This is a genomic window from Tatumella sp. JGM91 (genome assembly GCF_018257575.1).
Classification (GTDB): domain Bacteria; phylum Pseudomonadota; class Gammaproteobacteria; order Enterobacterales; family Enterobacteriaceae; genus Tatumella; species Tatumella punctata.
In genome coordinates this window covers 1-57,671 of sequence record NZ_JAERJP010000002.1, presented here as the reverse complement: position 1 = coordinate 57,671, position 57,671 = coordinate 1, and the positions used below count along the sequence as shown (strand labels likewise).

The 57,671-nt window shown below is 50.9% G+C and carries 55 protein-coding genes and 1 pseudogene (1 of these 56 running past the window's edge); 24 read left to right on the top strand and 32 right to left on the bottom strand.

Annotation, left to right across the window (positions count from 1 at the left end; genetic code table 11):
- Positions 1–1,045: the beginning of an FdhF/YdeP family oxidoreductase gene (locus tag JK198_RS01780; RefSeq protein ID WP_212710588.1), read on the bottom strand. 1,265 nt of this gene lie to the left of the window's left edge; 1,045 of the gene's 2,310 nt are visible here — the first part of the coding sequence; it begins with the start codon at positions 1,043–1,045; its stop codon lies beyond the left edge, outside the window.
- Between the two features lie 258 nt (positions 1,046–1,303).
- Here JK198_RS01780 and JK198_RS01775 point away from each other — a divergent pair, with 258 nt between their 5' ends.
- Positions 1,304–2,233: a LysR family transcriptional regulator gene (locus JK198_RS01775; RefSeq protein WP_212707827.1), complete on the top strand. Its 930-nt coding sequence runs from the start codon at positions 1,304–1,306 to the stop codon at positions 2,231–2,233.
- Here the strand turns inward: JK198_RS01775 and JK198_RS01770 are convergent.
- The 9 genes from JK198_RS01770 to pspF all read right to left on the bottom strand — a co-directional run bounded on the left by JK198_RS01770 (position 2,209) and on the right by pspF (position 11,137).
- Positions 2,209–3,267 carry a hypothetical protein gene (locus tag JK198_RS01770; RefSeq protein ID WP_212707826.1) on the bottom strand — a complete coding sequence of 353 codons (1,059 nt, stop codon included), beginning with the start codon at positions 3,265–3,267 and terminating at the stop codon, positions 2,209–2,211. The two genes, JK198_RS01775 and JK198_RS01770, sit on opposite strands and share 25 nt — an antisense overlap.
- 213 nt (positions 3,268–3,480) lie before the next feature.
- Positions 3,481–4,269: an enoyl-ACP reductase FabI gene (gene fabI / locus JK198_RS01765; protein ID WP_212707825.1), complete on the bottom strand. Its 789-nt coding sequence runs from the start codon at positions 4,267–4,269 to the stop codon at positions 3,481–3,483.
- A gap of 141 nt (positions 4,270–4,410) precedes the next feature.
- A complete protein-coding gene (sapF, locus tag JK198_RS01760; RefSeq protein WP_212707824.1) occupies positions 4,411–5,217 on the bottom strand; it encodes a putrescine export ABC transporter ATP-binding protein SapF in 807 nt (268 codons plus the stop codon).
- 2 nt (positions 5,218–5,219) lie between these two features.
- The gene (sapD, locus tag JK198_RS01755) at positions 5,220–6,215 is read right to left on the bottom strand and encodes a putrescine export ABC transporter ATP-binding protein SapD (protein WP_212707823.1); all 996 of its coding nucleotides are present in this window, start codon (positions 6,213–6,215) and stop codon (positions 5,220–5,222) included.
- Positions 6,215–7,105, bottom strand: coding sequence for a putrescine export ABC transporter permease SapC (sapC, locus tag JK198_RS01750; protein ID WP_212707822.1), 891 nt, complete (start codon positions 7,103–7,105; stop codon positions 6,215–6,217). The genes sapD and sapC overlap by 1 nt, the downstream gene beginning before the upstream one ends.
- A 20-nt stretch (positions 7,106–7,125) precedes the next feature.
- Positions 7,126–7,317 carry a hypothetical protein gene (locus JK198_RS01745; protein WP_212710587.1) on the bottom strand — a complete coding sequence of 64 codons (192 nt, stop codon included), beginning with the start codon at positions 7,315–7,317 and terminating at the stop codon, positions 7,126–7,128.
- An 81-nt stretch (positions 7,318–7,398) separates the two neighbouring features.
- Positions 7,399–8,364, bottom strand: coding sequence for a putrescine export ABC transporter permease SapB (gene sapB, locus JK198_RS01740; RefSeq protein ID WP_212707820.1), 966 nt, complete (start codon positions 8,362–8,364; stop codon positions 7,399–7,401).
- Positions 8,361–9,989, bottom strand: coding sequence for an ABC transporter substrate-binding protein SapA (gene sapA, locus JK198_RS01735; protein WP_212710586.1), 1,629 nt, complete (start codon positions 9,987–9,989; stop codon positions 8,361–8,363). The genes sapB and sapA overlap by 4 nt, the downstream gene beginning before the upstream one ends.
- A gap of 140 nt (positions 9,990–10,129) precedes the next feature.
- Positions 10,130–11,137 (bottom strand): phage shock protein operon transcriptional activator, encoded by a 1,008-nt coding sequence (gene pspF, locus JK198_RS01730; protein ID WP_212707818.1) that lies wholly within the window; start codon positions 11,135–11,137, stop codon positions 10,130–10,132.
- Between the two features lie 199 nt (positions 11,138–11,336).
- On the opposite strand from pspF, the gene pspA reads away from it, so the two are divergent.
- The 7 genes from pspA (at position 11,337) to tyrR (ending at position 17,115) form a co-directional block, all read left to right on the top strand.
- Positions 11,337–12,008 carry a phage shock protein PspA gene (pspA, locus tag JK198_RS01725; RefSeq protein ID WP_212710585.1) on the top strand — a complete coding sequence of 224 codons (672 nt, stop codon included), beginning with the start codon at positions 11,337–11,339 and terminating at the stop codon, positions 12,006–12,008.
- Positions 12,009–12,057: 49 nt separating this feature from the next.
- The gene (pspB, locus tag JK198_RS01720) at positions 12,058–12,291 is read left to right on the top strand and encodes an envelope stress response membrane protein PspB (protein ID WP_212707816.1); all 234 of its coding nucleotides are present in this window, start codon (positions 12,058–12,060) and stop codon (positions 12,289–12,291) included.
- Positions 12,288–12,650, top strand: a complete 363-nt coding sequence (gene pspC, locus JK198_RS01715; protein ID WP_212710584.1) for an envelope stress response membrane protein PspC — start codon at positions 12,288–12,290, stop codon at positions 12,648–12,650. Before pspB ends, pspC begins: the two co-directional genes overlap by 4 nt.
- Before the next feature lie 33 nt (positions 12,651–12,683).
- Positions 12,684–12,932 (top strand): phage shock protein PspD, encoded by a 249-nt coding sequence (locus tag JK198_RS01710; RefSeq protein ID WP_212707814.1) that lies wholly within the window; start codon positions 12,684–12,686, stop codon positions 12,930–12,932.
- Positions 12,913–14,310 carry a YcjX family protein gene (locus JK198_RS01705; protein ID WP_212710583.1) on the top strand — a complete coding sequence of 466 codons (1,398 nt, stop codon included), beginning with the start codon at positions 12,913–12,915 and terminating at the stop codon, positions 14,308–14,310. The genes JK198_RS01710 and JK198_RS01705 overlap by 20 nt, the downstream gene beginning before the upstream one ends.
- Positions 14,307–15,401: a TIGR01620 family protein gene (locus JK198_RS01700; protein ID WP_212707812.1), complete on the top strand. Its 1,095-nt coding sequence runs from the start codon at positions 14,307–14,309 to the stop codon at positions 15,399–15,401. Before JK198_RS01705 ends, JK198_RS01700 begins: the two co-directional genes overlap by 4 nt.
- 145 nt (positions 15,402–15,546) lie before the next feature.
- On the top strand, positions 15,547–17,115 hold the full coding sequence (tyrR, locus tag JK198_RS01695) for a transcriptional regulator TyrR (protein WP_212707873.1): 1,569 nt from the start codon (positions 15,547–15,549) through the stop codon (positions 17,113–17,115).
- A gap of 64 nt (positions 17,116–17,179) precedes the next feature.
- Here tyrR and tpx read toward each other — a convergent pair whose 3' ends face one another.
- Complete coding sequence (gene tpx / locus JK198_RS01690; RefSeq protein WP_212710582.1) at positions 17,180–17,683, bottom strand: thiol peroxidase; 504 nt, start codon at positions 17,681–17,683, stop codon at positions 17,180–17,182.
- A gap of 480 nt (positions 17,684–18,163) precedes the next feature.
- Between tpx and zntB the strand changes: the two genes are divergently transcribed.
- The 3 genes from zntB (at position 18,164) to JK198_RS01675 (ending at position 20,952) form a co-directional block, all read left to right on the top strand.
- Entirely contained in the window at positions 18,164–19,147 is a 984-nt protein-coding gene (zntB, locus tag JK198_RS01685) for a zinc transporter ZntB (RefSeq protein WP_212707810.1), read from the top strand.
- Positions 19,148–19,534: 387 nt separating this feature from the next.
- The gene (ttcA, locus tag JK198_RS01680; RefSeq protein ID WP_212707809.1) at positions 19,535–20,428 is read left to right on the top strand and encodes a tRNA 2-thiocytidine(32) synthetase TtcA; all 894 of its coding nucleotides are present in this window, start codon (positions 19,535–19,537) and stop codon (positions 20,426–20,428) included.
- 254 nt (positions 20,429–20,682) lie between these two features.
- The gene (locus JK198_RS01675; protein ID WP_212707808.1) at positions 20,683–20,952 is read left to right on the top strand and encodes a DUF333 domain-containing protein; all 270 of its coding nucleotides are present in this window, start codon (positions 20,683–20,685) and stop codon (positions 20,950–20,952) included.
- A 31-nt stretch (positions 20,953–20,983) separates the two neighbouring features.
- On the opposite strand, the gene JK198_RS01670 is transcribed toward JK198_RS01675, so the two are convergent.
- Positions 20,984–21,979: a 2-hydroxyacid dehydrogenase gene (locus JK198_RS01670; protein WP_212707807.1), complete on the bottom strand. Its 996-nt coding sequence runs from the start codon at positions 21,977–21,979 to the stop codon at positions 20,984–20,986.
- A gap of 156 nt (positions 21,980–22,135) precedes the next feature.
- Between JK198_RS01670 and JK198_RS01665 the strand changes: the two genes are divergently transcribed.
- Positions 22,136–24,760, top strand: a complete 2,625-nt coding sequence (locus JK198_RS01665) for a YdbH family protein (protein ID WP_212707806.1) — start codon at positions 22,136–22,138, stop codon at positions 24,758–24,760.
- Positions 24,757–24,963, top strand: a complete 207-nt coding sequence (locus JK198_RS01660) for a YnbE family lipoprotein (RefSeq protein WP_212710581.1) — start codon at positions 24,757–24,759, stop codon at positions 24,961–24,963. Before JK198_RS01665 ends, JK198_RS01660 begins: the two co-directional genes overlap by 4 nt.
- A gap of 40 nt (positions 24,964–25,003) precedes the next feature.
- Here the strand turns inward: JK198_RS01660 and JK198_RS01655 are convergent, their stop codons facing one another.
- Positions 25,004–25,603: an FMN-dependent NADH-azoreductase gene (locus JK198_RS01655; RefSeq protein ID WP_212710580.1), complete on the bottom strand. Its 600-nt coding sequence runs from the start codon at positions 25,601–25,603 to the stop codon at positions 25,004–25,006.
- A 267-nt stretch (positions 25,604–25,870) separates the two neighbouring features.
- On the opposite strand from JK198_RS01655, the gene hrpA reads away from it, so the two are divergent.
- Positions 25,871–29,776 (top strand): ATP-dependent RNA helicase HrpA, encoded by a 3,906-nt coding sequence (gene hrpA, locus JK198_RS01650; protein WP_212710579.1) that lies wholly within the window; start codon positions 25,871–25,873, stop codon positions 29,774–29,776.
- Positions 29,777–29,817: 41 nt separating this feature from the next.
- Here the strand turns inward: hrpA and JK198_RS01645 are convergent, their stop codons facing one another.
- The 5 genes from JK198_RS01645 to rstA all read right to left on the bottom strand — a co-directional run bounded on the left by JK198_RS01645 (position 29,818) and on the right by rstA (position 35,033).
- Entirely contained in the window at positions 29,818–30,639 is an 822-nt protein-coding gene (locus JK198_RS01645) for a serine protease (protein ID WP_212707802.1), read from the bottom strand.
- 282 nt (positions 30,640–30,921) lie between these two features.
- On the bottom strand, positions 30,922–31,314 hold the full coding sequence (asr, locus tag JK198_RS01640; protein WP_212707801.1) for an acid resistance repetitive basic protein Asr: 393 nt from the start codon (positions 31,312–31,314) through the stop codon (positions 30,922–30,924).
- Positions 31,315–31,496: 182 nt separating this feature from the next.
- On the bottom strand, positions 31,497–32,984 hold the full coding sequence (locus tag JK198_RS01635; RefSeq protein WP_212707800.1) for a carboxypeptidase M32: 1,488 nt from the start codon (positions 32,982–32,984) through the stop codon (positions 31,497–31,499).
- 1 nt (position 32,985) lies between these two features.
- Positions 32,986–34,308 carry a two-component system sensor histidine kinase RstB gene (rstB, locus tag JK198_RS01630; RefSeq protein ID WP_212707799.1) on the bottom strand — a complete coding sequence of 441 codons (1,323 nt, stop codon included), beginning with the start codon at positions 34,306–34,308 and terminating at the stop codon, positions 32,986–32,988.
- Complete coding sequence (gene rstA, locus JK198_RS01625; RefSeq protein ID WP_212707798.1) at positions 34,305–35,033, bottom strand: two-component system response regulator RstA; 729 nt, start codon at positions 35,031–35,033, stop codon at positions 34,305–34,307. The genes rstB and rstA overlap by 4 nt, the downstream gene beginning before the upstream one ends.
- A 168-nt stretch (positions 35,034–35,201) precedes the next feature.
- Here rstA and JK198_RS01620 point away from each other — a divergent pair, with 168 nt between their 5' ends.
- Positions 35,202–35,612 carry a hypothetical protein gene (locus tag JK198_RS01620; RefSeq protein WP_212707797.1) on the top strand — a complete coding sequence of 137 codons (411 nt, stop codon included), beginning with the start codon at positions 35,202–35,204 and terminating at the stop codon, positions 35,610–35,612.
- A 19-nt stretch (positions 35,613–35,631) separates the two neighbouring features.
- On the opposite strand, the gene JK198_RS01615 is transcribed toward JK198_RS01620, so the two are convergent.
- The 4 genes from JK198_RS01615 to JK198_RS01600 all read right to left on the bottom strand — a co-directional run bounded on the left by JK198_RS01615 (position 35,632) and on the right by JK198_RS01600 (position 40,311).
- Complete coding sequence (locus JK198_RS01615) at positions 35,632–37,029, bottom strand: basic amino acid/polyamine antiporter (protein ID WP_212707796.1); 1,398 nt, start codon at positions 37,027–37,029, stop codon at positions 35,632–35,634.
- A 219-nt stretch (positions 37,030–37,248) separates the two neighbouring features.
- A complete protein-coding gene (gene ydgH / locus JK198_RS01610) occupies positions 37,249–38,202 on the bottom strand; it encodes a DUF1471 family protein YdgH (RefSeq protein WP_212707795.1) in 954 nt (317 codons plus the stop codon).
- Positions 38,203–38,471: 269 nt separating this feature from the next.
- Positions 38,472–39,431: a universal stress protein UspE gene (uspE, locus tag JK198_RS01605; protein ID WP_212710578.1), complete on the bottom strand. Its 960-nt coding sequence runs from the start codon at positions 39,429–39,431 to the stop codon at positions 38,472–38,474.
- Positions 39,432–39,555: 124 nt separating this feature from the next.
- Positions 39,556–40,311: an FNR family transcription factor gene (locus JK198_RS01600; protein ID WP_212707793.1), complete on the bottom strand. Its 756-nt coding sequence runs from the start codon at positions 40,309–40,311 to the stop codon at positions 39,556–39,558.
- Positions 40,312–40,652: 341 nt separating this feature from the next.
- On the opposite strand from JK198_RS01600, the gene JK198_RS01595 reads away from it, so the two are divergent.
- Positions 40,653–40,991 carry a YegP family protein gene (locus JK198_RS01595; protein ID WP_212707792.1) on the top strand — a complete coding sequence of 113 codons (339 nt, stop codon included), beginning with the start codon at positions 40,653–40,655 and terminating at the stop codon, positions 40,989–40,991.
- Between the two features lie 35 nt (positions 40,992–41,026).
- Here JK198_RS01595 and JK198_RS01590 read toward each other — a convergent pair whose 3' ends face one another.
- The 3 genes from JK198_RS01590 to JK198_RS01580 form a co-directional block, all read right to left on the bottom strand.
- The gene (locus JK198_RS01590) at positions 41,027–42,247 is read right to left on the bottom strand and encodes a sugar transporter (protein ID WP_212707791.1); all 1,221 of its coding nucleotides are present in this window, start codon (positions 42,245–42,247) and stop codon (positions 41,027–41,029) included.
- A 113-nt stretch (positions 42,248–42,360) separates the two neighbouring features.
- Complete coding sequence (locus JK198_RS01585) at positions 42,361–42,921, bottom strand: cytochrome b (protein ID WP_212710577.1); 561 nt, start codon at positions 42,919–42,921, stop codon at positions 42,361–42,363.
- 183 nt (positions 42,922–43,104) lie between these two features.
- Positions 43,105–44,367, bottom strand: coding sequence for an MFS transporter (locus tag JK198_RS01580; protein ID WP_212710576.1), 1,263 nt, complete (start codon positions 44,365–44,367; stop codon positions 43,105–43,107).
- 92 nt (positions 44,368–44,459) lie between these two features.
- Between JK198_RS01580 and JK198_RS01575 the strand changes: the two genes are divergently transcribed.
- The 3 genes from JK198_RS01575 to bioD all read left to right on the top strand — a co-directional run bounded on the left by JK198_RS01575 (position 44,460) and on the right by bioD (position 47,496).
- On the top strand, positions 44,460–45,356 hold the full coding sequence (locus tag JK198_RS01575; RefSeq protein ID WP_212707788.1) for a LysR family transcriptional regulator: 897 nt from the start codon (positions 44,460–44,462) through the stop codon (positions 45,354–45,356).
- A gap of 110 nt (positions 45,357–45,466) precedes the next feature.
- Positions 45,467–46,693: an ROK family transcriptional regulator gene (locus tag JK198_RS01570; protein ID WP_212710575.1), complete on the top strand. Its 1,227-nt coding sequence runs from the start codon at positions 45,467–45,469 to the stop codon at positions 46,691–46,693.
- A 107-nt stretch (positions 46,694–46,800) separates the two neighbouring features.
- Positions 46,801–47,496 carry a dethiobiotin synthase gene (gene bioD, locus JK198_RS01565; RefSeq protein WP_212710574.1) on the top strand — a complete coding sequence of 232 codons (696 nt, stop codon included), beginning with the start codon at positions 46,801–46,803 and terminating at the stop codon, positions 47,494–47,496.
- A 44-nt stretch (positions 47,497–47,540) separates the two neighbouring features.
- Here bioD and JK198_RS01560 read toward each other — a convergent pair whose 3' ends face one another.
- From JK198_RS01560 to ydfG, 3 genes are all read right to left on the bottom strand, one after another.
- Positions 47,541–47,798, bottom strand: coding sequence for a DUF1161 domain-containing protein (locus JK198_RS01560; RefSeq protein WP_212707785.1), 258 nt, complete (start codon positions 47,796–47,798; stop codon positions 47,541–47,543).
- Between the two features lie 40 nt (positions 47,799–47,838).
- Positions 47,839–48,186 (bottom strand): DUF1283 family protein, encoded by a 348-nt coding sequence (locus JK198_RS01555; protein ID WP_212707784.1) that lies wholly within the window; start codon positions 48,184–48,186, stop codon positions 47,839–47,841.
- Positions 48,187–48,360: 174 nt separating this feature from the next.
- A complete protein-coding gene (gene ydfG / locus JK198_RS01550) occupies positions 48,361–49,107 on the bottom strand; it encodes a bifunctional NADP-dependent 3-hydroxy acid dehydrogenase/3-hydroxypropionate dehydrogenase YdfG (RefSeq protein ID WP_212707783.1) in 747 nt (248 codons plus the stop codon).
- A gap of 372 nt (positions 49,108–49,479) precedes the next feature.
- On the opposite strand from ydfG, the gene guaD reads away from it, so the two are divergent.
- Complete coding sequence (gene guaD / locus JK198_RS01545) at positions 49,480–50,814, top strand: guanine deaminase (RefSeq protein WP_212710573.1); 1,335 nt, start codon at positions 49,480–49,482, stop codon at positions 50,812–50,814.
- Between the two features lie 70 nt (positions 50,815–50,884).
- Here the strand turns inward: guaD and hpxO are convergent, their stop codons facing one another.
- The 4 genes from hpxO to JK198_RS01525 all read right to left on the bottom strand — a co-directional run bounded on the left by hpxO (position 50,885) and on the right by JK198_RS01525 (position 54,284).
- Positions 50,885–52,042 carry an FAD-dependent urate hydroxylase HpxO gene (gene hpxO, locus JK198_RS01540; RefSeq protein ID WP_212710572.1) on the bottom strand — a complete coding sequence of 386 codons (1,158 nt, stop codon included), beginning with the start codon at positions 52,040–52,042 and terminating at the stop codon, positions 50,885–50,887.
- A gap of 356 nt (positions 52,043–52,398) precedes the next feature.
- The gene (locus JK198_RS01535) at positions 52,399–52,686 is read right to left on the bottom strand and encodes a hypothetical protein (RefSeq protein WP_212710571.1); all 288 of its coding nucleotides are present in this window, start codon (positions 52,684–52,686) and stop codon (positions 52,399–52,401) included.
- A 482-nt stretch (positions 52,687–53,168) separates the two neighbouring features.
- Positions 53,169–53,660 carry a M48 family metallopeptidase gene (locus JK198_RS01530; RefSeq protein WP_212707779.1) on the bottom strand — a complete coding sequence of 164 codons (492 nt, stop codon included), beginning with the start codon at positions 53,658–53,660 and terminating at the stop codon, positions 53,169–53,171.
- A gap of 357 nt (positions 53,661–54,017) precedes the next feature.
- The gene (locus tag JK198_RS01525) at positions 54,018–54,284 is read right to left on the bottom strand and encodes a DksA/TraR family C4-type zinc finger protein (protein ID WP_212707778.1); all 267 of its coding nucleotides are present in this window, start codon (positions 54,282–54,284) and stop codon (positions 54,018–54,020) included.
- A gap of 238 nt (positions 54,285–54,522) precedes the next feature.
- On the opposite strand from JK198_RS01525, the gene JK198_RS01520 reads away from it, so the two are divergent.
- From JK198_RS01520 to JK198_RS01505, 4 genes and pseudogenes are all read left to right on the top strand, one after another.
- A complete protein-coding gene (locus JK198_RS01520; protein WP_212710600.1) occupies positions 54,523–55,077 on the top strand; it encodes a DUF1440 domain-containing protein in 555 nt (184 codons plus the stop codon).
- A gap of 328 nt (positions 55,078–55,405) precedes the next feature.
- Positions 55,406–55,588: a hypothetical protein gene (locus JK198_RS01515; protein ID WP_212710570.1), complete on the top strand. Its 183-nt coding sequence runs from the start codon at positions 55,406–55,408 to the stop codon at positions 55,586–55,588.
- Positions 55,589–56,020: 432 nt separating this feature from the next.
- Positions 56,021–56,615 (top strand): annotated as a pseudogene (locus JK198_RS01510) (ISNCY family transposase); the annotation flags it as partial.
- 268 nt (positions 56,616–56,883) lie between these two features.
- Entirely contained in the window at positions 56,884–57,549 is a 666-nt protein-coding gene (locus tag JK198_RS01505) for a hypothetical protein (RefSeq protein WP_249213227.1), read from the top strand.
- Positions 57,550–57,671 lie beyond the last annotated feature (122 nt).

Below are 57,671 nucleotides of genomic sequence, written 5' to 3'. Positions count from 1 at the left end.
TCTCAGGCTCTGACAGACCGGACTGGCTGATGATTTTCTGCCAGTCTGTTGCATCGACCGCGGCCAGATAGGCTTCGGCTCCGACAGTATATTCGGCAATAAATTGTGTATCGAAAATACCCTGTCCGGTTGAAGCCAGCTGCTGACGATGCTGTTCGAGTAAAGCTTTTACCATCCCGCGCACGGCAGCCATATCTCCGCCCAGCTTTGGCTGATAGTAGGAAGAACTGATGTTACCTGCCATCGGTGTCACGACTTCCAGCGGGTTCTGCGGGTCAGCGAAGCGTTCCAGCCCGCGCTCACGTAATGTATTAAAAGTAACGATTTTTGCACCGTGGTCTGCTGCATGGCGCAGACTGTGCAACATTCGCGGGTGATTGGTTCCCGGATTCTGACCAAAAACAAAGATCGCATCAGCGCTGTCAAAATCATCAAGACGGATAGTTCCTTTTCCTACGCCAATACTGCGTTTAAGTCCGGTACCGCTGGCTTCATGACACATATTCGAACAGTCAGGGAAATTATTGGTACCCAGCATCCGGCCAAATAACTGGTACAGCCAGGAGGCCTCGTTACTGGCGCGTCCAGAGGTATAGAGTTCAATCTGGTCAGGGTTATCCATCTGCCGGATATGTTTTGCGATCAATGCAAAAGCATCTTCCCAGCTTACGGGTTCATAGTGATCGGTCTCGGGGTTATAAGACAGGGGGTGTGTCAGGCGGCCCTGGTATTCCAGAAAGTAATCACTTTCTGCATACAAACGGCTGACAGAATGGGCCGCAAAAAAATCATTATCCACTTTGCGGCGTGTTGCTTCCCAGGTGACGGCCTTGGCACCATTTTCGCAAAAGCTGAAAGTGCTTTTGTTATCGTCCCCCCAGGCACAGCCCGGACAATCGAAGCCACGGGCCTTATTCATGCGCAGCAGGTTACGCATATTTTTCAATACAGCTTTACTTTCAAATACATAACGGGTGGTCGCTTCCAGAGAGCCCCAGCCACCGGCGGCCGCGCGATACGGTTTGATCTGACGTTTAAATTTCATAGTGAGCGACTTATGTGATCTGAATGTTATTTACAAGTATTTATTATATGAACGAAATTGTCCTGTTTGGTGTGTTATATGTCTAATTGATTACAACAAACGAGCAATAGATAAAATTTATCGCAGGATAATGTCTTGCATCCGTGGCGGAAGCGCGGGATCCTGATAAACATATTCATCAAATTAATGATTTATCACTATCTGCGGTGAAACAGTGGCTCTGCTGCCACCATGTTACGCCGGGAGAACGCGGGGACTATGGACTTAAAGCAACTGGTTTATTTATGTAATCTCGAACGCGAAAAGCATTTTGGCCGTGCTGCAGAAGCCAGTTTTGTCAGTCAGCCGACGCTGTCTCTGCGTCTGAAAAGCCTTGAAACGGAATTAGGTGTCTCACTGATTAACCGTACCAATAGTTTCTCCGGGTTTACCCCTGAAGGCGAACGGGTACTCAGCTGGGCACGCGAGATCGTTTCGGTTTATCAGGGACTGAAACTTGAAGTGGATGCAATGAAACACGGCATACAGGGAACGCTGCGGATTGGTGTGGTTCCCCAATGCAGTCTGTCGCTGACAGGGATTCTGCAGACGGTTTCACAACGTTATCCGGAAATTAATTACCGGATAGAAGTACTAAGTGCAGACCAGCTGCTCGAAGCGATTAACAGTCATACGGTCGATGTCGCATTTGGTTTTTTTGAAATGAGCACTTTGCGTGAATTGCATTTTCAGAATGCATTCTTCTCTGATCAGGGCGTCGTTGCTCTCTATTGCCGGAAAACGTTTCCCTTACCGGACCAGAAAAAATCACTGACGCTGGCCGAAGTGTCCGAATATCCGCTGTGTCTGGCAGCCGGTACCCGTTATTTTCGCCGCTATCTGGATAACTGTTTTCGTCAGGCAGCCGTGACGGTCAGGGTGATTATTGAAAGCCCGTCAGTATTACAGTTGCTGGAAAGTGCTCACCAGGGGATGGGGATGCTGCTGGCCCCGCGGGGAAATATACTGCCGGCGATGCAGGGGGAGCTCGGACAGATCGGGCTGGAAATACCGGCAATGACCCGTCAGGGGGCGATGATCATTGCCGGTGCCGGCAGGGCAACCCCCTTAACTCAGCATTTTTTTGATGAAGCCCGTCAGTCAGTCACGCTGTTTCACAACCATTACGCCAGCAGCATCAGGGACTGATCCCATCCGCGGGCGGAGACGCGGAACAGCAGTTGTAACAGTGCTGCCATCGTCCAGCCCTGCCTGAGTAAGTTCTCCGCGTTACTGGTGTCGTAGTGTACCGGTATCTGTATCAGCTGGTGGATGAATCGGCGTATTGCCGGATTGCCCGGCGGCTGTTCGCCCATAGCCGCGGTTATTTCTGCCTGTATCTGACGATCGATCCGGTGACACCCGGGGGATGACAGCGGGCTAACCTGAGTGTCGCGTAAAGTTAACCATGCTTCTGCTGCCAGCGGGGCATGGGCGATGATACCGGCCGGGAGCTGCGGCTGGCCGAGTGCGGCAACCTGCCGCAATACGTTCAGATGAACCGGGCCGATGGAATGTAAACCGATAAAGGGTAATTTCTCACTGACAGAGTCCGTCCGCCAGCCGGGAAAGACCGGGGCCGCGGCCGCCATAAAAGCAGCAGACAGCCTGATACCTGTCAGTGCGATAATCCCGGCCATCATTCGTGATTGCCAGCGAATAAAGCCGCAAATCTGATGCAGGGTCAGGATATCTGCAGCGGTCAGTCCTGTGCCCAGCAACCGGGTCAGTGACGGGGGAACAGCTGTCGCCGGTGCACATGCCAGTTGCCGGGCATATTGGGTAATGTCAGTCAGCCGGTGATTATTCTGTCGGGTACCGGGAGGTCCGGGCAAGGGAGCAAGATGACGGGCATAAAAATCACATAACGGGTTGATATCACTCAGCTGTGCTATTGTCAGCGCAATATTAAAACGATCATACAGGCTGAGAGAACAGTGTTGTTCCGGACAGGGACCTTCCGGAAACAGGCGGCTGTAGACTGCAGCACTCTGGCGACTGACAGGGTCCAGTAACCGGCGCAAGCCGGCGGGCAGGGCCGGATGCTGCATCAGTCCGGCAAATAAATCCGCCTGCTGCCACAGAGAATCACCGCAGCTACCGGCAGGTACCGTCTGCGGTGCTGACGTTGCCTGTGATTCACTTAATAGGGTGTAGTGACTATGACTATGCCGCAATTCCATAGTAATTCCTTCTGTTTTCAGACAGAACCCATGTAACAGGGGGCCTGTAAACCGTCTCACGGATATAGTGGCTTAGCAGAGATGCAGACAGAAGGATTGTTAGGGACTAACTAATAACAGGCAGGTATATAAATGAAAATGCAGGGGGAACCAGGGGCGGCATCCGGTAACGGACTACCACAGCAGGCGGGTTAACCGCCTGCTGTGGGAAACTTATTTCAGTTCCAGTTCGTTCATTGCGGCGATGCTGAAGCCACCATCAACGTGTAAGATTTCACCGGTAACACCACCGGCCAGGTCAGAACACAGGAAAGCCGCGGAATTACCGACATCTTCGATGGTGACGGTACGACGAATCGGCGTTACTGCTTCACAGTGTGACAGCATTTTACGGAAGTCTTTAATGCCTGAGGCTGCCAGAGTACGGATTGGACCTGCAGAGACGGCGTTGACACGCACACCTTCAGGGCCCATAGCGTTAGCCATATACCGCACGTTAGCTTCCAGAGATGCTTTAGCCAGACCCATTACGTTGTAGTTAGGGATAGCACGTTCTGCACCAAGGTAAGACAGCGTCAGCAGGGCTGAGTTCGGGTTCAGCATGGCACGGCATTCTTTGGCCATCGCGACGAAGCTATAGGCACTGATGTCATGGGCAATTTTGAATCCGTCACGGGTAACGGCATTCACATAGTCACCGTCCAGCTGGTCGCCGGGCGCAAAACCGATAGAGTGTACAAAGCCATCAAATTTCGGCCAGACTTTTTCCAGTTCGGTAAACAGATTTTTAATGCTGTCATCTTCTGCAACATCACAAGGCAGAACAATGTCTGAGCCCAGGTCTTTGGCAAAGCCTTCAACGCGAGACTTTAATTTTTCGTTTTGGTAAGTGAATGCCAGTTCAGCACCCTGTTTGTGCATCGCCTGAGCGATACCCCATGCGATAGACAGTTTACTGGCAACGCCAGTGACCAGAATGCGCTTACCGGAAAGAAAACCCATAGCTGTAATCCTTAATATGGTTATTGTTGTTGGCGGTGGCTGGTGTTTTTTCAGCCGTGCCGCAATGTTCAATCGGTGGATTCTAACACGACAATGGGTTATCAGGTAAAGTGGCGAAGGTTCAGAGCAAAATTCTGTGGATTATCGTTCACTTCGTCGCCAGGCATCGGCGGTCAGCGCCTCGCCGAAGTGGCTGTTAATCAGCCGTCGTGTCAGATCATGGAGCGGGGAAGCAAGGACATCAGCAGTACCGCCGCGTTCCACTACCTGTCCCTGATGCATCACCATCACCAGATCACTGATATGTTTCATCATGCCGATATGCTGTGTCACGTAAATATAGGACAGCCCGTCCCGTTCCTGTAACTCCAGCATCAGATTCACCAGTTGCGAGCGCATAGTCATATCCAGCGATGCCAGTGCTTCGTCAGCTACAATGACTTTAGGCTCTAATATCAGAGCCCGGGCAAGAGCCAGGCGCTGTTTCTGGCCAGGAGCCAGCATATGAGGATAGTATCCGGCATGATCGCGTAATAATCCGACCTTACGCAGTGTTTCGATGATCCGCAGTTCCCGTTGTTCCGCCGACAGACCGCTATTCAGCCTGAGGGGCAGGTCCAGTATCTGGCTGACACGTTGCCTCGGGTTGAGTGAGGTGCCGGGATCCTGAAAAATCATGCGGATAACCTGACTGCGGTAACCATAATCGCCAAATTCCAGCGGATGATTATTAATAATAATTTCGCCGCTGCTCGGCGCTATCATCCCGCTTAACATTTTTGCCAGTGTCGATTTACCGGAACCATTTTCGCCAATAATCGCCAGTGTCTGTCGCTCACGTAATGTAAAGCTGACATTTTTAACCGCATCAATATGCTGTGGCCGGAATAACCCCGTTTTATAACGATAGGTTTTACACAAATCACGGACTTCGAGTAAGGTTTCCATAGTTATTGCGGCTCTTTATTTAACGGAAAGTGGCAGGCATAAAGATGCGTTTTGCTCCCGGTCAGCCGGGGGGCCTGAATACAGTCACGTTGTGCATACGGGCAGCGAGGCCCCAGACGGCAACCCACAGGTAAATGCTCCAGAGAGGGGATGGCACCCGACAGGGTATTCAGGCGGCTTTTATGGGGCAGGGCGCGTCCGAAATCAGGCATAGAACGGATTAAAGCCTGCGTATAGGGATGATGGGGGGTCGCTATCAGTTCATCGCTGAGAGCCGTTTCAACCGTCTGCCCGCAATACATCACGTTAATCCGGTTGGCCCACTGACCGAGAGTCCGCAGGTCATGACTAATCAGTAAGATAGTGGTGTTATTATTCTGATTAAGCCGGCTCAGTAACCGGAAAATCTGCGCCTGGGTGGTCGGCTCCATGGCATTGGTCGGTTCATCGGCTATCAGCAACCGGGGTTTATTGGCCAGCGCGATGGCAATCATAACTTTCTGGCACTCACCTTCGGTCAGTTCATAAGGAAAACTGCGCATAATATCCTTATGATCTTTAATCCCTACGCGGTGTAATAACTCGATGGCCCGCTGTTTCCGCCACCGCCAGAACCGGCGATACCAGTGGCCTTTCAGTGTCCAGCCGGGGATTGCCTGAATCAACTGACGGCCAATACTTTCTGAAGGATCCAGACAGGACTGGGGCTCCTGAAAAATCATCGAAATATGGCGGCCGATAATTTTCCGGCGTTCACGGGGCGTCAGCAGCAGTAAGTCGATATCATTAAAACGCATCCGGTCCGCCGTGACACGCCAGTTATCCGAGGTCACACCGCAGATAGCCTTGGCTATCAGGCTTTTACCGGAGCCGGATTCACCCACCAGCCCGCGAATTTCGCCTTCATTCAGGGTCAGGTTTACCTTATCTACCGCTTTGACCGGCCCCTCGGCGGTGAAAAATTCAATGGTGAGATTGCGTATATCCAGTAACGGCATTATTTGACCCCGGCTTCGATAGCACGACGTATACCGTCGCCTAATAAATTGATGATCAGTACGCTGACCATCAGCATGACGCCGGGCAGCATCACTGTCCAGGGCGCTACATAAATCAGCTCCAGAGAATCACCGAGCATGGCACCCCATTCGGGTGAAGGCAATTGCGCACCGAGACCGAGAAAGCCCAGGGCGGCAATATCCAGCACTGCCATCGATAAACCCCGGGTAAATTCACTGACCAGCAGGGGTAACACATTGGGCAGAATGGTGTCTTTGAGTAAAGTGATTGGGCTTGCGCCATCCAGCCGCGCTGCCACCACATACTCTTTTTCCATCTGTTCATGAATAGCGATATAAATTGCCCGGACCAGCCGTGGCATTAACGCCAGCCAGACAGCGATTAATGCATGGAACAGGCTGGGACCGGCAAAAGCCACCACAATAATCGCCAGCAGTAACGACGGAATAGATAACAGAGTATCAAGGATGTGATTCATGATCGCCGAACGGAAACCATGGGTCAGCCCCGCAAGGATACCGATTAAAAAGGCACAGATAGCGGAAAAGACAGTAACCAGAATGGCTGAGCCGACAGTCGGTGCTGCCCCGCGTAATAAACGACTGAGCAGGTCCCGGCCCAGGTCATCGGTACCAAGAAAAAAAGAGACATCGCCGTAACGCGACCAGGAAGGGGGTAATAACTGGTAACCCATAAATTGCTGGTCAACACCGTAAGGTGCCAGTAACGCGCCAGACAGGCATAACAGCAGCAACAGGGCAAAACCATACAGACCGACCATTGCTGCAGTATCGTGATAAAATTTCCCCCAGGACTGACGAAAGGTGCCGGGCAGACGTTTTTCCTGATAGATATTATCGATGGGCATATATCACCGTCTTACTTCTGTTAATTTTCATGTAATGACTTCAGTGAGTCTTCACACTGTTTTTCCAGTCCGGCATGGACATCCGGCGGCAGTGGTGCGGTCATCATATGCTGGTATTCCAGACACTGTCGCGTGGTCTGATCGGCAGACTTATCCGGGGAACAGCCTGCCAGCAGAGGTAGCAGTAATAATGGCATCAGTAATTTTAACATCTATCGTTTCCTGTGGTGATCTGACAACAAACCGCACTACGACTGGCAGTCAGGGCAGTAAGGGAAAACCGCAACTGCCGGTTATCTGAGGGCATACCATTCTTTATGTTTCAGCGGATTTAAAGCTGCGCCGATAATATCTGACAGTACATTTACGATGACCACCATACTGCCAATTACCATCACTCCGGCAGAAATAGCGGCATAATCCTGCTGACGGACGGCCGCGATCAACCAGTGCCCGGCCCCTGGCCAGTTGAAAACCACCTCGGTGATCATGGTCAGAGTCAGCATGGTGGAAAACTGCATGCCGAGGTGCGGGATCACCGGCGGTAAAGCGTTATGCAGTACATGGCGACGGATAACGGTAAAACGGGATAAACCGCGGGTGATGGCTGCTTTGACATAACTTTTATCGATCACTTCAAGGGTACTGTGGCGCATTAAACGGATCACTTCCGTCATCGGGGCCACGGCCAGAGTCACCACCGGTAGCAGCAGATGCTGAAAAATACTGACCAGCATTTCATGACGCCATACGGAGTGAGTCAGCAGCGCATCAATCAGCACAAACCCGGTAACATGCGGCAGAGGATAAAGCAGGTCAAGACGGCCGGATACGGGTAACCAGCCCAGAGTCAGGGAAAAGAACAACGTCAGCAGCAATGCCAGCCAGAATACCGGTAACGAAAAACCGAGTAATGCCAGAGCACTGATCAGCCGGTCCTGCCATTTTTTACGCATCACTGCCGCAATGATCCCCAGCGGGATCCCCAGCAACAGTGCCATCAGAAATGCCAGCACGCAAAGTTCCAGGGTAGCCGGAACCACTTCTTTCAGCTGATCGATGATCGGCTGGCCATTAACACTGGAGACGCCAAAATCCAGACGTAACATATCTTTAAACCAGAACCACCAGGCATCAGACAGAGAGGCACCTTCCAGCGGAGCATGGGGGGTGAAATAACTCAGGCTGAAAGCAACCAGCGATAAAAAAAACAGGGTTACTGCCAGTAATACCAGCCGCCGTAAAATAAAGATAATCATGGGGCATTTCCTTCTGAATCATCACGGTACACTCCGGCAAACGAGGTATTACCGAACGGGCTTAACACCAGCCCTTTAATATCATAGCGATAAGCCTGTAAACGCAGTGATGATGCCAGCGGCAGTACCGGTAACTGGTCGGCCAGCATTTGCTGAGCCTGATCATAACTGTCAATCCGGTCAGCCAGTTGCTGTGAGGTTAAGGCTGACTGTAATATCTGGTCAAATGCAGGGTAACACCAGTGGGCATAATTGGTTGCAGAATTGATAGCCGCGCAGCTAAGCAATGGCCTGAAAAAGCTGTCCGGGTCATTACTGTCGGTTGCCCAGCCTGCCAGAGTCAGGTCATGATTAAGTGACATCAACTGAGCTTCCTGAAAACGGCCCTCTACCGGCACAATATCGACGCTAACGCCAATCCGTCCCAGATCGGCCTGAATCAGCTCTGCCGTTTTAAGCGGGCTGGGATTCCAGGGTTGTGAGGCGACGGGCACCATCAGCTTCAGATGCAGATCCTGTATGCCGAGTTGTTTAAGCCGTTGCTGTGCTTGCTGCGGATTATAATCGGAAATACGGGTACGGTTATCATAAGCCCAGGACGCACGGGGTAAAACAGAAGCCGCGGTTTCTGCCGTACCATAATAAATGGAAGAAATCAGCCGTTCATTATTAATCGCCAGTGACAGGGCTTTACGCACCTCCGGGTTATCCAGCGGTGGTTTACGGGTATTAAATGCCAGATAGGCAATGTTCATCCCCGGGCGAAGTGCCATCCGCAGTCGCGGGTCATCGCGCAAAATAGACAGCTGACTGGCGGCCGGATAGGCCAGCACATCACATTCACCGGTCAGTAATTTAGATAAACGGCCGGTGCCTCCGGCGCCGATATCGATGACAACCTGTTGCATACGCGGCACGCCTTTCCAGTACTGCGGATTACGTATCAGCCGGATAAACTGCCCTGAACGGTATTCAGCCAGCTGAAAAGGGCCGGTGCCCACCGGATGGCTGTCCATTGCTTCCTGATGTCCGCTGGCGGTTAACTGGTCAGCATATTCTTTGGATAATACCGGTGCATAGTGGGTGGCAATATGCCACAGGAAAGAGGCATCCGGGTGGGAGAGGCGAAATTCGACCGTGTAGTTGTCCAGCGTTTTGATGCTCAGGACATTATCCGTAAACTGAAGACTGTCGAAATACGGGTAATTTCCGCCGCCGACCTGATGCCATGGGTTGCTCCGGTTAAACATCCGCGAAAAACTAAACACCACATCATCGGCATTCAGGCTGCGGTGCGGGGTAAACCAGTTGGTGGACTGAAAGTTAACCCCGTGGCGAAGGCGGAAAATATAGGTCGCACCGTGATCTCTGACTTCCCAGCCCGATGCCAGTTCCGGCACCAGACGGTAAGTGTAGGGGTCGACACCCAGCAAACGGTCGTAGAGCTGCGCGGCCAGGGTATCCACTGTAAGGCCACTGCTGGCCAGTTGCGGATTAAAGGTATTCAGTACCCCGTTCACACAATAGACAAAACCGCTCTGACGGATGTCCTGCTGAGATGCGGAAAAGGCGGCACCGCAGTACAGACTGAGTCCCAGGCACAGCGCAGAATAGAATTTCGACATAGTACTCAAAGAATTTTAATAGATTGGCGGCAGTGTATCGCAAACCCGGCGGTTACCCCAACCCTGGCGTATGCGGTGCTGCTCTTTTTCATGGTGTCTGCTGGCAACGGTGCGCGGCACTATCCCCGGAAACAGCATCATCAGCGCCCGGCGGACACCTGATGTTTTTTTATTAAAGCCCGTAACTGATGATAGGTCAGTCCGAGATCAGCGGCTGCTTTACGCTGGTGGTAATGATTTTTTTGCAGACTCAGCATCAGCAGACGGTATTCCTGACTATTTTGCCATTCCCGTAAATTTACCGGCAATCCCGGTAAATGCTCTTCAGCGTCCGGAACGGGGGGCGTGGCCTGCAGGGAATCTCCGCCAGCACTGTCCGGCCGGAAAGGATTAAAAATAATCCGGTCCAGCAGCTGTTCGCTGCTGTTGTGGCGATAGATGGAACGCTCGATAACATTTTTCAGCTCCCGCACATTGCCTGGCCACGGCCAGCTGAGCAGCTGATGACGGGCCTTATCACTGAAACCGGGGAATAAGGGCAGTCCGAGTTCACGGCACATCCGGAGAGCAAAATATTCACCCATGACCAGTATATCGCTTTGTCTTTCACGCAGTGGCGGAATAATCACTACATCGAATGCCAGCCTGTCCAGCAGGTCAGCACGGAATTTTCCCTGCGCGGCCAGCGCCGGTAAGTCCTCATTCGTCGCGCAAACCAGCCGCACATTCACCTGCAGCGAGTGGTTGCCGCCGACACGTTCCAGTTGCCCGTATTCAATCACCCGCAACAGCTTTTCCTGAACCATCATCGGTGCGGTTGCCAGCTCATCGAGGAACAGAGTGCCACCATCAGCCCGTTCAAACCGTCCCAGATGCCGTTTCTGTGCCCCGGTAAAGGCACCGGCCTCATGGCCAAATAATTCGGAATCCAGCAGGTTATCGTTCAGTGCTGCACAGTTAAGGGAAACAAAAGGCCCTTGCCAGCGGGCAGAAAGATAATGCAGACGGTTGGCAATCAGCTCTTTACCGGTACCTCGTTCACCGATCACCAGCACCGGTTTATTAAGTGGCGCCAGGGCAGAAACCTGTTCCAGCATCTCAAGAAAGTTATTGGACTCACCCAGCAGATTATCCTGACGCTCACTCATGATTATTTTGACCAGCTATTAATTAATTTCACCATTCTACGGGATCTTTCTGACAGGGCAATTAAATAAAATCATTTAAAAACATTAAGTTAAAAACTGGCATGCCGATTGCTAATACAAGTGGCAGATAACCGGTAGCCATCAGCGGACGGCTATAACCTATTCCGGGGATTTCCCGGCATTTTTCAGGAGAAACAACATGGGTATTTTTTCCCGCTTTACTGACATTGTGAATGCCAACATCAATTCCCTGCTGGAGCGGGCTGAAGACCCGCAGAAACTGGTCCGGCTGATGATCCAGGAAATGGAAGACACATTAATTGAAGTGCGTACCACCTCGGCCCGTGCACTGGCTGAGAAAAAACAGTTAGTTCGCAGGAGTGAGCAGGCGGCACTACATTCTGCCGAGTGGCAGGAGAAAGCCGAACTGGCACTGCGTAAAGACAAAGAAGATCTGGCACGGGCTGCGTTGCTGGAAAAACAGAAAACCGATGCGTTAGTGAGCTCTCTGGATCAGGAAATTGAACAGACAGACCAGACCCTGCAACGGATGAAAGGTGAAATTGCTGAACTGGAAAATAAACTGACCGAAACCCGGGCTCGTCAGCAGGCTCTGACTCTGCGCCACCAGGCGGCATCAAATTCACGGGATATTCGTCGTCAGCTGGATAATGGTAAAATTGATCAGGCAATGGCCCGTTTTGAATCTTTCGAGCGTCGTATTGACCATATGGAAGCCGAAGCAGAAAGTCAGCGTTTTGGTAAGCCTCAGTCACTGGAACAGCAATTTGCCAGCCTGAAAGCAGATGATGAAATCAGCCAGCAGCTGGCGGCATTAAAAGAAAAAATGCAGCGTCACGACGGACAGTAATCTCCGTTATAGTCCCCCGGCTGAACCGCGACTCAGGTAAGGAGAATTCATGAGCGCAATTATTCTTTTTATGATCCCGCTGACTATTTTTGTGCTGTTTGTCGCGCCGATCTGGTTATGGTTACATTACAGCAATAAACATCCGGCGGGCAGTGAACTGTCGCCACAGGAAATGCAACGACTACAGCAACTGACAATAGATGCGCGCCGGATGCAGGAACGTATCGGTACGCTGGAAGCGATACTGGATGCGGAAAACCCGCAATGGAGGCAACAGCCATGAGACAGCGATCCGCGACTTCACGTCAGTTATGGCGCGATCCGCAACAGGGCAAGCTGATGGGGGTCTGTGCAGGACTGGCGGAATATCTCAATGTGCCGGTTAACCTGATCCGTATTATGGTGATTATCTCCCTGTTTATCGGACTATTTTTTATTACCCTGGTGGTTTATTTTGCGCTGGCTTTTTTTCTGGAGAAAAAACCGGTCAGCGGGCAACAAGAGCCGGCACAGCCCGCCGCCGCAGAGTTGTTATCGGAACTGGAACAGCAACTCCGGCAGGGAGAAAACAGGGTCAGGGAGATAGAACGTTATGTCACTTCTGAAACTTTTTCGATCCGCAGCCGTTTCAGACAATTGTAAAATATCAGTGGATATACCCGCCGGAGGTGAGCAATGAAATATGCAGAGCAACAGGGCAGGCCGTCACGCCTGATGTCGGTACTCCTTTCTGCTGTAAAATTTATCATTATCACGATACTCAGCCGGACTCCGGCAGGGATCAGTGCCAGAGTGCTTAACCGGGTCGCCCGCAGGCCTGTGCGCATTATTCTGGCAATGGTGCTCGAACCTGTATTGTCTGCGATAATGAAAAAAATATCTGCCCGACTATTCAGAGAGAAACATGAACAAACTGCAAAATGAGATTGTATCCCTGGTCAGCCGCGGTGCCGATAAACACCTGCGGCTGGCGGTTACCGGACTCAGCCGCAGTGGAAAAACGGCTTTTATTACCTCACTGGTTAATCAGTTACTGAACGTGAATAACGGTGCCCGGCTGCCGTTATTTTCTGTGGCGCGGGAAGAGCGGTTACTTGGCGTGAAACGTATTCCGCAACGGGATATGGGTATTGCGAGGTTTAATTACGATTCCGGTCTGGCGCAACTTTACGGGCAGCCAGCGCAATGGCCGACACCGACCCGCGGTATCAGCGAAATGCGTCTGGCGCTGCGTTACCGTTCTGCCGACTCTCTGTTGCGCTATTTTAAAGACACGACCACCTTGTTTCTGGAAATCATTGATTATCCGGGCGAGTGGTTGCTGGATTTGCCGATGCTGGGACAAAGTTATACCGCCTGGTCACAGCAAATGATGGCGTTGTTGCAGGGAGAGCGGGGCCAGCGGGCAGCCCGCTGGCGGCACCTGGCGGCCGCACTGGATCCCCGGGCCGTGGCTGACGAACAGCAACTGGCAGATATCTCTGCCGCCTGGACCGACTATCTGCACCAGTGTAAAAATAACGGCCTGCATTTTATCCAGCCCGGCCGCTGCGTAATGCCGGGGGATATGGCCGGTGCACCTGCGCTGCAATTCTTCCCGTGGCCAGTTGATACGCTGGCCGACAGCACAAAACTCAGCGATGGCGGCAAACTCAGTAATTTCGGGATGCTGCAGGCCCGCTATGACTATTACTGCCAGCATGTGGTGAAGCGTTTTTATAAAGACTATTTTGTGAAATTTGACCGGCAGATAGTACTGGTAGATTGCCTGCAGCCCCTGAACAGCGGACCGGAATCGTTTAATGATATGCGTCAGGCACTGACCCTGCTGATGCAAAGCTTTCAATACGGACAGCGTACATTACTGCGGCGGCTGTTTGCGCCGGTGATCGATAAACTGCTGTTTGCCGCCAGTAAAGCGGACCATATTACCCACGATCAACAGGGCAATCTGGTTTCTCTGTTACGGCAGATGGTGGGTGATGCATGGCAGCAGGCGGCCTTCGAAGGTATAAAAATCGATTGTCTGGGACTGTCGGCGATCCGTGCCACAGCGTCAGGAAATATTATTCATCAGCAACAGAGTCTGCCGGTATTACGTGGTCATCGCCTGACTGACGGTGAAAAACTGACTTTTTATCCGGGGGAGGTGCCGGCCAGGCTGCCTGCCGCCAGTTTCTGGCAGGAACAGGGATTTCGTTTTGAAGCCTTCCGCCCTGCAACCATGGACAGCGACCAGCCTCTGCCGCATCTGCGGATGGACAGTGCGCTGGAGTTTTTACTGGGAGATAAATTACGATGACCGAACAGGAAAAGGTACCGCTCAGACCCGGCATCATTTTCAGGGACACAGCGGCGCCGGATAATCTTCGTCTGCAACCTGCCCGGCACTTTTCGGCCGATGATGCCTCATTCAGTCCGCAGGATGAGCAGGATATGCCGCCCGGCGAAGATAGCGGCGATGAACAGCCGCTGGTTGCCGTATTACGTCCGCGCCGTTCCCTGTGGCGCAATATCCTGTTACTGGGGGTCTGCGTATTTTTAGCCAGTATTATCGCCCGGACGGGTGACTGGCTGATCACTGCATGGCAAAACCGTCAGTGGATCGACGCAGGCATCAGCCTGGCGATAGGACTGGTGGTAATTGCCGGGGCCGGTAGCCTGCTGGCAGAATGGCGACGGTTATTTTTATTGCGTCACCGGGCACAGGAAAGGGATCATGCCCGGCAGTTACTGGACAGTCATGATACGGGCAGGGCCAGAACATTTTGTGAACAACTGGCGGCGCGGGCGGGTATTAATGACTCAGAAGCCTTCCGCAAATGGCAGACTGCACTACAGGATACCCACAGTGATCGTGAAGTAATCAGCTTATATGCATTGCAGGTTCAGCCGCTGGCCGATAAACAGGCGAGGGCCACAATCAGCCGTTTCGCTGCTGAATCCGCATTAATGATCGCTGTCAGCCCGCTGGCTGTCGTTGATATGGCGCTTATTGCCTGGCGTAATATCAGGATGATTAACCAGATAGCACGTATTTATGGTATTGAGCTGGGTTACTTCAGCCGGTTACGTTTGTTCCGCGGGGTATTATTCAATATTGCTTTTGCCGGGGTCAGCGAACTGGTGCGGGAAACCGGTATTGACTGGATGTCACAGGACATTATGGCCCGTTTGTCAGGGCGCGCAGCGCAGGGGATCGGCGCGGGGCTGCTCACGGCACGGCTGGGTATTAAAGCGATGGAGTTATGCCGGCCGCTGCCATGGCTTGAGGGTCAGAAGCCCCGGCTGAGCGATTACCGAACCGATTTACTGACAAGGCTTCGCCAGGCGATGAAAAAGAAACCCGCCTCCGGCTCCCCTTCAAAGGATCCCTCATCCCCGGTCACTTAAAGGTGTGGCGTGGCGTGATCTGCCGCGCCCGTCAATAAATACGTACAAAAATGGGTGTTCCCCGCGATATCTGTAAACTTTTAATGACGATTAGGGTAAGTCTGGTATGATAACCGCCACACGTCATGGCCGGGAAAATACACTGATGCGCCTCGAAATTATATGCAAAGACCGATTAGGCCTGGTACGGGAACTGCTCAATCTGCTGGTGGCACGAAATATTGATCTGTATGGTATCGAAATTGTTGCCCTGGAACGCTTGTATTTACGCTTCAGCCCGATTCCTTTTCACGAATTCAGTGCCCTGATGGCGGAGATCCGTCGTACCCGCGGGGTATCCGATGTACGTACCGTTACAGACCTGCCTTCAGAACGGGAAAACCGTGTACTGACCTCACTGCTGGTGGCAATTCCGGAACCGGTGATCTCCATTGATCTCCGCGGACGGATAGAGCGGGCCAACCCCGCAGCCCTGTCGTTGTTCGGACTGGATGAAAAAAAGATTATGCATTATCCGATCAGTCAGCTGATTGATAATTTCCAGTTTATTCCGCGCAATGAAGGTGACAGTGTCACGGCATCCACCCGCAGTGTAGTGATCCAGGGCCGTGATTTTCTGATGGAACTGTTGCCGATTTACCTGCCTGATCAGCAGGAGCAACAGGAACAGCCGGTCGGGGCCATGATTATGCTCAAATCCACCGCGCGTATGGGCCATCAGTTACAGAATCTTAACCATACTGATGAATCAGGCTTTGCCCATATTGTTGCCGTCAGTGCGAAGATGCGGCAGCTGCTGAGCCAGGCGAAAAAGCTGGCCATGCATGATGCCCCGTTGCTGATTATCGGTGATACAGGGACCGGTAAAGATATGCTCGCCAGAGCCTGTCACCTGCGCAGTCATCGCAGCAGTAAACCTTTTCTGGCGCTTAACTGTGCCTCGTTACCTGATGATGTCGCTGAAAGTGAATTATTTGGCCATGCGGCGGGAGCTTACCCTAATGTGTCAGGCAGCCAGAAAGGTTTCTTTGAACAGGCAAATGGCGGTTCTGTTCTGCTGGATGAAATTGGTGAAATGTCACCACGTATGCAAACCAAATTATTACGTTTTCTCAATGACGGAACTTTCCGCCGTGTCGGAGAAGAGCATGAGGTGCATGTGGATGTGCGGGTTATCTGCGCGACACAGAAAAATTTACAGGAACTGGTCAGCCGCGGGGAATTCCGCGAAGATTTATTTTACCGGCTTAATGTGCTGACGCTGAATCTGCCCGCACTGCGGGAACATACTCAGGATATTCAGCCGCTGACCGAGATGTTTGTGGCCAGGTTTGCCGATGAGCAGGGTATTCCCTGTCCGGTTATTTCCCCGCAACTGGCTGGTTATCTGGCGCGCTACAGCTGGCCGGGTAATGTCAGGCAACTGAAAAATATTATTTACCGGGCCATGACTCAGCTGGAAGGGCATGAACTGAAGCCGAAAGATGTGCTGTTACCTGAAACCTTTACTGCCGATCTGGCGGTGGAGGATAATCTGGAGGGGTCGCTGGATGATATTACCAGCCGTTACGAACGGGCGGTGCTGGTCCGCTTATATCACCATTATCCAAGCACCCGTAAGCTGGCAAAAAGGCTTGGGGTTTCTCATACAGCAATCGCAAATAAATTACGTGAGTACGGACTGAATCACAAAAAAACAGCCGGTGAGGAATAATACCGGCTGTCGGACAGAACACCACCGGGGGATAAGCCGGTGGTGTTCAGAAAACAGCGATAACTTACTTCAGTACCGCTAATGCAGCATCGTAGTCAGGCTCGTCAGCGATTTCTGCTACCAGCTCGGCATGTAATACGGTGTTATCTTTGTCCAGCACCACAACGGCACGGGCGGTCAGGGCTTTCAGCGGGCCTTCGAGGATTTCCACACCGTAATCCTGCTTAAATTGACTGCCACGCAGGGTGGACAGGGTGATCACATTATCCAGACCATCAGCCCCGCAGAAGCGGCTCTGGGCAAACGGCAGATCAGCAGAAATACATAATACTACGGTATCTGAAAGCTCAGAGGCCAGCTGGTTAAACTTACGTACCGACGTTGCACAGGTGCTGGTATCGATACTTGGGAAAATATTCAGGACTTTGCGTTTACCGGCATAGTTTTCCAGAGACACATCATTCAGGTCTTTTGTGACCAGACTGAAATCAGGCGCTGCTTTACCGGTGGCCGGGAACTGACCTGCGACTGCAATAGGCTGACCTTTGAAGTTAACTGTCTGAGACATTTGAGGTTCCTTTTAATCCTAACTGATTTACTGTAATGCTGACTGACCAGCACCACAGGGCAAGTGATGTTTTTATTTATCCCATATTCCGCAGTATTTTACGAGCTGCGCCCATCAATATCCGCTTAAAAAGCCATAACCGTTAAACAGAATGCTGAAAATACCCGCAATCCTCCGCGCAATATTCCGTTGCAGCCCTGTGCGGAGAGACAGAGACAGGTAAGTATTTCTGATAACGAAAATACTGAAGAGTTCAGTCAGTGCTATCAGTGGCAGAGTTTTTTCCCGTACTTGTCAATCCCTGTGCCTGCCGAGGGAGATCCCCGGAAAGTCTGCGCTATCAGATTGATTTTAAGCATCATTGTTTGGCTTCTTTTTTTCCGGTTGTAATGCGTCTTTACGTTTTAAACCCCATAGACGGTCACTAATCCTCTACAATAACGGTTATATACATCAGTCAGAGTGAAGTAAGGGGAAGGAGTGAGTATTATTGACGGTAAAGAACTGCATATCCCGGATGCGATTATTTCCTGTCAGTTAGACGGGCAAGGCGGCATGTTGCCTATCAGTGAAACTGAAGTGGTAAACAGTGAGCATGCCTGTTGGCTGCATCTGAATTATGCTCAACAGGAAAGTGCAGAATGGTTACAGGACACGCCGCTGTTACCGGATTCGGTACGGGATGCATTAGCCGGTGAGAGTATGCGGCCAAGGATCACTAAGCTGGCTGACGGCTTTATGATTACGCTGCGCAGTATTAACTTTAACCATGACTCACGGCCCGATGAACTGGTGGCTGTCAGAATTTTTATCAACGATCGGCTGATTGTCTCTACTCGTCAGCGTAAAGTCGCGGCAGTGGATGATGTCTGGTCCAGCCTGAAAAATAAAGCCGGCCCGGAAAACGCCGGCGACTGGCTGGTGGAATTTTGCGATGCGCTGACGGACCATATCAGTGAATTTATCGAAGATCTGCACGATAAAATTATTGATCTGGAAGATGGCCTGCTGGAAGGCAAGGTGCCGCAACGGGGCCAGATGGCATTATTACGTAAGCAGCTGATTGTTATGCGACGTTATATGGCACCTCAGCGCGATGTTCTGGCACGGATAGCCAGTGAAAAATCACTCTGGCTGGACGATGCGCAACGGCGGCTGTTGCAGGATATCGCCGACCGGCTGGGAAGGGGGCTGGAGGATCTTGATGCCGGTGTTGCCCGTACAGCGGTGCTTAACGATGAAATCAGTTCGCAGATGACCGAATCGATGAATAAACGCACCTATATTATGTCATTACTGGCGATGATATTTTTACCGGCGACTTTTCTGACCGGATTATTCGGGGTCAACCTGGGGGGGATCCCCGGCGGCCAGTGGAGCGACGGATTCAGTGTGTTCTGCGTGATACTGGTGGTCATCGCACTGATGATTACCTTGTGGCTTAAGAATCGTAAGTGGCTGTAAGCGCACAGAATGGCGGCAATCGAAAAAAGTATGATCTCAATCAACGCATGATGGCTTTAAATCGCTGATACTTCTTCCCGCAGGTGAATGCAACGTCAAGCGATGGGCGTTGTGCTCCACATTGTCTTACTTTTGAATTACTGCATAGCACATTTAATTCTTATGACCCCGGCGTTATTCACGCCGGTTTTTTTTGTCTGTTTCCCCGCCATAGTCACTGTTTTTTCTGCCTTATTACCCGCCGGTTTTTCACCTTGTGGCAGGTTATCTGTCTGCCGGCAGATAAGGAGATTTCCCCGCTGAGGAAAAATCCGTATAATCCGCTGCCATGCAGGTACCTAACCAGGAAATAAACAGCCGGACTCTCCGGCGGTGTGAACGTAAGCTATGAATCAGACAGATAACAGAAAAGAAACCCTCGAATTCAACAAACTTCAGAAACGTCTCCGCAGAAATGTGGGTAATGCCATTACGGATTACCAGATGATTGAAGAGAATGATGTGGTCATGGCTTGCATGAGCGGCGGCAAAGATTCATTTGCAATGCTGGATATTCTCCTCAGTCTCCGGAAAGTGGCCCCGGTAAAATTTCAGGTCATTGCGGTTAACCTTGATCAGAAACAGCCGGGTTTCCCTGAACATATTTTGCCGGACTATTTCGAACGTCTGGATATTCCTTATTACATCGTTGATAAGGACACCTACTCGGTGGTTAAAGAAAAGATCCCTGAAGGTAAGACGACCTGTGGTTTATGTTCGAGGCTGCGCCGCGGCACCCTGTATTCGTTTGCTGAGAAAATAGGTGCTACCAAAATTGCTCTTGGTCACCATATGGACGACATTGTTGAAACCCTGTTTCTGAATATGTTTCACGGAGCACGTCTGAAAGCCATGCCACCGAAGCTGCGTTCTGATGACGGACGTAACGTTGTTATCCGGCCGCTAACCTACTGCCGGGAAAAAGACCTGATCAGCTTTGCCGGGCAGAAAAACTTCCCCATCATTCCCTGTAACCTGTGTGGTTCACAGGAAAACCTGCAGCGCCAGGCGATCAAAGCCATGCTGAATGAATGGGATAAAAAGGATGCGGGACGTGTAGAAAGCGTGTTTAAGTCACTGCAAAATGTCAGCCCCAGCCAGTTAGCCGATCGGCAGCTGTTTGATTTCGGCCATTTGCCGCTGGACAGGGAAGGTGAGCGTGACACTTACCAGTTTACCGAAGCCACAGTCTCTTCAACCAATATCGACGAGTCATTGTTTATCGATATTACTAACGTCTGAAGTCTGTGTTGCCGGTAAACGGGCAGCGGTGGTGATTGCTCTCCTGCAGACGCTGGCAGGGGAGCGGCAACATAAAACTCAAACATTGGTCCTGCCTGCCACCGGCTGAATACTCTCAGTATCGGCGAACCGGGATAAATCTGCTGGTAATACGGCTGCCACTAAAGAGTAAAAACATGTAACAGCAGTCGACCCGCACCCTTTCCTGACATATTCTGTGTTGCGAACTGTCAATATCCCCCGGAGCCCGAACCATGAAAATAGCCGCTTTATTGCTGGCCAGTGCCAGTCTGTTGCTTTCTGCCTGTAGCAGTAATAACGAGAATGATCCGCCACAGCAGGCAACAGCAGCCCATATTCAGCCAGTAGTAATGTCATCGTTAGCCGAAACTAACTGTGCCGATGCGGGGGGAAGACTGGCTTATTCACGTCAGCTGGATGGCAGCCGGATAGGCATGTGCCAGCTGGCGAATGGCAAACGTTGCAGCGAAAATGCCCTTATCGGAGGTGGCTGCGCCCTGTAGGCCGCAGTCTCCCCCCGATAACCTGGTATTATCAGACGTCCGATACCAGGTTATCAGATTGCTCTCCGCTGGCTAATAACTGTAAATTACCGAGAGTAACTTTGGCAATCGAAGTCAGCGCTTCGGTGGTAAGGAATGCCTGATGCCCGGTAAACAGTACGTTATGGCAGGAAGAGAGACGGCGGAAAACATCGTCCTGAATAACATCGTTAGATTTATCCTCGAAAAACAGGTCGCGTTCGTTTTCGTAGACATCCATTCCCAGAGCCCCCACTTTTTGCTGTTTCAGGGCTTCAATCGCGGCCTGAGAATCGATCAGCCCGCCACGGCTGGTGTTAATAACCATTACCCCGTTTTTCATCTTATCGAAAGCGGCAGCATCCAGCAGGTGGTGGTTTTTTTCGTTCATCGGGCAATGCAGTGAAATAACATCCGACTCTTTCAGCAGGGTATTGATATCGGTATATTCTGCCGACAGATCCAGTGCCTGCTGTGAAGGATAAGGGTCGGTGGCCAGTAACCGCATGCCAAAGCCTTTCAGGATACGCAGGGTGGCGAGGCCGATTTTACCGGTCCCTATGATACCGGCTGTTTTGCCGTGCATGGTAAACCCGGTCAGCCCTTCCAGGGAGAAATTTGCATCACGGGTACGCTGGTAAGCACGATGAATTCGCCGGTTCAGGGTCATCATTAAACCGACAGCATGTTCGGCCACGGCTTCAGGTGAATAGGCAGGGACACGGACCACCTGAATACCGGCATGGCGGGCGGCGGCAATATCGACATTATCAAAGCCGGCACAGCGCAGGGCAATATAACGTACTCCCAGCCCGGCGAGCTCGCGGATGACTTTTGCGTTACAATCATCATTAACAAAAATACAGATAGCATCGAACCCTGCGGCATTTTTGGCTGTGTGCTGATCGAGTTTAAAATCATAAAAAGTTAAGGAAAAACCGAACTGCTGGTTGACGCGTTGCAGGGAAAGCTGGTCATAATTTTTTGTACTGTAAATCGCGATTTTCATTACCGGACTCCGGAATAACTTTGCAGGGAATGCGCCATACTAATAGCGCTTAGTTATCATTTTGCCTAAACTGAATCAGTATAGCGGCTATGGTGTTATATGACGGCGGTATAACCAGTTTTACTGAAGATTCAGAATAAAACGGATGTATTATTTATGAAGGGAAAGCTAACAGTTGTGCTGCTGGTTGTGCTCAGCCTGCTGTTGATCATCAGCGCCAGTATATTATCCCTCAGCTTATGGTTACCGCGGCTGGCGGGGATATGGCTGCCAGCCGGAGTACATCTGCAGACCAAAGGTGCTTTACGGCCGGGCCTGCGCTCACTCCGCTTACCGGATATCTCGCTGCATACTGCGGGTTGTGAAATTATGGATATTTCCGGTCTGTCGGCGGGTTACCGGCAGCAGATGTGGCAACTGACAGCAACCACTGTCCGGGCAGATTCAGAGTGCCTTGCCACTGTGTCCGCGACATCCTCATCATCAGCACCGTCGAAAAGCCTGGCCGACTGGCAGCATTTACTGCCGGACAGTCGTCTGCACATAGACAGCCTGCAGATATTGCCCTGGCAGCAGTATGCAGGCAGTGTCACTGTCACCCAACAGCAGGGCAGGCAACGTCTCAGTATCCGCGGTGATAATCTGCAGCTGGATGCTGATCTTAATCAGCAACAATTATATCTCCGCCAGCTTAAATTTACGGCGCCCGGATTACCGCAACCGGTGACAATGCAGGGAAAAGTAACCCTGTCCCCGCAGACCAGCGGCTGGCCACTGGCAGGAGAACTGACCGGCCAGTTCTCACTGGATCAATCACCGTTCGTTGTGGCGACGCACTGGCAACAGCAGCGCGGAGAGCTGCGTCTGACGGCATCGTCATACCCGCGCCCGATACTGACGTTGCCCTGGGAAGTGACTCCGCAGTCTGTAACCGTCCGCCAGGGGCAGTGGTGGTGGCCTTTTAACGGCCAGGTATTACAGGGCGGCATAGCCCTGACCGCAGATAACTGGCCGTCAGGGCTGGAAAATACTGCCTTTAGCGGGCGTCTGAATGTTTTAACAGCAGGTTATGGCGGCAAAGGGAACGCAGTACTGAGTTTCGGCCCCGGAAAACTGAGTCTGCAGCAGAGTGATATGCCGCTGCGGCTGACAGGCAGTGCCGGTAGCCCGCAATTACAATTTTTTGCCAGTCTGCCCGCCAGATTAACCGGTCCGCTGATACAACCGGAAGTCCGTTTTATCAGTGGTGCTTTACTCAGAATGCGCGGCCGGATACTGGATACATTACAGGTCGATGAAGCGCGTTTTCCGCTGGCAGGGGTCAGTTTATCGGTTGGCGGGGTCAGCGGCCCATTACAGGCAATTCTCAGGGTACATAATCCGTTTTACGGGCAGTACCGTTTGCAGTTACAGGGACAGGCACAACAGTTCTGGCCAGACAATGGCCGCTGGAACTGGCGCTACTGGGGAAATGGCTATTTCCGGCCATTGCAGGCGGAGTGGGATATACAGGGACGGGGCCAGTGGGCGGACCGTCTGATCACTTTACAGAGTCTGTCTACCGGTCTGCGGCGGATAAAATATGCAGGGATAACTACCCGCGCCGCACGGATCACCCTGAGTAAACCTGTTCGCTGGTCACGTGACCCGGCAGACCCGCAATTTACCGCAGCATTGTTACTGAATGCCGGACAAACCCGGTTTGCTTATGGCGGCAGACTGCCCGCTGCCCGGTTACCTTTTACACTGCAGGGCAGCTCTCCGGAAAATTTCCTGTATAAAGCGCAACTGGAGGCCGGAGCTATAGGTCCGCTCACCCTCAATGGCCGCTGGGATGGAGAGCGGGTCCGCGGACAAATCTGGTGGCCTTCTCAGCCACTGCAGGTCTTTCAGCCCCTGATGGCAGAAGATACACAGATGAAACTGACCGGCGGCAGTTTGCGGGCACAGGCTGCATTCTCTGCCTCGGCCACTGAAGGGTTTCAGGCCGGGGGCCACTGGGTGATCACTGATGGCAGCCTGTGGACTCCCGACAACCAGGTGAGTGGCGTGGACTTTTCCCTGCCGTTCCGTTACCGGCAACAGCGCTGGCAGTTTGGCTACCGGCAGCCGGTAAGGTTATCGGTGGGTAACATTACTAACCAGATACAAATGAAGGATATTACTGCCAGTGTACAGGGATACTATCCGTGGAGCGAAAACCGGCCGTTATCACTGAGTGATGTCAGTATATCGCTGCTTGACGGACAACTGAGCCTGAGCCAGTTACGGCTGCCTCAGCATCAGCCGGCTATTCTTAAGGCCAGTAATATCAGCCTCAGCCGGCTGATCACCGCATTGCACCCGAAACAGGTCGCCATGTCAGGCAGAATCGACGGAGAGCTGCCATTGCTGGTCAGTGATCCGCAGTACATTGTCCGTAATGGCTGGATAAAGAACCGTGGCCCTCTGACCCTGCGGGTAGATAAAGACCTGATTGATTCAGTTACCAGTAATAATATGGCGGCAGGAGTGGCAATAGACTGGCTGCGTTATATGGAAATCAGTCGTTCCGAAGCAACACTGAATGTGCAGAGTAACGGCGAACTCACCCTGACATCAAAGGTGCAGGGCACCAGCCGCTTCAGTAATAAAGACCAGCGGGTTAATCTGAATTACACCCACCGTGAAAATCTGTTTCTGCTCTGGAAAAGCCTGAGCTTCGGTGACAATTTACAATCGCTGCTATCACAGCAACTGATACTGCCCGGCAATAACCGGCTGAAGGAACCGTCTGAATGAAAACCGTTAACCTGATCGTTTACCTGTTGCCGGGTTTTGTCCTGTGCGGATGCGTTCCGCGTATTGAAGTTGCGGCACCGAAAGAACCGATCACTATTGATATGAATGTGAGAATCGATCACCAGATTACGGTGAAAGCCGATAAAAATATCGAAACTCTGCTGAGTAATGATGAGAACAACCGGATCCGACAGGGGAAATAACCGCGATATCGCCGGCACTGTCGTCCCGGCGATGAACTTATCAGGCCGCGATAATTGATTCAATCGCGCTTTTTGCATCGGTCGTTGCTTTGGCGCTGACTTCCGGACCGTAACCATAACCTTCCGCAAAGACAAAGTTAATCTCGGTCATTCCCAGGAAACCAAGGAAGACTTTCAGGTATGGGGTCAGCAGATCTGCCGGTGTATCTTTGTGGATACCACCACGGCTGGAGATAACAACGACACGTTTACCTTTGATCAGACCTTCAGGGCCGGATTCGGTATAACGGAAAGTCACTCCGGCACGGGCCACCAGGTCAAAATAGTTTTTCAGCTGAGTGGGAATGTTAAAGTTATACATTGGTGCCGCAATCACGATAACGTCATGGGCCAGCAGCTCATTGATCAGTTCGTCGGACAAAGCGGCAACCTGTTTCTGACGCTCAGATAACGGTGCATCGGAAGGACGCAGGCCACCGACCAGCTCACCATCCAGCACCGGTACTGGCTGCTCTGCCAGGTCACGAAAAGTGACAGTGTCACCTTTGGCCGTCGCCTGCTGCGCATAGAAGTCAGCCAGCTGACCTGACTGGGAATAACCGGCGAGAATACTTGACTTAAGGACCAGAACTTTACTCATTACGTTATCTTCCTGTCTTTAGGGCGGAAGTCCTTCCGCTGAATTTCAGATAATGTAAGGTGCTCAGGCATCAGATAAAAGCTGATAATTTCGAGGACTATATTCGAAAAAACTGAACAACATTATCACCCGTGTCGATGCGGAGCGATAACGGCAGTTCAGGGGATATGTTACAATGTTATATCATTGCTGATTGCCGGGGGATTTACCGTCACCGTTTACGGTCTCCGGCTGTTTTGTCATATAAAATCAAGGTAACACATTATTATGTCATCTCAGGATTTTTCACTGTTGTCTTCTCTGCGCCAGCGTCTGGAGCCTTTGATCCTGCGGGACCGCCAGCAACTAAGACGCCGGATTACTGGTGCTGAAAAGGTGAAAAACCCGCAAGCCCGTGCGGAAATAACCAGTAAGATTGAACAGGAAATCAGCGAAGCCGAAACCCGGCTGGCCCTGCGGCTGGCATCCGCGCCACAGCATATTGATTTCCCGGAAAATTTACCGGTCAGTCAGAAGCAACAGCAAATTGCAGAGGCAATCAGCAAACATCAGGTAGTGATTATTGCCGGTGAAACCGGCTCAGGCAAAACAACCCAGATCCCTAAAATTTGTCTGGCGTTAGGCCGGGGTAACCGCGGCCTGATTGGCCATACGCAGCCCCGCCGACTGGCGGCCAGAACCGTGGCTACCCGTATCGCCGAAGAGATGAATACCCCGCTGGGCGACTATGTCGGCTATAAAGTCCGTTTCAGTGATCAGGTCGGAGAAAATACCCGCATTAAACTGATGACTGACGGTATTCTGCTGGCAGAAATACAGCAGGACAGACTGTTACTGCAATACGACACCCTGATTATCGATGAAGCCCATGAGCGCAGCCTGAATATCGATTTTCTGCTGGGTTACCTGCGGGAACTGCTACCACGCAGGCCCGATTTGAAGGTGATTATCACCTCAGCTACCATCGATCCTCAGCGCTTTTCCCGCCATTTCAACCATGCTCCGGTCATTGAAGTTTCCGGCCGGACTTATCCTGTTGAAGTACGTTACCGGCCAGTCGCCGAAGATACCAGTGACGGTGACCGCGATCAGTTGCAGGCGATTTTTGATGCCGTCGATGAACTGATGCGTGAGGCAGCGGGTGATATTCTTATTTTTATGAGCGGTGAACGGGAAATCCGTGATACAGCCGATGCCTTAAACCGCCGTGAATTACGGCATACGGAAATCCTGCCACTCTACGCGCGGTTATCTAACGCCGAACAGAACAGGGTATTTCAGTCTCATAGCGGGCGGCGGATAGTGCTGGCAACCAACGTGGCCGAAACATCGTTAACCGTGCCGGGGATTAAATACGTGATCGATCCCGGTACGGCACGTATCAGCCGCTACAGTTACCGTACCAAGGTGCAGCGTTTACCGATAGAACCTGTTTCTCAGGCTTCCGCTAATCAGCGTAAGGGACGTTGCGGACGTGTTTCCGAGGGGATTTGTATCCGTTTGTATTCGGAGCAGGACTTTATTAACCGTCCGGAGTTCACTGACCCGGAGATACTGCGTACCAACCTGGCATCGGTCATTCTGCAGATGACGGCCCTCGGGCTGGGCGATATTGCTGCTTTCCCGTTTGTTGAAGCCCCCGATAAACGTCATATCCAGGACGGTGTGCGGTTACTGGAAGAACTGGGCGGTATTCTGCCGTCAGCTGACGGTCACTATAAGCTGACCCCGCTGGGGCGGCAGCTGGCGCAGTTGCCGGTTGATCCGCGACTGGCGAGAATGGTACTGGCCGCACAGCAATTTGGCTGTGTCCGTGAAGTGATGATTATTACGGCTGCGCTGTCAATCCAGGATCCCCGCGAACGTCCGGCAGACCGCCAGCAGGCCTCTGACGAAAAACATCGCCGCTTTGCGGATAAAGACTCAGATTTTCAGGCCTGGGTAAATCTGTGGAATTATCTCGGTGAACAGCAAAAGCGGCTATCCGGTAACCAGTTCCGTCGGCAGTGTAAAACCGATTATCTGAACTACCTGCGGGTACGGGAATGGCAGGATATCTATACCCAGCTGCGGCAGGTGGTAAAAGAGTTGCGGTTGCCGGTAAACAGTGAACCGGCGCCGTACCGCGAAGTGCACAGCGCGTTACTCTGTGGTCTGTTATCACATATCGGCCAAAAGGATGTTGAAAAGCAGGAATATACCGGGGCGCGTAATGCCCGTTTTTCTGTTTTCCCCGGCTCGGGCTTATTTAAAAAGCCGCCAAAATGGGTCATGGTCGCTGAACTGGTTGAAACCAGCCGTTTGTGGGGGCGTGTTGCCGCTCGCATTGAGCCGGAATGGATTGAGCCGCTGGCAAAGCATCTGCTGAAATATCATTACAGCGAGCCTCATTGGGAAAAAAGCCAGGGGGCGGTTATGGCCCTGGAAAAAGTCACCCTCTACGGATTACCGGTGATCAGCGGGCGTAAAGTGAACTATGGCAAAATTGATCCGCGCTTATCCCGCGAGTTATTTATCCGTCACGCGCTGGTGGAAGGGGACTGGCAAAGTCGTCATGCGTTCCTGAAGAATAACCGTAAGTTGCTGAATGAGGTGGAAGATCTCGAGCATAAATCACGACGCAGAGATATCCTGGTCGATGATGAAACCTTATTGACTTTCTATGACCAGCGTATTGGTCATGAGGTTGTGTCAGCGCGTCATTTTGACCAGTGGTGGAAAAACGCCAGCCAGCAGCAGCCCGATCTGCTTAACTTTGATAAGCAGATGCTGATCAAAGACGGTGCTTCACAGGTCAGTCAGCTGGATTATCCAAATTTCTGGCATCAGGATAACCTGAAACTGCGTCTCAGTTATCAGTTCGAACCGGGCACCGGCGCAGATGGCGTGACGGTACATATTCCGCTGCCGTTATTAAATCAGGTTGAGGACAGGGGATTCGAATGGCAGATTCCCGGGGTACGCCGCGAACTGGTGATCGCCTTAATTAAATCCCTGCCTAAGCCATTACGCCGTAACTTTGTGCCGGCACCAAATTATGCAGATGCATTTTTGCAACGGGTTACTGACCACAGTCAGCCACTGACCGATTGCCTGGAACGTGAATTCCGCCGGATGACCGGTGTAACAGTCACCCGCGAAGACTGGCAATGGCAGGGGGTGCCTGACCACCTGAAAATGACTTTCCGGATAGTGGATGAAAACAACCGCACCCAGGCCGAAGGTAAAGATCTGACAGCGCTTAAACAGTCACTGAAAGATAAAGTGCAGGCAACCCTTTCGGATGTCGCCGATGACGGTGTAGAACAGCAGGGGCTGCATATCTGGAGTTTTGGCGATTTACCGCAAAGTTATCAGCAGAAACGCGGAAATTATCAACTGCAGGCCTGGCCTGCGCTGGTGGATGATAAAGAGAGTGTCGCGATCCGGCTGTTTGACAGCCAGAGTGAGCAGCAGAAGCATATGTGGCGTGGTCAGCGCCGGTTGCTCTGGCTGAATATTCCGTCACCGGTGAAATATCTGCATGAAAAATTGCCGAATAAGGCCAAACTGGGACTTTATTTTAACCCTTATGGCAAGGTGCCGGAACTGATTGACGACTGTATTTCCTGTGGCATCGATAAACTGATGGCGGAACACGGCGGTCTGGTCTGGACTGAAACGGCGTTTGAGCAGCTGAAAGAGAAGGTACGTGCTGTGCTGAACGACACTGTGGTAACTATTGCGATGCAGACTGAGCAGATCCTGACGACGGTATTTCAGATCAATAAACGGCTGAAAGGGAAAGTGGATATCAGTCAGGCGCTGGCCCTGTCGGATATCAAATCTCAGCTGGCAGGACTGATTTATCGTGGTTTTGTCACCGGTAACGGCTGGCAACATCTCGCGGATACTCTGCGTTATCTGCAGGCTATCGAGCGCCGGCTGGATAAGTTACCGGTTGATCCCCACAGTGACCGCAGCAGAATGCTGAAAATCCAGAGTATTGAGCAACAATGGCAGCAATGGCGGGGTAAATTAGCGCCGCAACAGCAGGATGATGACGATGTGGTAGCGATACGCTGGATGCTGGAAGAACTGAGAGTGAGTCTGTTTGCCCAGCAATTGGGTACACCTTATCCGGTCTCTGAAAAGCGGATTTTACAGGCGATGGCACAGAAAAACGGCGGGTAAAAAACGCGGCAGCACAGGAGTCGCTGTGCTGCCGCGCCAGACTAGTGGGTCAGTTGCTGCAATTGCTGCAGTTTGTCATAAAAAGAGGTTACAGCAATCGCCCGGTTATCGGCACGATAACGATCTTTTGCTGCCGGAGCGGAACTCTGTACCGCAATAATCTGCCAGCCATTATCGGTCTTTAACAACAGAGGTGACCCGCTGTCACCCGGCAGGGTATCACAGCGATGGGATAATACCGCTTTTTGTGCCCAGCCAGTGATCAGACAATTCTGGTGAGCATATAAGTTATCCAGATGATCGGCCGGATAACCGGCTTGTGTTACCCGCCCGCCAGTGGCTTTCAGTGCTGCGATCAGGTCGGCCCGGCTGCCTGAAAACAGTGGTACCGGCTGGATAGCGGATGGCGGATTGTGAATAATCACGACTGCATAATCATAGGGTGCCGCCGCCGGTGGAACAATCCAGCCATCGCCTTCGGCTTTCAGCTTACCGGGCAGTAAAGGCTCAACCCGCGCGTCAATATCATGGATCTCGTAGCGCCAGCCGGTCGGCATCGCCATAAAACGGATGGCTACCGGAGGATCAAACTTACCCGGCGGAGTCAGCAGGCAGTGTCCGGCAGTCAGGGCTATATGCGGGGAGATCAGGGTGGCAGTACACAGATTACCGCTGTCTGTTTCCAGCTGGCCAATGGCATCCCAGGGGGCGCTGGTCACATCAGTAATCGCCTGACGATGGTCTTTGCCAAAAAACAGCGCCTTGATTTCGCTGGCATTCGGTGTGTCATCATCGTCATCATCAGCGTGCACCTGCACACTAACGCAAAATAAACTTAAAATAAGGACGGTCAGCAGGCGCATAATTCTCTCAACTGCGGGAAGTATGTAGGTTAATCATCGGATTCCGGAATGATTACTATAAGCCGTAAGATGGAAAAAAGGGAGAGATATTGCGTATTTACCGGTCTGAAGTTAAATAAAAAAACTGGCAGCGACAACGCCGCACATAATGACTGCGACCAGAATGATTTCGAAACGATAGCGACGCACCATATTTATAACTCCGGGAAACAAACACCCGGCATAACCGGGTGTTTCTGTCACTATGACGCGAGTTCAGGAGTAATCCTGGCGGTCAGAGATTTATTTTTTTGCAGCTTTTTTAGCAACGGCTTTGTGGTGATGCTTTTTAGCAGCCTGTGCTTTCTGTGGTGCAGCTTTTTTAGCGACTGCTTTGTGGTGATGTTTTTTAGCAGCCTGCGCTTTCTGTGCAGCCGCTTTCTTAGCTACTTTTTTGTGGTGATGTTTTTTAGCCGCCTGTGCTTTCTGAGCAGCCGCTTTTTTGTGATGACGTTTTTTAGCGGTTTTCTTATGATGTTTATGAGCAACATGCTTAGCCGGAGCAGCAGGTGCCGCAGCAGGAGCGGTTGCAGCAGCAGGTGCCGCCGGGGCCGGAGTTGCAGTAGTTTCTGCAGCGAAAGCAGCAGAGGACAGACCCATAGCAGCGGCAACTACCAGTGCAAATAATTTTTTCATTGCAAATTCCTCAAATTCATTTCATTTAATAGCCCACTGCGGGGCCGGTAAAATGACTATATGAGAATATTTCGATAGTGTCCGTTGCTGAATGGTATCGCTGTGTAACCGATTGTACAAACGACACTCTGGCCGGGAAAACAACCGAGAGCAGCCGGGAAAAACAGCTGCTCTTCAAAAGGTTACCCCAGATATCTCTTTTCAAGATGACGACGGAAAAACTGACTGTTTAACCCTTCTCCGGTTGCTTTAGTGATCAGTTCACTGGTCGATAACCGGCTGCCATGTTGCCAGATATTTTTTTCCAGCCAGCCGAATAAAGGCTGCAGATCTCCCCGTGAAATCTGCTCCCCGAGGGACGGCAGTTGCTGATGTGCAGAGGCAAATAACTGTGCGGCATACATCGCCCCCAGAGTATAGGTAGGGAAGTAACCAAAAGAACCATCCGTCCAGTGAATGTCCTGCATACAACCGTCTTTAAAGTTACCGCGGGTATCCAGTCCCAGGTAATGGTGCATTTTTTCATCCCACAGGGCCGGAATATCTTCAACTTCAATGATGCCGTCAATCAGTGCCTGTTCGATTTCGTAACGTAACATCACATGGGCAGGGTAGCTGACTTCATCCGCATCCACGCGGATAACCCCGGGCTTCACCTGCTGTGCCAGACGAATAAAATTATCGGTTTCAAGGGCTGGCTGCGAACCAAAGGTTTCCGCAACCAGCGGCTGAATTAATTGCAGAAAGCCGGGGCTGCGTGCCAGTTGCATTTCCAGTAGCAGACTCTGTGATTCGTGGATTGCGGTTGATCTGGCCTGTGCAACCGGCAGTCCGGCAAATCTGCGCGGCAGGTTCTGTTCATAACGTGCATGGCCCGTCTCATGAATCACTCCCATCAGTGCGCTGAGAAACAGTTTTTCGTCATAGCGGGTGGTGATACGTACATCGTCGGGAACGCCACCACAAAACGGATGGGCACTGACATCAAGCCGGCCGTGATTAAAATCAAAGCCCAGCAGCGCCATGACCTGCAAACCCAGTTGTTTCTGGGCCACCTGCGGAAAAATACCTTCCGGTTGCAGAGGCAGGGCCTGCGATTGTTTGCTGACCACCTGTTGCAATAAACCCGGCAGCCATTGTTTAAGGTCAGCAAAAACAGGGTCAAGCGTCTGGCGGGTCATCCCTGGCTCATAAAGTCCGAGTAATGCATCATAGGGTGAGGTACCGCTGGCACTGGCTCTGATTTGCGCTTCGCGGCGGCTCAGGGCAACGACTTTACGCAGATTTGCAGAGAATCCGCGCCAGTCGTTTGCCGGACGCTGTGTCCGCCAGGCATGCTCACACTGGCTACCGGCAATAGCTTTCGCTTCAACCAGTTCGTCAGGCAGTAACGATGCCTGCTGCCACTGCCGGGTCATTTCATACAGGCTGGCCCGCTCATCTTCATTCAGAGACTGTTGCTGCGCGGCACTCAGTAATTCCCCGACCTGTTTACCGGTCAGTAACTGATGACGTAATACGCTCAGCTCCGCTAAGGCCTCTCCGCGGGCTCTGCTGCCCCCGGCAGGCATCATGGTCTGCATATCCCAGCCGGCAACCGCCGATAAATGGTCAAACCGCGATATACGGCGAAAAATCTGACATAACTGCTGATAAGCATCGGTATTCATATTACTCCTTGCGGGGGCTGACGGAAGAAATAGCTTTACCGGCGGTCGGTGGTGTTACCGGCCAGCAAAATCTGACACTGGCGCCGCCTAACGGGCTGCTGTCAATGGTGACGGTACCACGGAATGCCTGAGCAATAGAATGGACAATTGCCAGTCCGAGCCCGCATCCGCCGGTCGCCCGGTCACGGCTGGGGTCAAGACGGACAAAGGGTTCGAAAACATGTTCCCGTTCTTCAGCCGGGATACCCGGACCATCATCTTCAACCTGTAACAGACCATTATTACCGTCAAACCACAGGCTGATCCGCATCCGCTGCGTGGCATAACGTAAACCATTATTCACCAGATTATCCAGTACCCGCTCCATCAGGCGCAGATCAGCATAACCCTGGTTTTCCTGCTGAGGAATATCCAGTTCGACCAGATGGCCGGGGTTCAGCGAGCGGACATCATCCACACGCTCCGCCAGCCAGCGGGCCAAATCAAACTGCTGTAACTTCATATCAACTTTCGGACGGTCGAGACGGGCATAGGTCAGTAGTTCCTCGATGAGTCCTTCCAGCTGACTGATATCCCGGTTCAGGGCCGCCGCTTCGTTATCACTCAGGTTGTCGCTCATCTCCAGCCGGTAGCGCAGTCTGACCAGCGGCGTACGCAGTTCATGGGCAATACCATCGATCAACTGTTTCTTGCTGGCAACCAGCACTTTTATATTTTCTGCCATCTGGTTAAAGGCAATACCCAGCCGGTACAGGCTTGAGGTGTTATCAAAGTGGGTACGGGAATCCAGATCACCCTGGCCGAAACGCTGTGCGGCACGTTCAAGGCGCTGCATCTCTTTCCAGTGGGGCCGCATCCAGATAAACACCGGGAATGCCAGCGACATCCCGATAAAAGCCAGCAGACCAATATCCAGTAACCGCATCTGGTGCAGATAAAACAGGTAAGGAATGGGGCCGACCGACAGAACATAGTGGCTGCGGGGGATATGCTGTAAAAAGGTATATTGATCGTCCAGCGCGACTATCTCTCCGGCGCGTAACCGCCGCATATCGTCGGCCCCTAACTGATAGCGGGTAATGGGCTCAATATGCAGTTTAAAGGAGAGGTTTAAATCAAGATTATCTATCGTTTTATTCCAGTCTTTTGGCGGAATTTCACGTAATTCGCTGCGCATCAGGTACAGTGAGCTGGCCATCAGGTCATTCATCGACTGGCGGCCGGCACGTTCGGCGGTCATTTTATACACCAGGCCAACCAGCAGGGTCATGACCAGAAAACAGGCGAAGAGCAGCAGATAGAACTGGATAAACAGTTTTTTCATTCGGAATGGGTATCCCAGGCCTGAGGCGCGAACAGATAACCTTTATTACGGATGGTTTTTATTCTGAAAGGCTCGGTGGCATTGTCATGCAGTTTTTTACGTAACCTGGAGATAGCCACATCAATACTGCGATCCATGCCGTCGTAGCTGACACCACGCAGGGTTTTCAATAGTGCATCACGGTTGAGGATCTGTCCGGCATGGCTGGCCAGTTCCCGGAGTAAATCAAAATCCGCGGTCGACAACGGGATCGGCTCTTCTGCCAGAGTCACTTCCCGGTTCAGCATATCAATCGTCAGACTGCCGAAACGGATCAGCCGGGCCGGTGCAGTACCGGAAGCTAATTCTTCGTTGCTGCTGTTTTGCTGTGACTGACGCAGGTGCAGACGCAGTCTGGCGAGTAACACCGCCGGCGGGGTGGTTTTCAGAATATAATCGTTGGCACCCATTTCCAGCGCCAGAATATGGTTCATATCACTGTCCAGCGAAGTCAGCAATACAATCGGGCCGTGCCAGCGTGTACGCAGGTCACGACACAGGGTCATACCGTCTTTGCCGGGCAGCATAATGTCCAGCATCACCAGTTCGGGCTGTTCGCGGATAATCGTTTCTTCAGCCCGATCGCCGCGGGTTTCAACCACCACATCGAAATCATGTTTGCTAAGGTAAGCGGCGATCAATTCACCAACTTCAGGTTCATCTTCTACGTAAACTATTTTATTCATAATTAACAATAATTATTTATATTTAACAACAAAGTAACCCGGAACAGTCATCACCGTTACGTTATCATGAAAAAGGCATCTGTTGCTGGTATATACCCTATATAATATGCCATTATAATACGCGGAAATATGAGTTTCCTAAGGATCGTGCTAACAGGGGGAGTTTGAGTGTCTGATGATAAATTGACTTCAGGCGCGGATAACCGGCGCATTTGCTTCAATTACAGTGATTTTCTGTCGGCATCCTGTAAGAAGCACTGGAGTTTTGTGGATGCTATCTATGGTGTTCTGCCTATTTTCGGTATGGTGACGCGTAAAACTGCGCGCAACATTAACGGAATGACTAACGATGCAGAACATTTTAAGGCTATGGCGCTGCAGATAATTTCTACTCAGGTCAGCGATGAAATTAATATCGCCCGACTGATTGCCCTTGCTGAACAGCAAAAAATTATCAGTTTTGAAATCCAGCTTCCTTATCCTCTTTCAGAACATCAGCTGGCGGGTATTTATGATGAATATCGTAAGCCGCTGACACTCAGGCAGGATGATGACTGCCTGAGGATCGCCTTACCCTGATATAAAAACAGCTGGCCTGTCAGGCCAGCATCAGTTTTATTCCTGTCGCCAGCGCCAGTAACAAGATTAATCCGGTCAGTGAATACTCTTTACGGGTCAGTTTCATCGGTTGCGGAGCGGTATAACGCGCAAAGATAAATACCAGCAAGCCCGGGGCATACAGCATTACAGACATTAATAAATTTTCCGGCCCGGACGCATACAGCAGCCAGAGACCATAAACTGAGGCACCCAGCCCGATCAGCCACGGGGCTGACATCCCTTTATGGTGAACGGTTTTAATTAAAAACAGTCCTACCAGTAAATAGGGAACCAGCACCATTTCAGAAGCGATGGTCAGCAGAGTCCCGTAACCGGCATGGGTGATACCAATAATCAGCAGGCAGGCCTGTACACAGCCGTTAGTCAGCCACAGTGAGGCGGCAGGGGCTTCATGCCGGTTTTGCCGGCTGATAATCCGTGGAAAGGCGTCTGTTTTGGCGGCCAGAAACGGGATCTCGGCAGCCATAATTGTCCAGCTGAGGTAAGCACCTGATACGGAAAGTACCAGCCCGGAAACAATGACGACAGTGCCCCAGGGGCCGATAATGGTTGCCAGTAATCCGGCCATCGACGGGTTATGCATTGCTGCCAGCTGCTCGCGGGGCACGATGCCTAGCGACAACAGTGTCACCAGCAGATAGACGACCAATGCTGCCACAACGGCCCATAATGTTGCGCGGCCCACATCACGGCGGTGGCTTGCCCTGGCAGAAATAACCACAGCCCCCTCAACCCCGATAAACACCCACAGGGTAATCAGCATGGTTTGTTTTACCTGCGACCATAATGGCTGGTGAAGCGTCAGTCCGCTGAAATCATAACTGAAGTTTTCCATCCGGAAGGCGACGATGGCTATAATAATGAATAGACACAGGGGGATCAGTTTACCGAGGGTCGCCAGCACATTGATACTGGCTGCAGTTTGTACACCGCGCAAGACCAGGAAATGGATCATCCATAACAGTAACGAGGCGCCCGCCACTGCCGGCCAGGTATTGCCTTCACCAAACAGGGTATGGTCCGGAGAATCCGTAAAAAAACTTAATGCAGAAAAAACGATCACCAGGTACGACACATTGGCGATCACAGCACACAGCCAGTAGCCCCACGCAGAACAAAAACCGATAACTTCCCCAAACCCGTCACGGGCATAGGTGAAAATACCGCCATCGAGATCAGGGCGTAACCGGCTGAGTAATAACATTGCCAGTGCCAGAAAAATGATCCCGACCCCGGTGATTAGCCAGCCGCATAACAGCGCCGCAGGACCTGCTACTGCTGCCATATTCTGTGGCAGACTGAATACCCCTGCGCCAAGCATTGAACTCAACACCAGAGCTGTCAGTGCTGCGAACCCTAATTTTTTTTGAGACATGTCGTTCCTGCATTTACATTCAGCGGTTCGCGCTGAATTGTGTTTAAAACCAGCAGAAGCTGCTGAGATAGTAAAATTGGCTGAGATTTTTCACCAGAATAACAGGCCGGTGATTCTACGGAGTGGCAGGGGGTAACGCAATCTGTAAAGCGGGGAAAAACAGGCCGCAGCACAGAACACGGGTAACAAAATATTACCCGTGCCTGAGGGGATCCGGACTTACTTAAATAATTCTGCAGTAACGGTCAGATTACCGCCGCTCTGGTTTTGCCACTGGCGGGTAATATGGTAAAACTTCGCGCCTTTATCAGCCGCCCGACGGGCGATGGCGTCAGAAATTTCCGTCGGGGTGCCGAAGTGGTCAGTGATGGTAACAGTAGTAAACGGCGTCATCTGTGCGGCGGTAATCGCACTCAGTTCCTGAACTGACGTACCGTCTGGCAGTTTGACCGTATAACGCTGGCCGGTACTGGTCTGGGTTTCGAAGAAACGACCGATATTTCTGTCCGGCGTGTCAGAAGAGGCCACTCCCGGAATTTCCACTTTGGCTGCCGCGGCGCCGCCTGCGGCTAATGCGGCTTTACCGGCTGCAGAGTTCGCCGGGATAGCATCAGGGCTTTGTACCTGACGCTGTCTGGCATCGGCCTTATAAACATAGGCGGTGACAAACTGATTGCCACCATTGTTGGCATCAATCTGACGGACAATAAAGAAAGAGGCTGCGTTTTTGTCTTTGGCGGCACGGGAGATGGCATCCACGACATCAGGCTGGCTCGGGAAGTAGCCGCTGACAGAAACCGTATCAAAAGGCTCTAAACGGTAGGCGACATTTTTAGGCAGCTGAGCAACGCCATTGTACTTACGATAGTCGGTATTTTTAACCACTTCCGGCGCATCTTTATGGTAAAGGTCGGCGGTGACGCGCCAGTTACCACTATTACCCGTGGCATCGTTTACGCCCTGAATATAATAGGCGGCGGCACCCAGTTCATCGGCACGCTTTGAGATCGCGGCACTGGCATCAATCAGAGAATTAAAACGGCCATTAATATTAATACGTTTGAAGGGCTGTAATGCTGCTGCTTTTTCTGGCGCCAGCTCCTGGGCTGCAAACGCATTAACAGCAGTAACGGAGAAAAGAGCTGCTGCTAAAAAAGTGTTCTTAAGCTTCATAAAAATAATCCTTCGCCTTGCTCAAAAAAGAGTACGAAATCGTCCCGGACGTTGATGTGTAACCTGTTTGTGGTTGATTATTACATGTAAAAATTGTGCTGTCTCAGCCAATTTATGCATTTATCCTGCCAGCGATAAAAAAAGCAGATTCCGGAGATTGCGGCATTTTTATGACAATCAGATGACAGAAAATTCAGGGCAGGATGTCGGATGGCGGGCAGGTCGCTGCAGATCAGATAACCCCCCTGTGTCTGCACAGGGGGGAGGCATTAGTCGTCTTCGGCATCATCCTCTTCGTCTTCCGCTTCTGCTAAGACGAAATCATCAGGTTTGAATACCAGTAAGTCGCAGCGCAGATGATCGATCACCTGTTCTGCGGTATTGCCCAGAAATGCGGCTGACAGCCCGGTACGGCCGATGGTACCCAAAACCACCACCCCCGCGTCCAGGGTATTTGCCAGCCCGGGAATAACCTCTTCAGGCTCGCCTTTATCGACATGGGTAAATTCATCACCAATCGAGAAGGTCTGGCGTAATGTTTTCATCGCAATCAGATACTGACCGCGGATGGCATCATTATAGGTTTGCGGGTCAAAATCAGGCAGCTCAATTGCGATATTTACCGGTGTCAGAGGATAAGCCCCCACCAGATGTACTTCCGTATGATTGACCATATCAGCCAGTAACTGACTCTCACGCACCAGTTTATGATTAAGGGCATCATGGCCGGGGTCTTCGCTGGCAAGGTTCACCGCCACCAGTGCCTTGCCTTTTTCCGGCCAGGGCTGATCCTTAACCATCCAGACAGGAGAAGGGCATTTACGCAGGATATGCCAGTCAGTCGGTGTAAAGATCACAGACTCCAGCCGGTCATACTGGTGGGCCATTTTCAGGACCAAATCGTGCTGATGCTGTGATACTTCCTGAATAATGGCCTCATGGGGGCGATTGTGCCATACCACCTTGATATCAATATTTACACCGGCATCAATATACGCCTTTGCCTGATGACGGATCCATTCCGTGCGCTGATCAATGACACCCTGACGCATACTGGCCCGCTCATCGGGGGACAGTAAGGTCGTCATTTCGTAGGAAAAGTCATAGATAGGGAGAAATGCTTTTATTTTACCGCCAATGCGCTGGTTCAGATAGACGGCACGCCGCAATGCGGGCTGGTCGTCCTGCTCTGCATCAACAGCCACGAGGATATTCTGATATCTGGACATTCTGACATCTCCTTGTAAAAGCCTGAGGATTTAAAGATAGCCTGGCTTAGATGGCGGGAGAAGGAAAAATTAAAAAACCGGAAACTGACGGTCGTTTTACCGTACGGTTCCGGTTATCCCGGGCTCAGGGACTGCAGGGGGAGGTTTGTCCTGCCAGCTCAGTCAGCATCTGGTGATTTTCGATGGTGATATATTTACCTTTGACTGCCAGCATACCGCTTTTCTGAAAACGCCCCAGCAGACGGCTGATGGTCTCGACTGTCAGTCCCAGATAGTTACCGATATCGCCGCGGGTCATGGTCAGACGGAATTCACGCTGTGAAAAGCCGCGCTGGGCAAAACGGCGAGACAGGTTCCAGATAAAGGCAGCCAGACGTTCTTCGGCGCTCTTTTTCGACAGCAGCAGGATCATGTCCTGGTCACTTTTGATTTCACCGCTCATCAGACGCATCATTTGCTGGCGCAGGGCCGGCATTTTTCCGGACAGGTCATCGAGGGTGTCAAAAGGAATTTCGCATACCATTGAGGTTTCAAGGGCCTGAGCGAAGCTCGGATGATGACTGCTGATAATAGCATCGAAACCGACAAGGTCACCGGCCAGATGAAAACCGGTAATTTGCTCATCGCCCTGTTCGGTAATGGTATAGCTTTTCAGGGTACCGGAACGAATTGCATAAAGTGATTTTAATTCATCTCCTGCTTTAAAAAGGGATTGTCCTTTCTGAATCGGTTTTTTACGCTCAATAATATTATCCAGTTGATCCAATTCATGTTCATTAAGAGTGAAGGGGATACATAGCTGGTTAATACTGCAGTCCTGACAATGAATTGCACAACCGCCAGATTGAACGCGACGAATAATCCTTTTTTCTGGAATCATAATTCAGTTCCGGTAGTGGTTAACTGGCCATAATTTTAACATTTTTCGCGAAGAAAAACAGGTTTACACGCAGGTGCTTATGGAAAAATTTTATAATTTAAAATTTATATTTAAATAAGGTATAAATTCATCAGCTTACTGAAGGCGAGTATAAACTACTTTGTTACCACAGGATAAGTGTGGTTATGCAATTCGTGCCAATTGTGATACAGATTCAGATTTTACTCAGGCATAACACGATCATCCTCGGCGGTATCTCAGAAAAAATACGCAGGATCTATTGCGTTATCACGTATCTGCGTAACACTTAAACCGTGTCTGTTAATTTTCAAGGGGCGAGTATGAGCGGTAAATATGACGTTTTCCGGGGGAAAGACCAGCAGTATTATTTCCATCTCAAGGCAGCAAACGGGGAAGTTATTCTCAGCAGTGAAGGCTATAAAGAGAAGAGCGGCTGCCTGAACGGGATAATATCGGTACAGAAAAACAGTGCTGACGATCATAACTATCAGCGTCTGACCGCTAAAAATGGTGCACCTTATTTCACTCTGAAAGCACAAAATCATCAGGTTATTGGTTGCAGCGAAATGTACAGCACTGTGGCAGCGCGGGAGAAAGGCATTGAATCGGTGAAAAAAAATGGTCCGGACAGCCCGGTAACGGAACTGTCCGCAGAGTAACCTCCGCTCAAATCCCCGGCGTACCGGGGATAGCATTACAGGTTAGAGCGTAATTCAGGGTATTTTTTCAGGCCGTACAGGCACCAGCCCAGACTGACCAGGGCAAATGCGGCACCCACATACCCGACCAGCCCCATACCCAGATGGCTGCTGACCTGATTACCAATCAATGCCCCGGCGCCGATACCAATATTATAAATCCCTGACATCAGAGACATCGCAACATCTGTTGCATCCGGTGCCAGAGACAGCACCCGCACCTGCATCGACAGGTTAATCAGCATCATGGCGATCCCCCAGACAATGCACACAGTAATGATACTGCCCGGGTGGGTGGCGGTAACCAGCAATAATCCCATACACAGCATAATCGCGGTAATTGCACCGGCTAACAGTGATGAAGGGAAGTGTTTACCCAGTGACGAGAACAGCACACTGCCAAAGATACCGGCTGCGCCAAACAGTAATAACAACAGGGTCGTGAAGTTTTCACCCTGTTGTGCCAGCTGTTGCATAAACGGTTCGATATAGCTGTAAGCCGTATAATGGGCGGTGACGACCAGGGTCACCAGCAAATACATGCTCATCAGCGCCGGGCGGCGCATCAGCAGCGGCAGGCTACTCAGGGAACCCGTATGTTCACTTGGTAATTTCGGCAACAGTTTTATCAGCATAACCATCAGCACCAGTGATGAGATAGCGATAATACCGAAGGTGGAGCGCCAGCCCATAGTCTGACCAATAATCCGGCCAAGGGGAACACCTAACACCATTGCCAGTGCTGTACCGGTGGCAATCATACTCAGTGCCTGGGTTTTCTTGCCCGGCGGTGCAATCCGGATAGCCAGTGAGGCGTTGATCGACCAGAAAACAGCGTGGGTGATGGCAATACCGACCCTGGAGACCAGCAGTGCGTTAAAATCCCAGGCGAAGGCTGACAACAGATGGCTGGCCGTAAACAGTACCAGCAGGATCACCAGCAAAAAGCGGCGCTCGATATTGCGGGTCAGCAGCATCAGCGGTAATGACAGTAAGGCGACGCACCAGGCATAGATGGTCAGCATAATCCCTACATCAGCCGTTTTCATATTGAAACTGGCACCGATATCCGACAACAGCCCGACGGGGACAAACTCGGTGGTATTGAAGATGAAGGCAGCCACCGCCATCAGCAGCACTCTTAACCATGCTACTTTACGTGAGCCTGGCGGGTTATATTGCGGGTCTTCTGGCTGGCAGGAAGATTCAGCTATCATAAAAAGGCTTTTTCCTTGGCGTTAGGTGATCTCAATCACATTATTCGCGTATTGTGACGAATTTGAACACAGGATTAAACCTTTAATTAGTCTGATAAACAGAATGCAGATGTTTATGGGTGCGGCGGAACTCTGCGTGATGGCAGCATCCTGCGCAGAGTGTTATCCCGCAGTAAAAAATGATGGATAATGGCGGCCAGCGCATGTAACCCAATCAGCCAGTAGCCCGCATCTGCCAGGGTTTCATGCCAGCGGATGATTTGACGACTGAGGCCGGGGTCAGGGCGGGTGGTGACCGGCATCAGTATGCCAAACAACGGCCACGGCTGGCCACGCAGATAGCGCGATGCGACTCCCATCACCGGTAATGACAGGAATAACAGATATAACAACTGATGTACCGCAGAAGATAGACGGTGCTGCCATTGTCTTGCCAGTGACAGTGGCGGAGGGGCCGGATAGCGCAAGCGCAGTAACAGCCGCATACAAATCACCGCAAAGACCAGAACACCGCAACTGAAATGGGTCATTATCACCATCTTACCTTGCCAGGAACCACGTACTGCCAGCCCGCGCAGTTCAATAGTCCCGTAAACAATAATCAGCAGCACTAATGTCAGCCAGTGCAGACGGATCTGCCAGCGGTGATAGGTTGTATATATACAATCTGGCATGGTGTTCTCCGTGACGGATCGGCGCGGGTCATCGAGTGATGGTTGTTACCGGCAGAGACTGTTGCGGCAAGTATAGAGACTATTACAATCAGGCTAAAATATTCTTACGAATATATACAATCGGAGGTAAGGTGACAGCAGCAGGCGTACCGGTATCCGCACACGGATACCGGTAAAAAGCAATTAGCGGGCAGGTTGCAGGCGGTTCATCAGTTTATAACCGACGCATAATGCCAGTATCAGCAGCACCGAGATAAACCCGACAACGCCTGTCCAGCCAAAATGGCGCCAGAAAATCCCCCCGGAAGTCCCGGCCACACTGGAACCAAGGTAATAGCAGAACAGATACATTGATGACGCCTGGCCTTTGGCCCGCCGGGCCCGCACCCCAATCCAGCTGCTGGCAATCGAGTGGGCGGCAAAGAATCCGCCGGTAAACATCAGCAGTCCCGGCAGGATCAGCCAGACCGAGGAGAACAGGGAGACAAGCACCCCGGCCAGCATCAGACTGACGGAAAACAAAAATACCGGGCCGCGGCCAAACCGGACGCTCATCGCACCGGCTTTCGGAGAACTCCATGAACCGGCGAGGTAAACCACCGAAATTAACCCGACGGTTGCCTGACTCATGGAGTACGGTGCGTGCAGCAGCCGATAACCAATATAGTTAAACAGAGTGACGAAAGCCCCCATCACCAGGAAGCCGATAATAAACAGCAGGGGCAAGCCTTTATCGCGGAAATGCAGGCGGAAGTTAATCAGCAATGCTTTAGGCCGCAGACGTACCGGCCTGAAATGGCGTGATTCCGGTAAAATTTTCCAGAACATAAATGCGGCAGCCAGCGCGCAGCAACCAATACTGAGAATAGCCACTCGCCAGTTAAAGAAATCGGTGATCACGCCGGTCAGTAAACGTCCGCTCATCCCGCCGATAGAATTACCACTGATATATAACCCCATCGTAAAAGCCAGTACGCCGGGGTGAATTTCTTCGCTCAGATAGGTCATTGCCACAGCAGCAACCCCGCTGAGAGACAAGCCAATTAAGGCCCGCATAATCAGGATCCCGGTCCAGTCGGACATCATGCCGGACGCCAGGGTACAGCAGGCTGCAAGCAGCAATGCACCAACCATCATTGATTTCCGGCCAATGGCATCAGAAATAGCGCCGGTAATTAACAGGCCGAATGCCATACAGGCGGTGGAGATTGACAGGGAGACCGAGCTCATTGCGGGGGAGATATTAAACTGATGGGAAAGCACCGGTAATACGGGCTGTACGCAATAGAGCTGAGCAAAGGTGGCAAGGCCGGCAGAAAAAAGAGCAATAGTGACCTGAATAAAAGAAGGGGTGCCGCGGGTAATAAAGGGTGATTTACTCCGGCGTTGGGCAGGACTCTCTTCTTCCGCCAGCGGAAGAGTTGTCGCCCGGGACGTGCTGTTCATGAACATTCCTCAGTGATTGGTGTGCGCTAACTCTAGGAAAAGGTTAATAAGTTGTCTAATATATTAATAATCTCAAATAAGATAATTAACATATGAATATCGAGCTGAGGCACTTACGTTACTTTATTGCGGTGGCAGAGGAACTGCATTTCGGGCGGGCAGCAACAAGACTTAATATCTCCCAGCCTCCTCTGAGCCAGCAAATTCGCCAGCTGGAGGAAGCGATAGATGCAAGGTTATTCGCCAGAAACAATCGCCGTGTCGAACTGACCCCGGCCGGAAAACAGTTTCTCAGTGATGCAAGGGCGATACTGGCTCAGGTGGCGCAGGCCAGTGAGCGGGCATCACGCCTGCATTACGGTGACAGCGGAGAACTACGGCTTGGTTTTACGTCATCGGCGCCGCTGATAAAAAAAATATCTGAGGCGGTATACCGTTATCGTCTGACATATCCTGATGTGCACCTGCATATGCAGGAAATGAACAGCCGCCAGTTACTGCTTCCGTTACAGGAAGGGCGTATTGACCTGGCGATTATGAGAAATACGGCTCTGCCTGATGATCTGCAATATCGTTTACTGCAGAAAGAATCCATGTATGCGGTAGTGCATAAGGACCACCGGCTGGCCGGACAACGGCAGGTGTCGATTCGTCAATTGCGTGATGAGCCTTTTGTTTTCTTCGATCATCAGGGCGGTACGGCACTTTACAGTGAGATACTGGGTCTGTTACTGAGAAACCAGATAACGCCGAATATTACCCTTGAGGTTGAAGATGCGGTAGCAATCCTCGGGTTAGTAGCCACCGGGCTGGGGGTTTCTATTCTGCCTGCCTCTTTTCGCCGCGCGAAACTCAGTGAAGTGGTGTGGCTGGAACTCAGCGAGGCTGATGCCCGTACCGAAGTATGGATGGTCTGGTCTGCCCAGCGACAAACAACCGCAACCCTGCAGCATATGCTCGACCTGATGTCACCGGTTAACGGTTTGTGAAAAATCTTGTGTGAAGCCAGTCACATTAAATTATTCTCTGACGTACGGCGCGGCGCTAACCCCCCATAATTAATTTATTTCGATCTGCGAATAAATAGATAAGGGAGGCAGTGTTGACAGACAATCAGCCAGGACATATTGACCATATCAGGCAAATAAATGCCGGTACTGTCTACCGGCTGATTGACCAGTATGGCCCTTTGTCACGTATTGAACTTGCTAAACGAACAAAACTGGCCCCTGCCAGTATCACTAAAATTATCCGCGAAATGTTGCAGGCAGATTTGATCCGTGAATGTGAAATCACCGAACCCGGCAACCGCGGACGCCCTGCCACCGGACTGGAACTCTGCTCTCAGCGCTGGCGATTTCTGGCGATGCACCTTTCTGATCACTGTCTGCGGATAACTCTGCGCGATCTCGGGGGAGGTAAAATAACCGAAAGAGTACAGCCACTGCCTGCGGGTTCGGAGACATCACTGGCCGGCGTACTGGCCGCAGCCGCAGAGGACTTTCTCTGCTGCTATCCGCTATTACCGTCACAGCTGGCAGCATTAGCCGTCACCTTACCCGGGATGGTAAACAGCAATAGCGGGGTGATCCCTAACCGGTCTGACTGTCAGCAGCCGGATATTCCGTTATCTGCCATGCTGCACCAGCGAACCGGCCTGAATGTTTATGTGCAGAATGTTATTTCAGCCAGGGTACTGGCTGAGCATTACTTTGGTGCTGCTACGGACTGTCGCGATGTCATACTGGTGGTTTCCGATCAACAGACAGAGGCTGCAGTGATCACCGGCGGGGAATTGCTGCATCAGAACCGTTGTTCACGGGTTGATATTGGTCATACCTGTATCGACCCTGATGGCAGCTTATGTGACTGTGGCAATAGTGGTTGTCTGAATACCCTGGCCAGCACTGAGAGTCTGCTGGAACAGGCCAGACAGCAGATAGCTGAGTATCCCGACAGCCTGCTGCACCAGTCCCCGTCCGCGATTACGGATATCCGCGAGCTATGCATTGCTGCGCTCTGCGGTGATACCCTGGCCAGCGGGATTATTACCAGAGCGGGGCATGTTATTGGCTACAGTCTGGCGATGATGGTGAATATTTTTAATCCCCAACAAATACTGATTGATTCGCCGCTTAACACTGCAGCAGAAATACTGTTTCCTGCCATTAAAAGCCGCATTGAAAAGGCTGCTTTACCGGCCTATAGCCGGCAGGTGAGTATCCGGCAAGCCGCATTAGTCAGGCCGGGGACCCTGGCCTGTACCGCGCTGGTCAAAGATGCGTTATACCGCGGAGAATTGTTAGTAAAGCTTTTCGCGGGGTAAGCGTCACTAAACTTGCGTTAACGCAATTCATACCATCAGTCAGTCACTTAGAATGCATCCTGTATTTTCAAAACTTCTGAACCCTACTGCGAAACCAGGGAGCATACGTGAAAAAAGTGTTTATTACAGGCACGGATACGGCCGTGGGTAAAACAGTCGTATCTCTGGCATTGTTACAGTCTGCTGCTAAGCAGGGGGTGAGTTGTATCGGGTATAAGCCGGTAGCCAAAAATTCACGGCTGACCGATGAAGGGATGCGTAATAATGATGCACTGTTATTGCAGCAGGCATCATCATTGCAACTGCCTTATCAGTGCATTAACCCTTTCGCCCTGCAGGGCGATGAAATCAGTACCAGCCCCGGTTGCCGGGTGGATTATAAGAGACTGAGTGATGGTCTGGAAACCCTTAGTCATCAGGCTGAACAACTGGTGATTGAAGGAACCGGAGGCTGGAACTGTCTGATGAATAATGAACAACCTCTTTCAGACTGGGTGATCAGTGAGCAGTTGCCGGTAATCATGGTGGCCGGGATCAAACTGGGGTGTATTAATCACGCACTGCTGACCGCAGAAGCTATTCTCAGTGACGGGTTACCCTTATGTGGCTGGGTTGCGAACCGTATCAACCCGGGACTGGCCGGATACGCCAGTATTATTGACGTGCTGAAAAAACAGATAGGAGCCCCGTTACTCGGGGAAATACCCTATTTACCTCGTCCTGAGCAGCGCGATCTTACCGGTTACCTCGACCTTTCGTTAAGCGGTGAACCGGGCCTGTCAGCCGGATCCTGTGGAGAATAAAAACAACGGCAGGTATGCCTGCCGTTGTTTTTGCTGCGTCAGTATCAGGATGACGGGGTGCTGCCATCACTCAGACGTTTGTAGACAATTTTCTGAGTATCATTCTGGCAATGACCTACCACCAGTCCGCCTTGCTGATCGGCCTGATCACTCGGTACGATATCAAGGCTGAATCCGGACTCAGGCACACCGTTAGCAATAATTTTCTTACTGATATCTGCTTTCACAGATTCGCAGGATGCCTGTGCGAACAGGGGAAAAACAATTAACAACGCGCTGGACAACAGTACGGATTTTTTCATAGGAAGTACCTTTAATAAAATGAACGGCCCGCTTCGGGGATCAAGGCGTTACCGGACGCCCGGTGCGGCGGTCAAGACAGCGTAAGGTTTTTGGCTCCCAGTATGCGTTCAGGTTTGCACTTTGTTCGCATTTATCCCGGGTATCGTAAGCCTTATCAATCTTACTGAACTCTTTATCAGCCCGCTGATTAATCCTGTTACGCAGGTTACGGGTCTCATCCCATTGCTGCTGGCTTTGACGGGCCTGTTCTTTGGTCAATGCATTATCGCCACTGTCGATAACAACATGCTGTGTTGCCGCCTGACTCGCCACTGCAGCACCGAACAGTCCGCCGCCAAGCAGGATACTGCTAAGGATCACCGGCAATATTGTTGAGTTCACTTTCATATTGAGTTCCTTTTATCGGTTACCGGACAGCACAGCATTACCGTTGCTGCCGGACAAAAGTATAACATTGCTGACGGATTTTCGGCTACTTTTGCCGGTTATCGGTAACTGGTTTAGGAAGGGTTAATCTTTTAGCCGGCCGGCAGCATATTCTCCGGTCCGGCAGGCTGGTGGTTATTGTTTGGTGACTTTAAGGCCGCCGTAAGTCTGGCTGACGGGCATCATTTCCAGAGTATTAATATTCACATGGGCTGGCAGGGATGACACCCAGAACACCGCTTCTGTCACATCATCCGGTGTCAGGGCCTGAGTACCGTCATAGACTGAACTGGCTTTACCCTCGTCACCTTTAAAACGTACGTTAGAGAATTCGGTGCCGCCGACCAGACCGGGTTCGATATTGGTGACCCGTACAGCAGTGCCCTGTAAATCTGTACGCAGATTCAGGCTGAACTGGCGGACAAATGCTTTTGTTGCGCCATAGACATTACCTCCCTGATAAGGCCAGTTGCCGGCAGTGGAACCGATATTAATAATATGACCTTTGTTACGGGCCACCATGCCAGGCAGAACGGCACGGGTTACCATCACCAGACCTTTAGCATTGGTATCGATCATTGTTTCCCAGTCATCAGCGTTGGCCTGCTGGGCAGGTTCAAGGCCTAATGCCAGCCCGGCATTATTGACCAGGATATCGATATCCTGCCATTCTGCAGGAAGCTGACTGATGGCCTGATCAATCGCTGCACGGTCACGGACATCCAGCTGCAGCGGCAGAACACTTTCACCAAACTTATCTTTTAGCTGTTGCAGGCGCTCTGTACGGCGGCCGGTAGCAATAACTTTATGGCCGGCATCAATAAAACGGCGGGTGATAGTCTCACCAAAACCTGCGGTTGCACCTGTTACCAGAATAATCATATCAAGACCTTACCTTTCAGCGGTGGAGTTTCAGAGGTATGACAACATAGCATTGATGTTGCGGGGATGCCTACTTATTAATACTTCAGAAGTAATTACCGGAGAGGCATAACGGATGCAACATGATAATGACCCTCTCTGCCTGTTGTGACTGACGGATATACAGCAATCAGCGGGTCAGCTATCAGCAAGGGGAAGTGTTCGTGGTGTCGTTTCTCCCTGCGGCAGCATATGGTATAGCAGGGTGCTCTATCATGGTTTTATCGCCAGCGGGTCACTGGCACACCTTTTGCAAGTTTTGCTAATCCAACCGTTTGTATATGAAACTCCGGCAAAACGAATGCCGGGGTAAATGGCTGAGGAGGCCGGAATATGTCACACACGGGGTTACAGGCCATTCGTGCCGCATTTGTCGACTTCGCCGGGACAGTCGCTGACCCTGAGCAGATGATGCAACAATTTCGCTATCTGCCTGACGGGTTGCTGCTGACGGAGGGCGGGAAAATTATCTCTTTAACGCCCTGGCAGGAAACTACCGTCTTACCGGAAAACTGCATATTCAATGACTTTCGTGGTCAGCTGATTATGCCGGGTTTTATTGATACGCATATTCATTATCCGCAGACAGAAATGATCGCCGCCTGCGGAGAACAGTTACTTGAATGGTTAGAGCAATATACTTTTCCGGTCGAAAGTAAATACGGTGATCCTGAATACGCCGCAAAAATGGCGGCTTTTTTTATTCGCCAACTGTTCAGTAACGGAACCACCACCGCTCTGGTATTTGCATCGGTCCATCCACAGTCTGTCGATGCTCTGTTTAGTGAAGCAGAAAAATACGCTATGCGGTTAATTGCCGGTAAGGTCATGATGGATCGTCATGCCCCGCAGTCATTACTGGAAACACCGGAGCAGAGTGCGGAACAGAGCAGGGCGTTGATCGAACGCTGGCATGGTAAAGGCCGGCTGGGATACGCGATAACCCCGCGTTTTGCGCCCACTTCTTCTGCAGAATTACTGCAACAGGCAGGTGCACTACGTAATCAGTATCCGGATGTCTGGATGCAGACCCATCTGAGTGAAAATCTGCGTGAAGTTGAATGGGTACGGGAGTTGTTTCCGCAGCAAGACAGTTACCTCGGTGTATATCACCATTTTGGTCTGACGGGGAAACGCAGTGTATTTGCACACTGTATTCATTTGCAGGATAAAGAATGGGATTGTCTGCAACAAACCGGATCCGCGATCGCATTTTGTCCGACATCAAATCTTTTTCTTGGCAGTGGGCTCTTTCCGTTGGACCGGGCCCGGGCGCAGCATATTCCGGTCGGTATGGGGACGGACGTAGGTGCAGGGACCAGCTTTAGTCTGCTGTGTACCCTGGGGGATGCCTATAAAGTGCAGCAACTGCAAAATAACCGGCTTAATGCCTGTGAAGCCTTTTATCATGCCACCCTGGGCGGAGCCCACGCACTGGATTTACATCATCAGACGGGTAATTTTAATGCGGGTAATGACGCTGACTTTATTGTTATTGACATGGCCGCAACACCTTTACAGGCACTGCGGCAGCGTAATAGTAAAGATATCATCGAGCAGCTGTTTGTTCTGATGACCCTTGGTGATGAACGTAATATTGCTCAGACCTGGGTGAATGGTCAGTGTGTCTGGCAACAAGGGACAACCGAAGCGCTGGCCATCCCCTGAACAAGGGCCTGACAGAATAGGCCGCATCTGCCGGTATTGAGACCGGATACCGACAGATGCGGCAGTGCGCTCAGCCCAGCGGACCGCCTTCGATAGTCTGGCACATTCCTTCAAGTACCCGTTCACCTGTTTCTGAACGCAGTTCAAGGTACCAGTCAGCGGTCAGTTGAGGATCTCTGGCATGAGTCAGATCGCAGCGTTTACGGGCTTTCAGTATCAGATCTTTTGCCCGTTCATTGCGACGATTCTGGTAGCGGAGCAGTGCATCCTCAATACCCAGAGAATGGGATGACAGGGTAGACGCCAGTACTATGGCATCTTCCATGGCTGTACATCCCCCCTGACCAATATCCGGTGTGGTGCTGTGTGCCGCATCGCCGAGCAGTGCCACCCGTCCTTTTACAAACTCCATAAAAGGTTCTATATCATGAATTTCTACCCGATTGGTCGTTTGTGGGTCGATAAGTTCAATCAGTTTACGGACGGGTTCAGCCCAGCCGGAAAAATAGCGTCGCAGATCCTGTTTCAGACTGCTACGGTCTTCGGCCAGTCCTTTGGCTAACGGTACATCAAAGAAAAAGTAAAAACGGTTGCCGCCGACTGGCATCAGAGAGACTCGTTTACCCTCTCCGACAAAAGTGGTCCATTGATCGTCGGGTGCCACAGATTTATCAATAGTCACCAGACCGTTCCAGTTCACATAACCGGCATAGCGGCGTTCGGTTGGTTTGCCCCGCACATAATCCCGTATCACTGAATGGGTACCATCAGCAGCAATCAGAAAATCCCCGCATGCCTGACTGCCATCATCGAAGCTTACCCGCACTCCGTCAGAATGTTGTTCCACCCGGATAGCCCGTTTACCAAACCGGATATCCTCAGCCGCGTAATGGTTTATCAGCATTTGCTGTAACTCGGCCCTGGCGACGGGGCTGGGGTATTCCCCGACGCGTTCGACCAGTGGCGATAAGCTGAAACGGGTCAGTACGTTGCCGGTGGCGAAATCATGATATGCCATCCATGCCATATTACCGGCCAGTGCTTTAATTTCTTCTCGTAACCCGAGGGCATTAAGGCATTTAACCCCGTTGGGCCAGATGGATATTGCTGCACCGACCGGTTTTATCTGCTTAACGGACTCAAATACTTCAGTCTGATAACCGCAAGCACGTAAAGCCAGTGCGGCACTCATCCCGCCGATTCCCGCCCCGATGATCAATGCTTTCATATGTTCTCCTTTTTCCAGACGGCAGAACTTTGCAACTTTTGTACCAGTTGCAAAGGCACAGCCAGTGAGCATCAGAACGCATTAATACCGGCAGTTAGCAAGAATGACTGTTGACGGAAAGCTGTACCCTGCGCTGTCAGTGTGCATTTCAGAACAATAAGCCAGGGGAATGCACCGTTATGAATCATTACGTGAATTCGGCTGTGTCAGCAACAGAATAAATCCGCAAGTGAGTAACAGTATTTTTTTTCGGCATATAGAATAACTCCTTTAATGCACAGCAATATAACTCCCGGTGGACGGGTTTTTATTTTTTTAATAATAAACGCTATACGGCCACTCTGAATTTTTATATTCTATCGGTAACTGATAACCATGACGCCGAGTGAATGCTGCGGATTAATCCAGGTCAGTTTTCGGGTGCCAAGGTCCATCGGCAGAGCACCATCGCGAACGGAAAGGGCTGTCTTCTGGCGGGTTTTAAGCTGCCCCTGCTGACAACGGAATATTACCGAGCCATCAGTGAAAGTCTGGGAACAGGGCGACTGGTATATATTTCCGTTAAATCTTATCATCCCGGCATGGGAATAAAACATGGATGACATCAACAATAAAAAAACAACGGAAAGTTTATATTTTTTCATTACAACCTCCTGTGATTTGTTTATCACTAACCCTGAAGTTAATATATTTAAAATTAATTAAAATAACATTGATCACTGTGATAAATAGACGATATACACTCATGAGTAGTTAACTTACTGGTCGGATTTGTGTTACTGAAGGATATTTAAATTCATACCTGTTTTTACGGTTTAATTATTTTTTGTAGTTCGGATTTTAATGGAAATTAATTTTTTAAAATATGGATATCCGACAGGTTATGACACAGGAGAATACTGGTTATTTGATGTGTACATATAGCTTACATTATAATTACATTTATCTCACTCTGTGAAATATAACACGGCGGGTAGTTTATTATGAAAATATAGCCGATGTTATTAAAGGTAAAGCTGTCCGTATAGCAACTGGCAGGGTATCGCGATTAGCAGTATCAAAAGGATCCTCCGGAGATCCTTTTGCGCTGGCCGGGCTGGTTTTTTCTGTGTGCCGGAAGGTATTGTCAGAGATCTCGCCAGTTCAGCCATAATCTCATATCAAACTCCAGCTGGTGGTAATCGGGTTCCATATGGCAGCATAACTGATAAAACGATTTGTTATGTTGTTTCTCTTTAAGGTGCGCCAGTTCATGGACGACGATCATTCTCAGGAAGTCTTCCGGACCTTCACGAAACAGAGTCGCAATCCTGATTTCGTTATTTGACTTTAGTTTACTGCCCTGTACGCGGGAAACAAAAGTATTGGTGCCGAGGGTACCGGTCACCGGGTTTTGTTTATTGTCATAATATACTTTGGATAGTGCAGGCGCATTTTTCAGGTAGCGTTGTTTGTACTCAGCAACAAACTGATAGAGGGATTTATCACTTTGTACCGAATGCGGCGCTACAGCGTATTTAGCCTTCAGCCAGTCACCCAGCCGTCCCTGATCGGCGAGTGTTTGAACCTGACTGATAATCGCAGGGGGATAACCATTAAGATATCGTAACTGTGTCATAAGAGAGCGATGTAAGATAACAGGGCTGTATCATAACATTAGCGACACAGGTAATAAAAATAACGGGTTATGGCTTTTCACCCTCCGGACGAAGCGAGACAGAAACGGGATAATTTTTGCTGTAAAAATGGCCAGCGTCGCGGTGCGGTGAATCTGCGGCAGATACACTGTATATGGAAAACGGGATTCAGGTTGACGTTTTTCAGCCGAGCGCAGACCGGTATTTTATCCACCCGAAATGCCGGATAAGGGCAGGGAAGCACCCTCTGATCTGACGGCACAACCTGCACAAATAAGTGACAACGTCACTTTTTATATTTGTTTTACCATAACCCGGAGAATATTAAAGCCAGATAACTAGCGAAGTTGACTGTCTTTACTGCCCCGGCGATTGTACCCGCTGTGTATTTCATCTTGTTTGTCCATTTTGCTCTGGCAACTGACACAATAGCGTACGCCGGCAAGCGCTTTCCGCCGGGCGTCAGGGATTGGTTCTCCGCATTGTTCACAAAACCAGGCGCTCTCTCCGTGTCCGAGATGATCTCTGGCTCTGGCGACCGCATCTTCAACGGTTGCATCAATTTGTTTATTTACTGCGCCATCGTCAGACCATCCGCCAGCCATCTTTTTTCCTCCATCAGGGCCTGTAAACAGTATAAGCCGTTATATTCGTCAGTACAAAAATCACGCTACGGGACTGATGGTAATACGGATCCGCTTTGCTGCTTTACGGTCCGGAATAACGTAGGGTTAAACACCGGGATCCGCTGCAGAGCGCCGGTCACCGACTATACTAATCAGTGGGAATTACACAAAAAACAGGTCTGCAGGAGGCGTTATGTGGGAAGAAGCTGGTGGTGATATGTGGCTGCATAAGGTAAACCGGCAAGTGGTATTCCGGACAACACTGATTGGCGGATTTATGAGCTCTCTGGTGAAGTGGGGCTCGGAAGTCAATATGCCGCCCAGAGTTCCGGGTGAAATTTCACCGCCGGGGGCGAATATTGATGCGTGGCTGGGATGGCTGGGGGTAAACTCGCATTCTCTGGACTATGTTTACCAGGGGGTGACGGTTCCCGGGGCAATAACGCTGTATCACTGGTTGTTTAGTTTTGTATTTGCATTTGTCTACGTCTTTCTGTCGGCTTATATGCCACGCATCCGACTGTGGTTCGGCGCTTTATTCGGAATTGTCATCACTATTGTGATGCACGGTTTTCTCATCCCGGCACTGGGCTTCCGGAAACCGATTTATGATCAGGGAGTGATCGGCTGGTTATGGAACCTTAACGGTTATGAGTTATGGAGTGAAATTCTTGGCCATATTTACTGGGCGGTATCGATTGAAATTTGTCTGATTGCCGTACTGGCTTGTTTATCACGGCCATTAAAAGGTAACTGGGTAAAAGGCCTGTAAAGCTGGCCGACTGAGGTGGCCGCAATCGCGGTAACCGTTTTTCAATTATCCTATGGTGTAACAATCAGAGAAGAGCAGGGAGGCTCGGTTTTTACAGGGGAACGGCTCAGCAATCCGCTGTCTGTTCCGCCTGGCCGGTATTTGCATCAAGTCTCTGTGTCCCAAAGGTTATTTATACCGCAGTAAAAATGGCGTCGCTGTGTGAAATCTGTAAATTTCGCAGGGTACCAGTGCCTGTTTTTTTACAGAGCGATGCCTTAAATCTGCCGGTATTTTGTACACCGGCGGACAATAGGCCCGAAATCCGGAGTTTCACGGAAAGATAACAGTGAACTATGCAGAACAGATTGTCCGTCAGCAGCATATGTTGCTCGGGGGGGGGAATTTCATCCCCGCACAACGGTCCCTGACAGGAATGATCAACAAGCCCTCCGGTATGCTGATCAACAAACCGGCGACGAGTTTAGCGTTTCTCTGGAGTCATTATTCTGATGCAGTCACTATGGATTGATAAGGGCTATTCGCGCGGTTTACTGCTGCAGCCATATACCGGGAATCTCGTCCCGACAAGTCTGACAGCAATACAACAGTCCGCGGGTGACACCTGACAATTCCATCAATAGTGGCCGGAGTTATCTTATCAGTAAGGGGATCACTCTTAACGTGAGCTCAGACTTATCTGCAATGAGTGTTCTGAAAGAGAGGTGGTTATCAGCTTAACGACGAAGTTCCATTATTTAACATAATATACATTATGCGAACCAAGGTGTGTAACAGCAAAGCTGTAATGTCCGCTTATGGCAAAAGTTAAGATGTCCGGCGTGTATAATCAAGTAAGGATTACCATGGCGGCTCTCGCAGCGGAGTTTTTCACTTTGGATGATGGGTCCCACGTAATCAACGTGCGCCAAAAATTCAGCAGCCTCGTTACCGTCGTGCCTGTGTCGGTGAACTCAGGCTTCAGGGCATCAGCACCATGGAAGCTGCAAACGCATTTGCCGAAGAGTTTATGAACGATTACAACCGACGTTTCTCAAAAGCACCTCGCCAGGCGCTCGATGTTCATCGGAAACTGGATGTCGATGATGATCTCGATATGGTGTTTACTTGGCGTGAAGCCCCCGGTGTGTCGAAATCACTCACGGTGCAGTACGACAAAGTGCTTTATCTCATTGAAGACAGTGAATTCAGTCGTCGGGCGATTGGTAAATATATTGATGTTTGGCATTACCCTGACGGACATAAAGAGCTCCGTCTTAATGGCGTATCACTTCCCTACTCCACTTATGACAAACTGTCTGAAATCGATCAGGGTGCCATTGTGGACAATAAACGTCTTGGCCGCGCAACTGGTGCAGGCCGAACGGGATAATAACCGGTCACAATCAGTGCCATCCGGTGACGGCCCTTCACGCAGGCGCAAAGGCCCTATGACGAAGAAATCTCAGTGTTCTTTGGCTCAGGACGATATGTTCAATGCACTTGTAAAACTTCAGACAAGATCTGGGGAAATTTTTGGTGAACGCAACCAGAAATGATGTTCTGATACGAACATTTCAATGGTTAATATATAGAATGGATATAGATTTTGAAGGACAGAAAAAATTTAGGAAAGGCAGTTAAAGTGAGGAGTACCTTACATTTATTCAAAATGAAATCTACTCTAATAAACGTCAGAACCTTATCGCACCACCAGACATAGAAATGATTCGTGAAGCTATTTACGTAATGTGAAACAATGACGATAAAATATCGCCTGGTTACGATGGAACGCTATTTATAGATAAAAATGTGCAGGGAATCAGCATGGAAATTATTGGCGACAACACCTGTATTACCAGCATCAGGCCTAAAAGTAAGGTTGTTTACTGTCGTGGTGAGCCGCATAAATACTGGCTTGAGCTTCAATTCGTGGATGAGAACAACAATCCGGTTACCGGGCTGAATGTGCAGCTGGAATACCACCCACTGGCCTCTGCAAAGGAGGTCGCTATGTGGAAAAAATATGGTAATCACGACTACAACCCCACGCCGCCGCCCAATCCTCCGGCTGGCATTACCGACGCTCAGGGCGTGGTGCGCTTCGACGACCTGTACTGGATAGCGGTTGACGTGAAGACAGACGCCCAGCCGCTGGCCGACGAGATGGAGCAGCGCCCGCTGGGGCTGCGGCGCAACCCGAACAGCCAGCCGGTGAGCAACAACATGTTCCGGCCGGAAACCCGCGATCCCAAATGGCGCTCAGACGTGCAGGAAAAAGCCGAGGCTGCCGGGTACATCCATCACTATGTGACCATTGGGGAGCTGTGCGACCGGCTGCCGGAGATCGAGGGCTGGACTGATCCGGCGCCACCGAAGTTTCATTTTCCACCGGGACGGTCACTGAAAGGCACGGAGATAGCGCGGGAGGCACTGGAGAAACGGCACGTTATCGGTAAGTGTCAAGGTAGTTGTCACCCCCGGTTAATTTAAGCCGCCTGTTTTTCCCGTTCCGGGTTCAACGTTACCGGACCTTCCGGCTGCCAGTTTCTCGTTTTACCTGACCACCGTTCAGGATGTATTTTCTGTGCCTGACGGTACAGTTCATCCCGTTG

Excerpts from the sequence above, each read along its gene's own strand:
- JK198_RS01600 (WP_212707793.1), bottom strand. The coding sequence starts at position 40,311 with ATGATTCCAGAAAAAAGGATTATTCGTCGCGTTCAATCTGGCGGTTGT.
- JK198_RS01580 (WP_212710576.1), bottom strand. The coding sequence starts at position 44,367 with ATGAACAGCACGTCCCGGGCGACAACTCTTCCGCTGGCGGAAGAAGAG.
- rstB (WP_212707799.1), bottom strand. The coding sequence starts at position 34,308 with ATGAAAAAACTGTTTATCCAGTTCTATCTGCTGCTCTTCGCCTGTTTT.
- ttcA (WP_212707809.1), top strand. The coding sequence starts at position 19,535 with ATGAATCAGACAGATAACAGAAAAGAAACCCTCGAATTCAACAAACTT.
- hpxO (WP_212710572.1), bottom strand. The coding sequence starts at position 52,042 with ATGAAAGCATTGATCATCGGGGCGGGAATCGGCGGGATGAGTGCCGCA.
- ydgH (WP_212707795.1), bottom strand. The coding sequence starts at position 38,202 with ATGAAGCTTAAGAACACTTTTTTAGCAGCAGCTCTTTTCTCCGTTACT.
- asr (WP_212707801.1), bottom strand. The coding sequence starts at position 31,314 with ATGAAAAAATTATTTGCACTGGTAGTTGCCGCTGCTATGGGTCTGTCC.
- JK198_RS01535 (WP_212710571.1), bottom strand. The coding sequence starts at position 52,686 with ATGAAAAAATATAAACTTTCCGTTGTTTTTTTATTGTTGATGTCATCC.
- JK198_RS01555 (WP_212707784.1), bottom strand. The coding sequence starts at position 48,186 with ATGAAAGTGAACTCAACAATATTGCCGGTGATCCTTAGCAGTATCCTG.
- JK198_RS01745 (WP_212710587.1), bottom strand. The coding sequence starts at position 7,317 with ATGTTAAAATTACTGATGCCATTATTACTGCTACCTCTGCTGGCAGGC.
- JK198_RS01590 (WP_212707791.1), bottom strand. The coding sequence starts at position 42,247 with ATGATAGCTGAATCTTCCTGCCAGCCAGAAGACCCGCAATATAACCCG.
- JK198_RS01700 (WP_212707812.1), top strand. The coding sequence starts at position 14,307 with ATGACCGAACAGGAAAAGGTACCGCTCAGACCCGGCATCATTTTCAGG.
- JK198_RS01665 (WP_212707806.1), top strand. The coding sequence starts at position 22,136 with ATGAAGGGAAAGCTAACAGTTGTGCTGCTGGTTGTGCTCAGCCTGCTG.
- JK198_RS01530 (WP_212707779.1), bottom strand. The coding sequence starts at position 53,660 with ATGACACAGTTACGATATCTTAATGGTTATCCCCCTGCGATTATCAGT.
- sapC (WP_212707822.1), bottom strand. The coding sequence starts at position 7,105 with ATGCCCATCGATAATATCTATCAGGAAAAACGTCTGCCCGGCACCTTT.
- JK198_RS01775 (WP_212707827.1), top strand. The coding sequence starts at position 1,304 with ATGGACTTAAAGCAACTGGTTTATTTATGTAATCTCGAACGCGAAAAG.
- JK198_RS01585 (WP_212710577.1), bottom strand. The coding sequence starts at position 42,921 with ATGCCAGATTGTATATATACAACCTATCACCGCTGGCAGATCCGTCTG.
- JK198_RS01675 (WP_212707808.1), top strand. The coding sequence starts at position 20,683 with ATGAAAATAGCCGCTTTATTGCTGGCCAGTGCCAGTCTGTTGCTTTCT.
- sapD (WP_212707823.1), bottom strand. The coding sequence starts at position 6,215 with ATGCCGTTACTGGATATACGCAATCTCACCATTGAATTTTTCACCGCC.
- JK198_RS01670 (WP_212707807.1), bottom strand. The coding sequence starts at position 21,979 with ATGAAAATCGCGATTTACAGTACAAAAAATTATGACCAGCTTTCCCTG.
- JK198_RS01635 (WP_212707800.1), bottom strand. The coding sequence starts at position 32,984 with ATGAATACCGATGCTTATCAGCAGTTATGTCAGATTTTTCGCCGTATA.
- hrpA (WP_212710579.1), top strand. The coding sequence starts at position 25,871 with ATGTCATCTCAGGATTTTTCACTGTTGTCTTCTCTGCGCCAGCGTCTG.
- JK198_RS01525 (WP_212707778.1), bottom strand. The coding sequence starts at position 54,284 with ATGGCTGGCGGATGGTCTGACGATGGCGCAGTAAATAAACAAATTGAT.
- sapA (WP_212710586.1), bottom strand. The coding sequence starts at position 9,989 with ATGTCGAAATTCTATTCTGCGCTGTGCCTGGGACTCAGTCTGTACTGC.
- uspE (WP_212710578.1), bottom strand. The coding sequence starts at position 39,431 with ATGTCCAGATATCAGAATATCCTCGTGGCTGTTGATGCAGAGCAGGAC.
- JK198_RS01770 (WP_212707826.1), bottom strand. The coding sequence starts at position 3,267 with ATGGAATTGCGGCATAGTCATAGTCACTACACCCTATTAAGTGAATCA.
- JK198_RS01710 (WP_212707814.1), top strand. The coding sequence starts at position 12,684 with ATGAAATATGCAGAGCAACAGGGCAGGCCGTCACGCCTGATGTCGGTA.
- tyrR (WP_212707873.1), top strand. The coding sequence starts at position 15,547 with ATGCGCCTCGAAATTATATGCAAAGACCGATTAGGCCTGGTACGGGAA.
- ydfG (WP_212707783.1), bottom strand. The coding sequence starts at position 49,107 with ATGATTATTCTGGTAACAGGTGCAACCGCAGGTTTTGGTGAGACTATC.
- rstA (WP_212707798.1), bottom strand. The coding sequence starts at position 35,033 with ATGAATAAAATAGTTTACGTAGAAGATGAACCTGAAGTTGGTGAATTG.
- fabI (WP_212707825.1), bottom strand. The coding sequence starts at position 4,269 with ATGGGTTTTCTTTCCGGTAAGCGCATTCTGGTCACTGGCGTTGCCAGT.
- guaD (WP_212710573.1), top strand. The coding sequence starts at position 49,480 with ATGTCACACACGGGGTTACAGGCCATTCGTGCCGCATTTGTCGACTTC.
- JK198_RS01595 (WP_212707792.1), top strand. The coding sequence starts at position 40,653 with ATGAGCGGTAAATATGACGTTTTCCGGGGGAAAGACCAGCAGTATTAT.
- JK198_RS01575 (WP_212707788.1), top strand. The coding sequence starts at position 44,460 with ATGAATATCGAGCTGAGGCACTTACGTTACTTTATTGCGGTGGCAGAG.
- JK198_RS01520 (WP_212710600.1), top strand. The coding sequence starts at position 54,523 with ATGTGGCTGCATAAGGTAAACCGGCAAGTGGTATTCCGGACAACACTG.
- JK198_RS01705 (WP_212710583.1), top strand. The coding sequence starts at position 12,913 with ATGAACAAACTGCAAAATGAGATTGTATCCCTGGTCAGCCGCGGTGCC.
- JK198_RS01645 (WP_212707802.1), bottom strand. The coding sequence starts at position 30,639 with ATGCGCCTGCTGACCGTCCTTATTTTAAGTTTATTTTGCGTTAGTGTG.
- JK198_RS01660 (WP_212710581.1), top strand. The coding sequence starts at position 24,757 with ATGAAAACCGTTAACCTGATCGTTTACCTGTTGCCGGGTTTTGTCCTG.
- pspC (WP_212710584.1), top strand. The coding sequence starts at position 12,288 with ATGAGACAGCGATCCGCGACTTCACGTCAGTTATGGCGCGATCCGCAA.
- JK198_RS01655 (WP_212710580.1), bottom strand. The coding sequence starts at position 25,603 with ATGAGTAAAGTTCTGGTCCTTAAGTCAAGTATTCTCGCCGGTTATTCC.
- pspF (WP_212707818.1), bottom strand. The coding sequence starts at position 11,137 with ATGAGTGAGCGTCAGGATAATCTGCTGGGTGAGTCCAATAACTTTCTT.
- JK198_RS01560 (WP_212707785.1), bottom strand. The coding sequence starts at position 47,798 with ATGAAAAAATCCGTACTGTTGTCCAGCGCGTTGTTAATTGTTTTTCCC.
- pspB (WP_212707816.1), top strand. The coding sequence starts at position 12,058 with ATGAGCGCAATTATTCTTTTTATGATCCCGCTGACTATTTTTGTGCTG.
- sapF (WP_212707824.1), bottom strand. The coding sequence starts at position 5,217 with ATGGAAACCTTACTCGAAGTCCGTGATTTGTGTAAAACCTATCGTTAT.
- sapB (WP_212707820.1), bottom strand. The coding sequence starts at position 8,364 with ATGATTATCTTTATTTTACGGCGGCTGGTATTACTGGCAGTAACCCTG.
- tpx (WP_212710582.1), bottom strand. The coding sequence starts at position 17,683 with ATGTCTCAGACAGTTAACTTCAAAGGTCAGCCTATTGCAGTCGCAGGT.
- JK198_RS01505 (WP_249213227.1), top strand. The coding sequence starts at position 56,884 with ATGGAAATTATTGGCGACAACACCTGTATTACCAGCATCAGGCCTAAA.
- JK198_RS01615 (WP_212707796.1), bottom strand. The coding sequence starts at position 37,029 with ATGTCTCAAAAAAAATTAGGGTTCGCAGCACTGACAGCTCTGGTGTTG.
- pspA (WP_212710585.1), top strand. The coding sequence starts at position 11,337 with ATGGGTATTTTTTCCCGCTTTACTGACATTGTGAATGCCAACATCAAT.